At 58.1% G+C, this 57671-nt stretch carries 47 protein-coding genes, 1 tRNA gene and 1 other RNA gene (1 of these 49 running past the window's edge); 22 read left to right on the forward strand and 27 right to left on the reverse strand.

Annotated features, from left to right (window positions below; all coding sequences use genetic code 11):
- Positions 1 to 50: 50 nt before the first annotated feature.
- An RNA gene (ffs, locus tag BFV97_RS13455) (signal recognition particle sRNA small type) lies at positions 51 to 149 on the reverse strand.
- Positions 150 to 248: 99 nt separating this feature from the next.
- On the opposite strand from ffs, the gene nudC reads away from it, so the two are divergent.
- Positions 249 to 1211 carry an NAD(+) diphosphatase gene (gene nudC / locus BFV97_RS13460; RefSeq protein ID WP_069301046.1) on the forward strand — a complete coding sequence of 321 codons (963 nt, stop codon included), beginning with the start codon at positions 249 to 251 and terminating at the stop codon, positions 1209 to 1211.
- A 49-nt stretch (positions 1212 to 1260) separates the two neighbouring features.
- Entirely contained in the window at positions 1261 to 1731 is a 471-nt protein-coding gene (locus tag BFV97_RS13465) for an SRPBCC family protein (protein WP_069300915.1), read from the forward strand.
- 6 nt (positions 1732 to 1737) lie between these two features.
- Here the strand turns inward: BFV97_RS13465 and BFV97_RS13470 are convergent, their stop codons facing one another.
- Positions 1738 to 2592, reverse strand: coding sequence for a prephenate dehydratase (locus BFV97_RS13470; RefSeq protein WP_069300916.1), 855 nt, complete (start codon positions 2590 to 2592; stop codon positions 1738 to 1740).
- A 153-nt stretch (positions 2593 to 2745) separates the two neighbouring features.
- Between BFV97_RS13470 and BFV97_RS13475 the strand changes: the two genes are divergently transcribed.
- The 7 genes from BFV97_RS13475 (at position 2746) to BFV97_RS13505 (ending at position 10213) form a co-directional block, all read left to right on the forward strand.
- A complete protein-coding gene (locus tag BFV97_RS13475; RefSeq protein WP_069300917.1) occupies positions 2746 to 3264 on the forward strand; it encodes a c-type cytochrome in 519 nt (172 codons plus the stop codon).
- 195 nt (positions 3265 to 3459) lie between these two features.
- Positions 3460 to 5391, forward strand: coding sequence for an extracellular solute-binding protein (locus BFV97_RS13480; RefSeq protein WP_069301047.1), 1932 nt, complete (start codon positions 3460 to 3462; stop codon positions 5389 to 5391).
- The gene (locus BFV97_RS13485; protein ID WP_069300918.1) at positions 5392 to 6471 is read left to right on the forward strand and encodes a microcin C ABC transporter permease YejB; all 1080 of its coding nucleotides are present in this window, start codon (positions 5392 to 5394) and stop codon (positions 6469 to 6471) included.
- The gene (locus BFV97_RS13490) at positions 6471 to 7577 is read left to right on the forward strand and encodes an ABC transporter permease (protein WP_069301048.1); all 1107 of its coding nucleotides are present in this window, start codon (positions 6471 to 6473) and stop codon (positions 7575 to 7577) included. The genes BFV97_RS13485 and BFV97_RS13490 overlap by 1 nt, the downstream gene beginning before the upstream one ends.
- Entirely contained in the window at positions 7574 to 9175 is a 1602-nt protein-coding gene (locus tag BFV97_RS13495; protein ID WP_069300919.1) for an ABC transporter ATP-binding protein, read from the forward strand. Before BFV97_RS13490 ends, BFV97_RS13495 begins: the two co-directional genes overlap by 4 nt.
- Before the next feature lie 100 nt (positions 9176 to 9275).
- Positions 9276 to 9352 (forward strand) — tRNA-Arg (locus BFV97_RS13500).
- A 147-nt stretch (positions 9353 to 9499) separates the two neighbouring features.
- Complete coding sequence (locus BFV97_RS13505; RefSeq protein ID WP_069300920.1) at positions 9500 to 10213, forward strand: hypothetical protein; 714 nt, start codon at positions 9500 to 9502, stop codon at positions 10211 to 10213.
- Positions 10214 to 10421: 208 nt separating this feature from the next.
- Here BFV97_RS13505 and BFV97_RS13510 read toward each other — a convergent pair whose 3' ends face one another.
- From BFV97_RS13510 to BFV97_RS13535, 6 genes are all read right to left on the reverse strand, one after another.
- Positions 10422 to 15872: a DUF11 domain-containing protein gene (locus BFV97_RS13510; RefSeq protein ID WP_069300921.1), complete on the reverse strand. Its 5451-nt coding sequence runs from the start codon at positions 15870 to 15872 to the stop codon at positions 10422 to 10424.
- Between the two features lie 421 nt (positions 15873 to 16293).
- Positions 16294 to 17598, reverse strand: a complete 1305-nt coding sequence (locus tag BFV97_RS13515) for a TRAP transporter large permease (RefSeq protein ID WP_069300922.1) — start codon at positions 17596 to 17598, stop codon at positions 16294 to 16296.
- Entirely contained in the window at positions 17598 to 18143 is a 546-nt protein-coding gene (locus tag BFV97_RS13520; RefSeq protein WP_069300923.1) for a TRAP transporter small permease, read from the reverse strand. Before BFV97_RS13520 ends, BFV97_RS13515 begins: the two co-directional genes overlap by 1 nt.
- A 64-nt stretch (positions 18144 to 18207) precedes the next feature.
- The gene (locus BFV97_RS13525) at positions 18208 to 19320 is read right to left on the reverse strand and encodes a C4-dicarboxylate TRAP transporter substrate-binding protein (RefSeq protein ID WP_069300924.1); all 1113 of its coding nucleotides are present in this window, start codon (positions 19318 to 19320) and stop codon (positions 18208 to 18210) included.
- Between the two features lie 96 nt (positions 19321 to 19416).
- Positions 19417 to 21126 (reverse strand): AMP-binding protein, encoded by a 1710-nt coding sequence (locus BFV97_RS13530; RefSeq protein ID WP_069300925.1) that lies wholly within the window; start codon positions 21124 to 21126, stop codon positions 19417 to 19419.
- Positions 21127 to 21162: 36 nt separating this feature from the next.
- Positions 21163 to 24390, reverse strand: coding sequence for a carboxyl transferase domain-containing protein (locus BFV97_RS13535; protein ID WP_069300926.1), 3228 nt, complete (start codon positions 24388 to 24390; stop codon positions 21163 to 21165).
- A gap of 159 nt (positions 24391 to 24549) precedes the next feature.
- On the opposite strand from BFV97_RS13535, the gene BFV97_RS13540 reads away from it, so the two are divergent.
- Positions 24550 to 25155, forward strand: coding sequence for a TetR/AcrR family transcriptional regulator (locus BFV97_RS13540; RefSeq protein WP_069300927.1), 606 nt, complete (start codon positions 24550 to 24552; stop codon positions 25153 to 25155).
- A 16-nt stretch (positions 25156 to 25171) separates the two neighbouring features.
- On the opposite strand, the gene BFV97_RS13545 is transcribed toward BFV97_RS13540, so the two are convergent.
- Together BFV97_RS13545 and BFV97_RS13550 are read right to left on the reverse strand one after the other, a co-directional pair.
- Positions 25172 to 25687 (reverse strand): isoprenylcysteine carboxyl methyltransferase family protein, encoded by a 516-nt coding sequence (locus tag BFV97_RS13545; protein WP_069300928.1) that lies wholly within the window; start codon positions 25685 to 25687, stop codon positions 25172 to 25174.
- On the reverse strand, positions 25684 to 26751 hold the full coding sequence (locus tag BFV97_RS13550) for a type III polyketide synthase (protein ID WP_069300929.1): 1068 nt from the start codon (positions 26749 to 26751) through the stop codon (positions 25684 to 25686). The genes BFV97_RS13545 and BFV97_RS13550 overlap by 4 nt, the downstream gene beginning before the upstream one ends.
- 302 nt (positions 26752 to 27053) lie before the next feature.
- Here BFV97_RS13550 and BFV97_RS13555 point away from each other — a divergent pair, with 302 nt between their 5' ends.
- Both BFV97_RS13555 and ggt read left to right on the forward strand, forming a co-directional pair.
- On the forward strand, positions 27054 to 28790 hold the full coding sequence (locus tag BFV97_RS13555) for a BCCT family transporter (protein ID WP_069300930.1): 1737 nt from the start codon (positions 27054 to 27056) through the stop codon (positions 28788 to 28790).
- Positions 28791 to 28907: 117 nt separating this feature from the next.
- Positions 28908 to 30644, forward strand: coding sequence for a gamma-glutamyltransferase (ggt, locus tag BFV97_RS13560; protein WP_069300931.1), 1737 nt, complete (start codon positions 28908 to 28910; stop codon positions 30642 to 30644).
- Between the two features lie 6 nt (positions 30645 to 30650).
- Here ggt and argE read toward each other — a convergent pair whose 3' ends face one another.
- A complete protein-coding gene (gene argE / locus BFV97_RS13565; RefSeq protein WP_069300932.1) occupies positions 30651 to 31805 on the reverse strand; it encodes an acetylornithine deacetylase in 1155 nt (384 codons plus the stop codon).
- Positions 31806 to 32027: 222 nt separating this feature from the next.
- Between argE and BFV97_RS13570 the strand changes: the two genes are divergently transcribed.
- Positions 32028 to 32324 carry a GIY-YIG nuclease family protein gene (locus tag BFV97_RS13570; protein WP_069300933.1) on the forward strand — a complete coding sequence of 99 codons (297 nt, stop codon included), beginning with the start codon at positions 32028 to 32030 and terminating at the stop codon, positions 32322 to 32324.
- Positions 32325 to 32410: 86 nt separating this feature from the next.
- Here BFV97_RS13570 and BFV97_RS13575 read toward each other — a convergent pair whose 3' ends face one another.
- The 9 genes from BFV97_RS13575 to BFV97_RS13615 all read right to left on the reverse strand — a co-directional run bounded on the left by BFV97_RS13575 (position 32411) and on the right by BFV97_RS13615 (position 41523).
- A complete protein-coding gene (locus BFV97_RS13575) occupies positions 32411 to 32827 on the reverse strand; it encodes a type II toxin-antitoxin system death-on-curing family toxin (protein WP_069300934.1) in 417 nt (138 codons plus the stop codon).
- Positions 32828 to 33163, reverse strand: a complete 336-nt coding sequence (locus tag BFV97_RS13580) for a hypothetical protein (protein WP_157888326.1) — start codon at positions 33161 to 33163, stop codon at positions 32828 to 32830.
- A gap of 130 nt (positions 33164 to 33293) precedes the next feature.
- Complete coding sequence (locus BFV97_RS13585) at positions 33294 to 33578, reverse strand: hypothetical protein (protein ID WP_069300936.1); 285 nt, start codon at positions 33576 to 33578, stop codon at positions 33294 to 33296.
- 113 nt (positions 33579 to 33691) lie between these two features.
- On the reverse strand, positions 33692 to 34234 hold the full coding sequence (locus tag BFV97_RS13590; RefSeq protein WP_069300937.1) for a VOC family protein: 543 nt from the start codon (positions 34232 to 34234) through the stop codon (positions 33692 to 33694).
- Positions 34235 to 34314: 80 nt separating this feature from the next.
- Positions 34315 to 35574 (reverse strand): aminotransferase class V-fold PLP-dependent enzyme, encoded by a 1260-nt coding sequence (locus tag BFV97_RS13595; RefSeq protein ID WP_069300938.1) that lies wholly within the window; start codon positions 35572 to 35574, stop codon positions 34315 to 34317.
- 81 nt (positions 35575 to 35655) lie between these two features.
- Entirely contained in the window at positions 35656 to 37911 is a 2256-nt protein-coding gene (locus BFV97_RS13600) for a TRAP transporter large permease subunit (protein ID WP_069300939.1), read from the reverse strand.
- A gap of 96 nt (positions 37912 to 38007) precedes the next feature.
- Positions 38008 to 39114 (reverse strand): TRAP transporter substrate-binding protein, encoded by a 1107-nt coding sequence (locus BFV97_RS13605; protein WP_069300940.1) that lies wholly within the window; start codon positions 39112 to 39114, stop codon positions 38008 to 38010.
- Between the two features lie 127 nt (positions 39115 to 39241).
- The gene (locus tag BFV97_RS13610; RefSeq protein WP_069300941.1) at positions 39242 to 39910 is read right to left on the reverse strand and encodes a TerC family protein; all 669 of its coding nucleotides are present in this window, start codon (positions 39908 to 39910) and stop codon (positions 39242 to 39244) included.
- On the reverse strand, positions 39907 to 41523 hold the full coding sequence (locus BFV97_RS13615; RefSeq protein ID WP_425412277.1) for a GMC family oxidoreductase: 1617 nt from the start codon (positions 41521 to 41523) through the stop codon (positions 39907 to 39909). The genes BFV97_RS13610 and BFV97_RS13615 overlap by 4 nt, the downstream gene beginning before the upstream one ends.
- Positions 41524 to 41602: 79 nt before the next feature.
- On the opposite strand from BFV97_RS13615, the gene BFV97_RS13620 reads away from it, so the two are divergent.
- The gene (locus BFV97_RS13620) at positions 41603 to 42364 is read left to right on the forward strand and encodes an IclR family transcriptional regulator (RefSeq protein WP_069300942.1); all 762 of its coding nucleotides are present in this window, start codon (positions 41603 to 41605) and stop codon (positions 42362 to 42364) included.
- A gap of 10 nt (positions 42365 to 42374) precedes the next feature.
- On the opposite strand, the gene BFV97_RS13625 is transcribed toward BFV97_RS13620, so the two are convergent.
- From BFV97_RS13625 to hisD, 3 genes are all read right to left on the reverse strand, one after another.
- On the reverse strand, positions 42375 to 42608 hold the full coding sequence (locus BFV97_RS13625; protein WP_069300943.1) for a hypothetical protein: 234 nt from the start codon (positions 42606 to 42608) through the stop codon (positions 42375 to 42377).
- A 77-nt stretch (positions 42609 to 42685) separates the two neighbouring features.
- On the reverse strand, positions 42686 to 43672 hold the full coding sequence (locus BFV97_RS13630) for a zinc-dependent alcohol dehydrogenase (RefSeq protein ID WP_069300944.1): 987 nt from the start codon (positions 43670 to 43672) through the stop codon (positions 42686 to 42688).
- Positions 43673 to 43674: 2 nt separating this feature from the next.
- Positions 43675 to 44982 carry a histidinol dehydrogenase gene (gene hisD / locus BFV97_RS13635; protein WP_069300945.1) on the reverse strand — a complete coding sequence of 436 codons (1308 nt, stop codon included), beginning with the start codon at positions 44980 to 44982 and terminating at the stop codon, positions 43675 to 43677.
- Positions 44983 to 45321: 339 nt separating this feature from the next.
- Between hisD and rsgA the strand changes: the two genes are divergently transcribed.
- A complete protein-coding gene (gene rsgA, locus BFV97_RS13640) occupies positions 45322 to 46374 on the forward strand; it encodes a ribosome small subunit-dependent GTPase A (RefSeq protein WP_069300946.1) in 1053 nt (350 codons plus the stop codon).
- Positions 46375 to 46389: 15 nt separating this feature from the next.
- Here rsgA and dacB read toward each other — a convergent pair whose 3' ends face one another.
- From dacB to BFV97_RS13655, 3 genes are all read right to left on the reverse strand, one after another.
- A complete protein-coding gene (gene dacB, locus BFV97_RS13645; protein ID WP_069300947.1) occupies positions 46390 to 47889 on the reverse strand; it encodes a D-alanyl-D-alanine carboxypeptidase/D-alanyl-D-alanine endopeptidase in 1500 nt (499 codons plus the stop codon).
- Between the two features lie 75 nt (positions 47890 to 47964).
- Complete coding sequence (locus tag BFV97_RS13650; protein WP_069300948.1) at positions 47965 to 48618, reverse strand: nicotinate-nucleotide adenylyltransferase; 654 nt, start codon at positions 48616 to 48618, stop codon at positions 47965 to 47967.
- Positions 48615 to 49037 carry a hypothetical protein gene (locus BFV97_RS13655; protein ID WP_069300949.1) on the reverse strand — a complete coding sequence of 141 codons (423 nt, stop codon included), beginning with the start codon at positions 49035 to 49037 and terminating at the stop codon, positions 48615 to 48617. Before BFV97_RS13655 ends, BFV97_RS13650 begins: the two co-directional genes overlap by 4 nt.
- Before the next feature lie 165 nt (positions 49038 to 49202).
- Between BFV97_RS13655 and ettA the strand changes: the two genes are divergently transcribed.
- A complete protein-coding gene (gene ettA / locus BFV97_RS13660; protein ID WP_069300950.1) occupies positions 49203 to 50858 on the forward strand; it encodes an energy-dependent translational throttle protein EttA in 1656 nt (551 codons plus the stop codon).
- 204 nt (positions 50859 to 51062) lie between these two features.
- Here the strand turns inward: ettA and BFV97_RS13665 are convergent, their stop codons facing one another.
- Positions 51063 to 51707: a putative phage abortive infection protein gene (locus tag BFV97_RS13665; RefSeq protein WP_069300951.1), complete on the reverse strand. Its 645-nt coding sequence runs from the start codon at positions 51705 to 51707 to the stop codon at positions 51063 to 51065.
- Positions 51708 to 52007: 300 nt separating this feature from the next.
- Between BFV97_RS13665 and BFV97_RS13670 the strand changes: the two genes are divergently transcribed.
- The 6 genes in view from BFV97_RS13670 to BFV97_RS13695 are tightly spaced (at most 14 nt apart) and all read left to right on the forward strand, a layout consistent with a single transcriptional unit that may run on beyond the window.
- A complete protein-coding gene (locus BFV97_RS13670; protein ID WP_069300952.1) occupies positions 52008 to 54302 on the forward strand; it encodes a bifunctional salicylyl-CoA 5-hydroxylase/oxidoreductase in 2295 nt (764 codons plus the stop codon).
- On the forward strand, positions 54299 to 55036 hold the full coding sequence (locus BFV97_RS13675) for an SDR family NAD(P)-dependent oxidoreductase (protein ID WP_069300953.1): 738 nt from the start codon (positions 54299 to 54301) through the stop codon (positions 55034 to 55036). Before BFV97_RS13670 ends, BFV97_RS13675 begins: the two co-directional genes overlap by 4 nt.
- Positions 55033 to 55509 (forward strand): MarR family winged helix-turn-helix transcriptional regulator, encoded by a 477-nt coding sequence (locus BFV97_RS13680; RefSeq protein WP_069300954.1) that lies wholly within the window; start codon positions 55033 to 55035, stop codon positions 55507 to 55509. Before BFV97_RS13675 ends, BFV97_RS13680 begins: the two co-directional genes overlap by 4 nt.
- A 2-nt stretch (positions 55510 to 55511) precedes the next feature.
- Positions 55512 to 56312 (forward strand): enoyl-CoA hydratase family protein, encoded by an 801-nt coding sequence (locus BFV97_RS13685; RefSeq protein WP_069300955.1) that lies wholly within the window; start codon positions 55512 to 55514, stop codon positions 56310 to 56312.
- Entirely contained in the window at positions 56312 to 57463 is a 1152-nt protein-coding gene (locus BFV97_RS13690; RefSeq protein ID WP_069300956.1) for an acyl-CoA dehydrogenase family protein, read from the forward strand. Before BFV97_RS13685 ends, BFV97_RS13690 begins: the two co-directional genes overlap by 1 nt.
- 14 nt (positions 57464 to 57477) lie before the next feature.
- Positions 57478 to 57671, forward strand: the beginning of a protein-coding gene (locus BFV97_RS13695; protein WP_069300957.1) for an AMP-binding protein. The gene runs 1429 nt beyond the window's last position; the window shows 194 of its 1623 coding nt (coding positions 1–194); its start codon is at positions 57478 to 57480; its stop codon lies off the right edge, out of view.

The following is a 57671-nucleotide window of genomic DNA, read 5'->3' on the forward strand; positions in this document are numbered from 1 at the left end:
CTGTGACGAATGTGATTCCGCGACGCATATTTGGTGGGGGGGGGGGGGGAAAGTGAGAGACTGGACAGCGACCCAAACGGGACTCGTTACGGTTGCTTCCTTCCGGACCTGGCCGAGTTAGCAAGGCGCTTGCCCGCGCCAGCCTCTCAATCGGGTATATAGGGGCTTCTGTCCGATTTGCCAAGGTCACGATTGCAACCCTTTGTCTGGCATGCCACAAAACGGCCAAACAAGGAATTGACGACAGTATGTTGAATGCGGAACAGGTGACTTTCGGCGGCTCGGGTCTGGACCGTGCTGCACAATATCGCAACGATGCGGAAAAGCTCGAAGAATTGCGCAAGGCGGGGCATGCCATCGCGCTCTGGCGCGGGAAGCCGCTTTTTGACTATGAAACCAAGGCGTTGATGCGGCTCTCCCCCGATCATCCGGTTCTATCCGAAGCCACAGACCCCGCGATTTATCTGGGCATCGAAGAAGACGGCAAGGCCATCTTCGCCCATGACATTTCCCCTTGGGAAGATCCTGCACTGGATGCAGCGGCCCTGTCGAATTTCTTTGATCCCTCGCAAAATCTCTACCCCGGTTTCGAGAAAACGCAGGTCTTTACCGAGTTGCGGGGAATCATGGCGAAAATGACGCCACGGGACGCTGAACTGGCAGCCACGGCGCGGGGCATGTTTGAATGGCACCGGCATCACGGCCATTGCGCCAAATGCGGCACAAAATCCGAACTGGCACAGGCCGGATGGCAGCGGGACTGCCCCGCGTGCCGGGCCAGCCATTTCCCGCGCACCGATCCTGTGGTGATCGTGCTGGCCACCAAAGGCAATTCGGTTCTGATGGGGCGCTCTCATGGCTGGCCCGAAGGCATGTATTCCCTGCTCGCCGGATTTATGGAGCCGGGCGAAACGATGGAGGCCGCGGCACGGCGCGAAGTTTTTGAAGAAAGTGGCATCCGGCTGAAACAGGTGCGCTACCTGTCGTCACAGCCCTGGCCCTTTCCGTCAAGCCTGATGATCGGCTGCGCAGGCGAAGCCGAAAACAGTGAAATCGTGATTGATCCCAAAGAGATAGAAGACGCCCGCTGGTTCACCCGCGAAGAGGTCTTTGCGGCAACACATTCGGATAATCCGCAGTTGCGACCGGCGCGCAAAGGCTCTATCGCCCATTTTTTAATTCACAACTGGTTGTCCGACACATTAGATTGACGCGGATTGATTCCCTTAACCGGCAAGACCAAATAACAGGCAGAACCCCATGCAGTTTTCCAGTGTCCAAGACGTTAACGCACCGCTCGACTTTGTGTTTGCGCAGCTTTCCGACTTTGAGAGCTATGAATCCTACGCGATGCGGGTGGGCGCCGAAGTTCAACGCACGGATAAACTGGCGCAAAAAGGCGTTGGCATGTGCTGGAATATTCAGGGCGATTTCCGCGGCAAGCATCGCAACTTTGAAATCGAACTGACCGAGTACCGCCCCGACAACCTGCTGAAATTCATGGTGGCAGCCTCGGGGATCGAAGCCGATGTCACGATGGAGGCTATGGCCCTGACCCGCAAGCAATCGCGGATCAAGGCGACAACGGTTCTCAAGCCCAAAAGCATCTCGGCACGGCTGATCCTGCAATCGGCAAAGCTGGCCAAAAACAGCATGAACCGGAAGTTCAACCACCGGTTCTGGACCTACGCCAATTACATCGAAAACAACTATAACGCTGCGAAACGCTAAGGCGTTTTAGGTGACGGGCACCTGACGGGAACGGTCTGCTTCATACACGCCGAGAATTTCGAGGTGTGTGGTGAAATAGCCCAGCTCGTCCAAAGCACGGCGCACAGGGGCATCATCGGGATGCCCGACAATATCCGCATAAAACTGCGTCGCAGTGAAAGACCCGCCGATCATATAGCTTTCGAGCTTCACCATGTTTACGCCATTGGTCGCGAACCCGCCCATAGCCTTATAAAGCGCGGCTGGAATGTTGCGGACCCGGAAAACAAAAGTGGTGATCAGTTCCTTGTCGGATTGGGGCGTGTTCACCGGTTCGGGTGACATCACCAGAAACCGCGTGGTGTTGTTCTGGTTGTCTTCAATGTGATGGGCCAGAACCTCCAGCCCGTAAATCTCGCCCGCCAGATCCCCGGCTAGTGCTGCCTGTGTCGCATCACCCTTGGCCGCGACCTCTTTGGCGGAACCCGCAGTATCCGCCCCTGTTACCGGCAGCAGATTATGCTGCTTAAGAAACTTGCGGCACTGGCCCAGCAGAACTGTGTGGCTCTTGGCGGATGTTACATCTTCCAGTTTCGCACCGGGCACACCCATCAGGTTGATATGCACCCTCTCGAAATGTTCCCTGATAATATGCAGACCACTTTCAGGCAGAAGATAGTGAATATCCGCCACCCGACCGTAGGTGGAATTTTCCACCGGCAGCATGGCAACATCCGCTTCGCCCCGTTTGACCGTCGCAATCGCGCTTTCAAAGGTTTTACACGCAATCACTTCTGCATCCGGATAGACCGCATGACAGGCCTGATGGGAGTAAGCCCCGAGTTCTCCTTGAAAGGCAATTTTGCCCGCTTTTCGTATCATTTTGCATTTGCTCCCTAAAAAGCGTAACTTTTCCGGCCAAAGGGCGTTTCGTCGCGGCTTGTACACCTTGCAACTGGTAAGGGGAAGGCGCTAGAACGAGCGCGGAAAAGAATGTGCGGGATTCCCGTCCCGCTCCTCAAGGTAGGTAGAACCATGGACACAATGGAAACAACCAAGATTGTGGGCGGCGCATGTGGTGCTTTGCTCGTCTTTCTTCTTTTAGGCTGGGCAGGCGAGACCCTTTATCACGTGGGCGCAACCGGCCACGGCGACGAAGAGCACACATCGGGGTACCCGATCGAAGTTGCCGAAGCCTCTGATTCGGGCAGCGACGAACCTGAAGTCTCTATGGAAGAACTGATGGCGGCTGCAGACGCAGGCAAAGGCGAAAAGGTTTTTTCCAAGTGTAAAGCCTGTCACAAGGTCGAACCCGGCGCGAACGGCACCGGCCCGACCCTGCACGCAGTTGTCGGTCGTCCGATTGGCGGCGTGGACGGCTTCCAATATTCTGACGCAATGGCCTCTTTCGGCGGCGACTGGACTGTTGAACATCTTGACGGTTTCCTGACCAAACCGTCCGGTTACATGAGCGGCACAAAGATGAGCTTTGCCGGCCTGAAGAAACCGAAAGACCGCGCAAACCTGATCGCCTATCTCCAGACGCTTCAGTAAAATTTGCGATTTTCGGATCAAGAGGCCGCCCTTCGGGGTGGCCTTTTTTCGTTCGGGCGGCGTCTTTGGACGGTTTGCAGGCGGGTTTCGTAACAATTTCACACAGTATCGCGTGTAGCTGTTTACCTCGCATCGTTTATACCTATTTACTGTGGTAAAGCACGTTCACAAGTGCCCTACAGCGAGGTTGAAAAGATGGAAAATTCGCGGGTGACGGCTCGGGCCGTAGCGCAATCACACCAGATCACGGCGGTACGACGCTTTGTGCTGGCCAGTCTCGGATTTCTTGCATTGGTGCTTTGGGCCAGTTTGTCCCTTGCACAGGACGACACGCAGGGTGACACCGGCGAGAAGGTGATTAAATCGCACGGGATTTCCACATTTGGTGAACTGAAATATCCCGCCGATTTTCAACATTGGGATTACGTGAACCCCGATGCGCCACAGGGCGGCACGATTTCCCTGCTTGGCACGGGGGCTTCCGGCACCTTTGACAGCCTTAACCCGTTTATTCTCAAAGGCGAACCGGCACAGGGGCTTGGCCTGATGTATGACAGCCTGCTTGTCGGGTCGAGCGATGAACCCGACAGCGCCTATGGCTACGTGGCAGAGACCCTTGAATACCCGGAAGACCGCAGTTGGGTGATTTTCAACATGCGCCCGGAGGCCCGTTTCTCTGACGGGGAACCGATCACCGCAGAGGATGTGGTGTTCTCCTTCAATATCCTGATGGAAAAAGGTCATCCGGTTTACAAGATTATCTACAAGGACATCGAAACCGTAGAGGTCCTGTCCCCCCACCGCGTCAAATTTACCTTTCGCGCCGACACCAACACCCGCGATCTGCCGAGCGTGGCGGGCGGCATGACCATTCTGGCCAAACACTATTACGCGGATCGGGATTTTGCCCAAAGCACGATCGAGGTTCCCGTCACCTCTGGCGGCTACACCGCCAAAGACATCAAACCGGGCAAATCCATCAGCTATTGCAAGAACCCCGACTATTGGGCCAAAGACCTGCCCCACAACCGCGGCACCGGCAATTTCGACTGCTACCGTTACGAATATTTCTCTGACCGCACCGTGGCGTTTGAGGCGTTCAAAGCAGGGGCTTTCCTGTTCCACGAAGAGTTTTTCTCAAAAATCTGGGCCACCGGATATGATTTCCCCGCACTCGACAAGGGCTGGGTGATCCGTGAAAGCATCCCCGACAACCGCCCGAACGGAACGCAAGGATTGTGGATCAACATGCGCAAGGAGAAATTCTCTGATCCGCGCGTGCGTCAGGCCATTGGCATGGTGTTCAACTTTGAATGGTCCAACAAAACCCTGTTTTACGGCCTGTATGAACGCACCGATTCCTTCTGGGAAAACTCCACCATGCAGGCCGAAGGCCCGCTGGAAGGTGCGGAGTTGGCCCTGCTGGAACCCTATCGCGACCAGCTTCCCGAAAGTATCTTTACAGAGCCCCCCTTCACCCCTGCAATTTCGCGCATTGATCAGGCCGACCGCAAGGCCCTGCGGGCTGCGGGCAAACTGCTGGATGATGCGGGCTGGAAAGTGGTTAACGGCAAGCGCACCAATGACAAGGGTCAGGTCCTGTCACTGGAAATCCTCGACGACAGCCCCTCGTTTGAGCGGATCATCAACCCTTATGTGGAAAACCTGAAACGGCTGGGCATTGATGCGCGATATTCCATGATTGATCAGGCGCAATACCAGCAGCGGCAGGAAGATTTCGACTATGACATTATACCGGGCCGTCTGGTGATGTCGCTGTCCCCCGGTGAGGAACTGGCAACGACCTTTGGCACCGCTGGCGCAGAGTCGCTGGGTAGTTCCAATTTTTCCGGCCTGTCCCACCCTGTTGTGGATGCGCTGATCGTAAAGGTTGCCCAGGCCGAAAGCCGCGAGGATATGGAGACCGCGGTTCGCGCGCTCGACCGTGTGCTGCGCAGCTTGCATATCTGGGTGCCCAACTGGTTCAAACCCGCCCATAACATCGCCTATTGGGACGTTTTCGGCCGCCCCGAAACAAAGCCCTTTTATGCCCGCGGTGTGATGGATACATGGTGGATGGACCAGCAAAAGCTGGAGAACCTCAAGGCACAGGGCGCATTACGTTAAATGGGCGCGTATATCCTCAGACGACTCTTGTTGATGATCCCGACCTTGCTCGGGATCATGCTTATTAACTTCACGCTGATACAGTTCGTGCCGGGTGGTCCGGTGGAACAGATCCTTGCGCAACTGTCCGAAGAAGGCTCTGCCACGGACCGGATTACCGGCGCAGGCGCGGAAGTCGCCACAGGCAGCGGCAATGAGACCTATCAGGGCGCCCGTGGTCTGCCCGAGGATTTCATCAAGGAACTGGAAGCGCAGTTCGGTTTTGACAAACCGCCGCTGGAACGGTTCCTGCTGATGATCGGCAACTACGCCCGTTTCGATTTCGGAGAGAGTTACTTTCGCTCTATCGCTGTGATCGACCTGATCCTTGAAAAAATGCCGGTGTCGATCACGCTTGGCCTGTGGTCCACCCTGCTGGCCTATCTGATTTCCATCCCCCTTGGCATCCGCAAGGCGGTGCGGGACGGTTCGCGGTTTGATACATGGTCGTCCGGCATCATCATCGCCGCCTATGCCATCCCGAGCTTTCTTTTCGCCATCCTGCTGCTGGTGCTGTTTGCCGGCGGGTCTTACGTCCAGTGGTTCCCGCTGCGCGGTCTGACCTCGGACAATTTCGACCAGTTGAACTGGTACGCCAAGATCATAGATTACCTCTGGCATATCGTGCTGCCCGTCACCGCCTCGACCATCGGGGCCTTTGCAACACTGACCCTGCTGACCAAGAACTCTTTTCTGGACGAGATCAACAAGCAATACGTCATGACCGCACGGGCCAAAGGACTGACCGAGCAAAAAGTCTTTTACGGCCATGTTTTCCGCAACGCCATGTTGATCATCATCGCTGGATTTCCGGGCGCGTTTATCGGCGTGTTCTTCGGATCTTCCCTGATAATCGAGATCGTTTTCTCGCTGGACGGTCTGGGGCGGCTCGGGTTTGAGGCCGCATTGAACCGCGATTATCCGGTGTTCTTTGGCACGCTTTATATCTTTGGCCTGATGGGGCTGATCGTCGGGCTGGTGTCCGACCTGATGTATGTGGTCGTGGACCCGCGCATTGATTTCGAGAGCCGCAATACATGATGTTCAAGTCCTCTATCGCCCAGCGCCGTATCGCCAATTTCCGCGCCAACCGCCGCGCTGTCTGGTCTGCGTGGATTTTTGGCGTGGTGTTTTTCATCTGCCTTTTTGCCGAGCTGGTCGCCAACGACAAACCGTTGCTGGTGTCCTACCACGGCGAATTGTATTCGCCCGCCTTCCAGTTTTATCCCGAAACCACATTTGGCGGCGATTACGAAACCGAAGCGGATTATCTTGACCCCGTCGTTCCCTGCCTGATCCGCAGCGGCGGCTTGGAAGCGTGTTTTGACGCGCCGGAAGACATCTACACAGACGCCGCAGACGGTATGATAGACGGCGAGCAGATCGACAAAGGCTGGCTGATCTGGGCACCGATCCGCTACAGCTTTAACACGATCAACTATGATGTGGACACCGCCCCTTCTGCGCCGGATGCCCGCCACTGGCTGGGCACTGATGACCAGACCCGCGATGTGCTGGCACGGGTGATCTACGGCTTCCGCATCTCTACCGTGTTTGCGCTGATCGTGGTGGTGGTTTCATCCGCCATCGGCATCGCGGCTGGCGCTGTTATGGGGTATTTTGGCGGCTGGGTCGATCTGGTCTTCCAGCGCATTCTGGAAATCTGGTCCTCGACCCCGATGCTCTATGTCATCATCATCCTGTCGGCCATGTTCACGATGAACTTCGTGATCCTGACCGGATTGATCATCCTGTTTTCGTGGATGGGGCTGGTGGGACTGGTGCGCGCGGAATTCCTGCGGGCGCGGAACTTTGAATATGTCCGCGCTGCCCGTGCGCTTGGGGTGACGGACTGGAAAATCATGTTCCGCCACCTGCTGCCGAACGCGATGGTGGCCACGCTGACATTCCTGCCGTTTCAGGTGACAGGGGCCATCGGCGCACTGACCGGGCTCGATTTCCTCGGCTTTGGCCTGCCGCCCACCTATCCTTCGCTCGGGGAACTGGCGCTGCAAGCCAAGAACAACCTGCAAGCGCCGTGGCTGGCCTTCTCTGCCTTTGCCAGCATCTCTATCATGCTGTCCCTTCTGGTGTTCATCTTTGAAGGTGTGCGCGACGCATTTGATCCACGAAAGACGTTTAAATGAAAGAAGTCCTGAACGTCCAAAACCTGTCCATCGCCTTTGGCTCCAACGCCCCTGCCGTGCAAGATGTCAGCTTTACCGTCCACGCGGGAGAAACTGTCGCGCTCGTCGGGGAAAGCGGCTCTGGCAAATCCGTCACCGCATTGTCGAGCGTCAAACTCCTCCCCGCCAGCGCAAAAGTCACAGGTTCTGTGAAATACCGCGGTACAGAGATGATCGACGCGGATCAGGCAACCCTGCGCCGTGTGCGGGGCAATGACATCAGCTTTATCTTCCAAGAGCCGATGACATCCCTGAACCCGCTGCATACCATCGAAAAACAGCTTTCCGAAAGCCTTGCACTGCATCAGGGGCTGACGGGCAAAGCTGCGCAGGCGCGGATACTCGACCTGCTGAACAAAGTTGGCATCCGCAATCCCGAGAGCCGACTGAACGACTATCCCCACACCCTGTCGGGCGGTCAGCGCCAGCGGGTGATGATCGCAATGGCGCTGGCCAACGGGCCGGACCTTTTGATCGCGGACGAACCGACAACCGCGCTGGATGTGACCATTCAGGCGCAGATCCTGACCCTGCTGGCGGATGTGCAAAAGGCCGAAGGCATGGGGATGCTGTTCATCACCCACGACCTAACCATCGTGCGCAAGATTGCGGATAAGGTTTGTGTGATGCAGCACGGCAAAATCGTCGAAAGCGGCCCGACCGCCGAAATCTTCGACAATCCGCAGCATGAATACACCAGAACCCTGCTGGCCGCCGAACCCACCGGCACCCCTGATCCGGTGCCCGCAGATGCGCCCGAAATCCTGTCCACTGAACATTTCCGCGTCTGGTTTCCCGTCAAACGGGGGCTGATGCGCCGCGTAGTGGATCATGTGAAGGCCGTGAATGACGCCAGCCTGTCGATTCGCGCTGGCGAAACCCTTGGCGTGGTCGGGGAAAGCGGTTCGGGCAAGACCACCCTTGCGCTTGGCCTGATGCGGCTGATTTCGTCCGAAGGTCCGGTGATCTTTCTGGGCAAAGACATACAAGGCCTGAAGAACAAGGCCCTGCAACCGATCCGCCGCGACATGCAGATGGTGTTTCAGGATCCCTACGGCTCGCTCTCGCCCCGTATGACTGTGGAACAGATCGTGGCCGAAGGGCTGGGCGTGCACGGCTCGACCCGCGGGATGGATACGCGGCAGATGGTAAAGGACATCATGGTGGAGGTCGGACTCGACCCTGCCACCATTGACCGCTACCCGCACGAGTTTTCCGGCGGCCAGCGCCAGCGCATCGCCATTGCCCGCGCCATGATCCTCAAGCCCCGTCTGGTGGTGCTGGACGAACCGACCTCCGCGCTTGATATGACGGTGCAGGTGCAGATCGTGAACCTGCTGCGGGACTTGCAACAGAAATACCAACTGGCCTTCCTGTTCATCAGCCACGACCTGAAGGTCGTTCGCGCGCTCAGCCACAAAGTTCTGGTCATGCGGCAGGGCGACATCGTGGAATCGGGCACCGGAGAGCAAATTTTCGACGCGCCGAAAACCGATTACGCCAAAGCCCTGATCGCTGCCGCCTTCAACGTCGAGACTGTAAACCTGCCCGTTGAATAGGACGCAGAAACAATCCATCGAAAGAAAAATAAAATAACCCGACAAACCCTGCAAATTGTCCCTTGCATTCCCCCTCCCCCACCGCTAAACCGCCCCTCACGGACCGATAGCTCAGCTGGATAGAGTACCTGACTACGAATCAGGGGGTCGGGGGTTCGAATCCTCCTCGGTCCGCCACTTCCCCCCTCGTATCATTGATTTCATTAGCCTTTACGGCACCGTGTCGAACCTGTAGCTCAGAGTTCGCCAGTCTTTGAACTTTTTTCTTCCTTGAATAATCAACCACTCCCTGTTTTTCTTTCGGAAAAATTTGAGGAAAATTTCTTGGTCGAAACCCTTAGAAATGGACGGGCACCCGGCTCTTACTTTCGCACGGCAATCACCCTCCTTCTTATCACTGTAATGATTTCTATCGGGGGTGTAAGGCTGGCAGCGGCCCGGGGTGAGTCTCTTTTGGTGAAAAACGACAGAGACATTTTTAAAAACATTGAAGCATGTGAAGGCTATAAGCTGTTTTTGGAATTAAAGCCTGTATGGCGGTTGAACATCACTGAATGTCACCCGGTAGCTCAATTGATAATTAAAAACGGTAACAAGCCGAATCTTGTTTTTGTCGATGCTATGATCGAAAAAACACCTCCATCTTCACCAATGGGGGTATCCGTATCAACGCTTGATGCCGTCAGGCACGGTGACGTCATTTCTACTTTTCTGCATTCTGAAGCAGCCGGTAGAATAATGGCAATTAGGATGGGCCAATCAAGTGATATTGAGCGTGCCACGATGTATTCCCATCTGCTATACGGCATCCAGTTGTTAGCGGTACAGGCTGTCTGTGGGGAACGGTTTAATTGTGGAGAATTGCAGAACTTTGCTCGGATCACAGAGATGTTCGGCAGTGAATTTGGATTTCTCGATCCCATAGCCCCCCAATTTGCACTTTTATGTTTATTAAAAACGGATGGTCATGCAATTCCGGTGCGGACGGTATTGGCCAGCCCCAGATTCCGAGAATGCATTTCCGAGAGGGATCACTAAATAAGATTTTCTGGAATAACCTTCAAATAGATGAACTTGAAAACGATTGCAGAAAGCATTCCCACCATCAGCATTTACTTATGTTCGCATTATCCTAACAGCGTGCGACAGAGCAGAGCTGACGGGCCAGTGTCCAACGTCCCATCCGTGATCAACCGGACCCGTCAATTGATCAGTTCCTGATTTAATCGGTTCCCATCCCCCACCCTCAGGGATCAATCTGGACCTTGAAAGCAACGAAACCGGCCGCACTCGGGGGGTAACTTCCGGCGCAATCCCAGCGCAGCGGGCCGGCATATCCGATGACATTTGCGGCGGGCACTGTCAGTGTGCAGCTAATGCTCGACCCGAGCGCGACCGGCGTTGAGACCGGTTCCGCGAGTGATGTATAGGCGGGAGTCCGATCAAAGATAATTACATTCGTTGCCGCGGACTGGCTGACGTTTTCCACATAAATCCGGTAGGCCAGATTTGTAACCTGACCGGCCGCGATATTGCTTGTCTGATCCTCTGTCAGACGCGGTGCTTCGACCACGCCGAAATCCAGCCCTGCATAATCCGTGTCCGCCGCCGGTGTGAACGTATACGTCCCGTCATGCACGCTGGAGTCGACCAGGGTGGGCAGGCCGGATTTGTTTTCAGAAAGGGTGATCCAGCCGGTTTCGGGCGTGACGGTCAGGGTCAGCGGGCCGCCATAAGACCCGTCCAGCGCATAGGACCACGTCCCATCCGCCGCAATTTTGGGCTGGGCAATTGTATCGCCGCTGTCGTTCAAAATACGCAGAACCGAAGCCGGAGCGCCCGCTTCTGCGCCGTTGAACACGCCGTCATGGGCTGTGCCGCTGCCGCGACCGTTATCATTGAACACACGCCCCGAGAGAGTCGGACCGCCGGATTTCAGCGTGATTTCGTAACGGTCTTCATCATCATCCGCGATACCATCGGACAGGTCATCGGTTCTGGCCCCGACCTCTACATCGCTGTCACTGTCAGGCAGGGAAGAGCGGATGATCTCAACCTCGTTGATATGAGTGCCGGTCTCCAGCATCCGCACCTGAATGGTCAGGGTTTCCACCGCCCCGGCGAGGATTTCGTCAACGAACCACACACCGGTGGACGGGTCGAAATAATCCCCCGTGGCCGGAGCGTCATCGCTAAGGTATTCAAACCCGTCAGGCAGTTTTTCGATGACAGTCACGTTAGAGGGAGAGCCCGGACCGGAGTTGTTCACCGAAATCACCCAGTCGATCAAATCCCCGGGCGTCGCTTGGGTGATGACCTCATTCGTGTTCGCTTTATAGGCCACTTTGGTGATGGAAAGGTCGCTTTCGCCCGGATCAAACCCGAAGTTCTGGTCCTGTGTCGTTGCATTCGGCAGCACCGCCACTGCGACCAGCGGATTTGACGTGCCAATGGTAGAACCCGCCGGAAGGTCGGTATCGGACTCGTCCACCTCTATCCGGTAGGTGGAACCGCCGGACAGATTACCGATGGAATAGGTGCCATCGGCCAGCGTCTCAACCGTGCGGATAAAATTGTCGTCTGTCAGATCATTGGGTGTTCCGCGATCATCATAGATCGACACAGACACACCGCCACCGAGGTTGATTTCGGCCCCGTCTTTCACGTCCGACCCGTCCTGATCCACATAGATATTGCCGGTAACACTGCCAAAAGGAATGACAGAGGGACCACGGCAGGAGGCACCGTCGTTTCTGCCGCCTTCGTCATCCGAACTGGTGGCGATGAACTGGGCGATGCCCGTAGTCGTATCGACCAGATAGATTGCATTGGTGTCATCGTCGTAGACGTAGAACAGTCCGTTTTCATCGAACCAGGCAGCGCCGTAGGTTCCGGTATAGGTGTTCGGGCCAAAAAATGTGACCTGCTCGGTTCCGACGCTGGCTGCACCGCCATTGGCCGAAAACTTGAAGACCTGTCCGGTGTTCTCATCTATTCCGTAAAAGAAACCGTCCTGATCATTATAGGCGAAATCTTCGGTCCGGATTTCGTCGCTGGTCAGCAGCTCCCCCCCGTTCACAGCGGCTGTGGGCGTTGTGATGTCCAAAAGCTGGAACACATCCTTATCGCTTTGATAAACCATGATGCCGTTGGGCAAAACATCGCCGCCGGTATTGCCTTTTTCAATACCACCCGAGGGGTCGGGCATCCGCGTAAACGCCCCCGCACCATCCACGCGCCACAGGCGGCGGCTGCCATCGGGCACACCGTAGATGTACCCGTCAAGTTCGTTATACCCCCAGCTGCCCTCGAGATTTTCGCCCGCCGCACCAATATCCTGCAGGTTCAGTGCATAGCCCGTTGGCGTGGCCGAAAAGTTCAACCGCTTCAGCGTCGAATTCCCCGATGCGATCTGGTAGAGCCCTGCATCACAGACGATTGGCGGGCTGTCTCCGGACAGGGTCAGGGCATAATCTTCAACCTCTCCGTCCAGCGCAAGCTGCACCACCCCGGCTGTGGTGGACCAACGGAACCGCGCAAAGGTCGGCAGTTGGGTCGCCGTGGCCGGTACGTTCACGTCAAAGACGATCACACCGTTAACCAACCCGTCCTTATCGCCCGCAGAACCATCCTGCAGGTTTGACGCGATCATGTCTATTTCATCAAAGCTGCCGTCTGAGTCAAAATCGAGCCACGCCTGAAGATAGGCGATCGGGCCAAGCCCTGCGGTCACTTCATTCACAGTGACCGAAATCTCTCCGGTGGCGCCCACATAGAGTTGCGGCAGCACGACGCCGTCTTCATCATCGTTGCCGTCGAGATCATCGCCGGTGGCGTCGGGGCTGGCTTGTGACACGGCCTCCGGATCGGGGGCAATCGCGCCGAGGTAGGTGCCCGCGACACCTGTGTCCGCAATAATATGCTGCGGATCGCCATAAGACGCCGGCGCGTCGCCGCGATCCACCAGCGGGGCGGCCGCGATGGTGACGGCATAATCCTCAATCTCTCCGTCCGGTGCAAATCCTGATGCAGACAGCGCCTGCGCAGAGGACCAGCGGAAACGCGCGAAGGTCTGGTCCAGCACCGCATCACCGGGCACGACGATTTCGATGTCAATCTGCCCGTCATTGGCAAACTGGTCATTGCCGGTGCCATCGTCCTGCAGGTCCAGCACGATCTGTTCGGCTGTTCCGCTTTCGAACACACCGTTGCCGTTGTAATCGATCCAGCCTTGCAGATACCCGCTGGTGCCGGAAACGGTTGCCGTCAGCGTAGAGGTCAGACCCTGTGTCAGCGGCGGGATGGACATGCCATCGTCATCATCACTATCCGCATTCACCGCATTGCCCGGACCTGCATCTCCGGTATTCGCGCCGCCCAGCAGCATTCCGTCGCTGTCCCGCAGGTTGTGAAGTGCATCCCCCAATGTGGACGGAGCATCCGAATAATCCAGACAGGTCAGAATGTCAGAGACTTCCATGCTGCCCGGCGGGGACAGTCCTGCCGCGCTGAACTGTAGGGGTTTGTGTTCGATAACCAACGTATCAATCGGCTGGCTGAAGCCGACAGTGACCGCGCGGGAGGCACCCGAGCCCAGCGCATTTTGCCGCTCGCCCGTGACAGAGCCGTCGTTGTTGGCAATCCGTGTCATGGCAAGTGATCCGGTGCCATCCGCCATCGACGGAGACACACGCGCCCCCCCGAGCAGGCCGTACACGGTTGCGGATTCATCCTGATTGAGATCAGCGATATAAACATAAATGCCGTTTAGCGGCGTTGCGAATGTGGTCCGCAGTTCTACATATTGCGCGGTGAGCATCGGATTGCCGCCAACGCCCGGGTAAAGCGTGCTGATTGTGCCTATCGTCGCTGTAGTAGACAGCGAGGAAATATCAGTTGTGGTAACAGTGCCGCTGATGCCGTGATTGGTAAAGGCTGTGGTCGCACCAACGGCCAGCGGTGCGTCATTGGCCCAGTCCACGATCGGGGTTCGTATGCCGGAACAGCCGGGCATGTGTTCGGTCGGGGCCGGAGAGACCGCGACAGAGACATTGCCAGTGGCGGGGCCGCCCTGATCGCTCGTCAAGGTGGTATCGGCAGTCACGGTTTCCCCGCCCGCAGCCGAGAGTTTGGCATCAAATTCGATTACACCGGAGCCAAGTCCCTCAAGGCTGGCCATCGTATTGAAGGAAAATGTCCCCCCCGAAGGGTTGCTGACCAGTCGGATATCCTCACCGCGGATCACCTCAAAATTGGCGGTTCCGGTGGTTTGGGAAGGTAAAGTTACAGACAGCACCGCATTTGTCATCGCGGACAGGGAAGTATTGGCATAGCCGACGCGGTAGCGCACGGTAGCCGCCGGAGGGATGTCGCCGCCGGTATAAGGGGTGCCGTTCACCTCGGCAATACTGATCCCGACCGCCAGATCATCACCCGATGGAATGGCATAAACCGACGAGCCTGCAACCCAGTAACGCCAGGGATTATCATTGCCCGCGGCACCGCCCTCGGCGCTGTCGCCGCCGTGACCTTCTGCGTTGATGGGGGACAGGGCATCCGCGTCAGTTATACGCAATCGCAGCGAGGCATAAAACACCTCTCCCTGCGCGATACCGCCAAAGGCAAAGCGCACGGCATTCGTAGCGGCGGGAAGCTGGGTCGCATCGGACCCGTTCAAGCTGAACCCCGTGGCAGAGGCATCTGTGCAAACGAACTCGGAGTTTACATCGGCGTTGTTGGTTTCAGGATAGACCGAGCCCGCGCTGACCGCTGGACCTTCCTGTCCGGCGATAAGGGGATCATCCGCCTTGCAACTGCCCGGATACTGGATGCGCTGCCACGGTCCTGTGGTGCCATAGCGGTCCCAATCCGATCCGGAGTCCGGACCGGCAACAGGGCTGCCTGCGCGGAACGGCGTCGCGCCGCGCCCGCCGGTGATTGAAGTCTCTTCTGACGCGCTGAATCCGTTGGAGTCAATGGTACCACCGGAGCCGAAGGCATTGATCTGCACTGCATCCCATTTGTTGTGAACCCGCGCCGTACCCGAACCGCCAACCGAAGACCAAGGGGTGCCGTTGGTGGGATTGACCAGATACCCGTTGGTCAGATCCGCAACCAGTGACCCGTTTGCAAAAAGTTGCGTGTCCGAACGGGTCGAATAAAAAATGCCGGTGTCACCGTAGATATAGGCAAGCCCGGCATTGCAATCCTCTGTGGTGGTGCTGAAACCGGCGACAAGACAGGCTGTGTTGCTTTCAGGGTTCCAGCCGTTTGCCGAAACATCGAAAGCCTGCTGTCCCTTCGGCCCCCAACCTTTGGAAACGCCGCTGCCCGTGGTCGCTTGGGCCGGCCGCGCCGGAAGTTCGTTGCCACCGGAATCCGTGATATACGCGCCTACGACCTCTGTTCCTTGGGGGACATACATTGTGGCATAGCCCCCCGGTCCGTCCAGCGTACCGGCCACGATGGTCGGAAAACTGGAAAAGACCTGAATGATGTCACCATTCTGGACCGCCGGATCACCGGCAAGCACCCGCGCCTTGATCTCTGCCCGCGTTGCCGGTGTCAGGTCGATCACCCCCGTCCCAAGCCAGGCACCATGGGCCAGCGCAAGGACCGTCAGACAAACCCACGCAAAGACTGCGGCGATCAGACGGTGGGTGGTGACGTGTTTGGTGAACCCTAGGAGACTTGGCATGGTGTACGCCACTCCGGCTTTTGGCGACGCAGCAGCACTATCGTTGAGGAACCGGATTCACCAATATCGGGAGGCGTATCTGACCTGATCTGATCCTGCCCCGTTGCGGGGCACATGCCTTTCCCGTGGACCTTCATCTTGGGTTCTCCGATAGCTGTTCAGTTTAGACAAATTTCGACACACACCTCCGGTCCGGCAGAATTGCAGCCCTGCGATTCCTTTTCGGTATGGTGAATTTGTACCCGAACTTTCGCTTTCTTATATTTTGCGGAAGTATAGAAAACGCTCTCTTTAGGATAGAAAACCCCTGAAAGACGCCCATAAACAGGGTTAACACGGCTTGGCAAGACCATTGCTCCGGCCTCTGGGGTGAAAGGCCGGAGCAAAAGAACGGGTAGGTTTTCGGCGGGGCGGGTCGCCCCTACCCCTGCCTCGGCAGCCAGAGTACCGTCTGGGGAAAGGCGATCATAATCCCGACAACCACCGCATCTGCGACAAGGAACCAGATCACGCCCTTGAAGATCGTCCCGAGAGAAATCGTCCGGTCCACCACACCTTTGATCACGAATACGTTCAGCCCCACAGGGGGGGTGATCATGCCGATTTCCAGAAACTTCGCCACAAATACGCCAAACCAGATCAGGGAAATGCCGGCCTCATCCACCACAGGCAGCAGCACCGGCAGGGTCAGCAGCATTGCGCCAATCGGGTCTAGGAACATCCCGAGGATGATATACACCAGCGCGATCCCCATAATCAGCGCCAGCTCGGACGCGCCGAACGCCAGAATTGTCTGGGTGATCAACTCTCCCGAACCGGACAAAGCCAGAAACCGTGTCAGCAGGTTTGCACCGATAGCAATCAGGAACAGGGCGGCCGTGGTCACGATGGTTTCATTGACCGACTGGCGCAGCGTGGCAAGGGTCAACCCGCCGTTCAGCCATGCGATGACACAAGAGGCCAGCGCCCCGACTGCACCCGCTTCGGTGGCGGTGAACAGTCCGGCGAACATACCTCCGATGACCACCACGAACAGGGTAATCACCGGCCAGATACCCCGCAGATGGGTAAACCGCTCCCCCCAGCCCACAGGCTCTTCCCGTGTGGGGGCAAGGGCGGGATTGATCTTGACGCGAATGTAAATCATTAGCGCATAGGTGATCGCGGTCAGCACCCCTGCCCCGACACCCGCAAGGAACAGCTGGCCAATAGGGACTTGGGCAAAAATTCCAAAAAGGATCAGCAGGATCGAAGGCGGGATCAATGCGCCCAGCGTCCCTGCCGCTGCGATGGAGCCTGTGGCCAGTCCCGGATCATATCCCGCGCGGGTCATCTCGGGCACTGCAATCCGGCCCATTGCAGCGGAACAGGCAACAGACGACCCAGTGACCGCGGCAAAACCACCCGCCCCGAACACAGAGGCAATCGCCAGCCCGCCCGGAAGCGCACCCAGCCAGGACCGCGCTGCCGCGAACAGGGATTTTGTCATGCCGCCGTGGTAACAGACGTAGCCCATCAAAAGGAACATCGGCACTGAAGACAGCGTCCATTTCGCGGCAAACTGATAGGGTACGCTGGTCAGGATACCCCAGGCCGGACGCGCGCCGAGCAGGATGTAGATTCCGCTAAAACTGACAAGGATCAGCGACAGGCCCACAGGCATGCGCATCAGCAACAAGAAGGCTAGAACGGCCAGTCCGACCAGCCCGATGATTTCAGGTGTCATCAATTCGTCTCCGAGGGAAGGTCCTGGGCATCCGCAATCAGCGGCTTGCGGGCTTCATCTGCCCCGGCAAGGCCAAGAATGATGCGCAGAACATAGGTGAGTGCCAACATCGCAAATCCGGCGGGCAGCAGGAAATACCCCTGCCAGATCGCCATAGACACACCGTCCTCAACCGCGACAGAGCCGCTGTTGAACCGGCGCACGGCCTCGTCCCACATGGTCCAGCACAACCCCGCAGAAGTCAGCGCCGCCAGTGCATGGACCACAAGGGTCACGAGCCGCTGTGCCCCTGCCCGCAACTGGCCATAGACCAGATCGACCGAAATATGACGGTCCTGCGCTTCGGCCAGTGCCAGCGGAAGGAAGGAAATCGCCACCATAAAGTAATTCGCGACAATCACGGAGACAAAGGGAATACGGGTGCTGAACACCTGTCGCGCCACCGCGTCAGACGCCACAAGCAGCATCATGGCAATCACCGCCACAGCCGCGAAAAATGCCATAAAGCGGGTCAGTATCACATCCAGTTGGATCAGTTTTTTCATGGGCACCTCCCCCGTTTCGCGTGAAAACAGGCCCGTCCCCTGTCAGGGGCGGGCCGGATGATGATCAGCCCAGAGAGGCCGGATCAACCTTGGAGAAGACTTCTTGGAGGTAAAGTTCGCTCACAGCGTCCACGTCGGTCGTGTCGATGCCCTGCACCAGTGCTTCCCATTTCTCGACCAGCTTCAAAAACGCGGCGACTTGCTCGGGCGCATCCGAAATCTTGTAGGTGTCGCGGTTCAATGTCGCGACGGCCTCCATGTCGGATTTTCGGAAGGCTTCGGACTTTTCCTTCACGTCGGCTTCGGGTTCCAGCAGTTCCACCCCATGGGCCTGCGGATCGGCTAGAATGGATTTCGCCTGCTGCACACTGTCGATGGTGGCAATGGCATGGCCCCGTGCAGCGCCGTCAATCATGGCGCGTTTGGTTTTATCGTCCAGACCGCCCCATGTAATACCGCTGACGTTGAACATGGTATTGCCGATAAACACCGCGATGGGCTGGTTCAGCGCATAATTCGCCACTTCGCCGGTGGACAGGGTATCAAGCGTTTCCAGCGTGTGGATATTGCCGTCGATGTGACCCTGACTCATGCTTTCATAGATGTCAGTGGCGCCCATGCTGATGGCGGACCCGCCCATCGCATCCAACCAGCGTGCAAAGGGACCAAAGCCGCGGATTTTCTTACCCTGAAAATCCTCCAGCGCCTTCACCGGCTTCTGGTTGTACATGTAATAGGGGCCGGTCACTGTATTGCCGAGAAAGATTTGCCCCGCATCGTTGAACTCTGCCAGACAGGGTTTGCAGTTGAACATGAAATCGTTCGCAGCACCGGCCATAGCAACCGGATCAACACCCGCTGTACCCATGTCGGACAAAAGGTTGGCATAGGGCAGTTCGGCGCGGTGATAGGCCGACACCACAAAACCGCTGTCCGCAATACCGTCGCGCAGGCCGGTGAAGGTTTCGGCAAAGTTCAGCAGGGAACCGGCGTATATCTTGATCTCAGTTTCGCCACCTGTCTGTTCTTTGATGTAGTCGGCCCAAGCCTGCGTGCCATCGGTCAAACCGCTCAGCGCGGCCGCCCCGATCACGTGGCGCAGCGTATCTGCCTGTGCCGCCGGTGCTACGGCGAGACCCAGCGAAGTTGCCAGTGCTGCCAGATTGAAATGTTTCATGTAATCCTCCCGATTTACTAGAATAGATGGGGCAAACACCCCGTTTTGCGGACAGGTGCAGCCCCTCGCGGCCTGCACACTCCGCGTTGATCACCCCTAAAGCAGGGCTGCCAATTCCTCTTTTTTAACCTTGCCTGTTGCGGTCATGGGCAGGCTGTCCACCAGCCGGATTTCCGGCACTTTGAAGGTTGCCATCTGATCGCGGCACCAGTCCCGCAGGCTGTCCGCGTCAAGATCATGCGCTTGGGTCGGGTCAAGATGGATAAACGCCACCGGAACCTCACCTTTTTTGTCGTCCTTGCGCCCGATCACACCGGAGCCGAGCACCGCCGGATGCCGTCCCAACAGCATCTCCAGTTCCGCTGGGAACACAGGCATGCCGCTGACTTTCAGCATCTCTTTGCGCCGCCCGAGATAGTGGACAAACCCCTTCTCGTTCAGCATCCCGATGTCACCCGTATGCAACCAGCCGTCGCGGATCGCATGGGCGGTTTCTTCGGGCTTGTTCCAGTAGGATTTTAACACCGAAGGAGAGCGCACACAGATTTCGCCGGTTTCTCCCAATGGCTTTAATGCGCCGGTTTCAAAATCGCGGATGATGATGTCGGTTTCCGCCACCGGAAGCCCGACAAACACCGGCTGTTGTGACAGGTCGTAGTCCCCATCCTGAAAGCCCACTGTGAACGTGTCACAGGTGTTGGTTTCGGTCATACCATAGGCCGCTTCCACCATCGTGCTGCCCGTCAGCGCCCGCCATTCGTCGCGAAAGGCTGGGTTCAGTTTCTTTACGAAAGAACAGACCGACGTGATCCCGAGCGAGCCGAGATCGTAGGTCTTTGCCTCCTTGTGGCGCATCACCTCAACCGCGTTGTCCACCAGCAGCGTCACGATGGAAGCGCGGTAATGAGATACCGCTGCCATCCAGCCGACCGCATCCCAACGGTGCAGGATACACACCGCCGCGCCGGTATAGACCGGGGCCAGTACGCCCAGATCCTCACCGGCGATCCAGAACATGGGGAAGAAATTCACCACCACGTCACTGGCCCCTGCATCCGGCATGGCCGGTCCGCAATAAGAGGCAACAGTAAACAGCATATCCCCGTGGGTGTGCACGCAGCCCTTGGGCATCCCCGTGGTACCGCCGGTGTAGTTCAGCGCCGCAACCGCGTCGAGATCGGTGCAATCCGGACCGCTGAAGTCCGTGGCCTGCGCCAGCGCATCCAGCAACCGTTCCACCCCTTTTGCGGCGGGCGCAGCGCCCATGCCTTCGGGACGGGGAACGGGGCTGGTCGCCCCTGCCATTTCCCCTGCCCCTGTCGCAAACAGGGTTTTCACCGGTGTCTCATCCTGCACCTGCGCCACCAGTGGCGCCAGATCGTCCTGAAACACCAGCGTTTCCGCGCCGCTGTCATTCAACTGGTAGGACAGTTCTACCGCCTTGAACATCGGGTTCACCGGCACCAGCACCGCGCCAAGCTTCATGATCCCCCAGAAGCAGATCACAAACTGCGGACAGTTCCCCATCATCAGTGCAACGCGGTCCCCAGCGCCAACGCCCCGCGCCTGCAACAGACCTGCAAACTGATCCGACAGACGGTCCACTTCGCCCCAGCTTAGCGTGCGGCCATAAAAATGCACCATCGCATCGTGAGGGCGGGCGCTGGCCTCGTCGCGGACATATTGGCTAAGGGGCTTTTTCCCCAAACGGTAGGTAATCTCGCGCGGGATGCCAGCGGGCCAGTTTTGCGCCTGCAACGCCCGTATTTCCCCAACCTGTTGTTCAATCGCTTTCGTATCTGTCATCATCCTGTCCTTCCCTGAAATATCGTGCCGTTCGGCCTAGAGGCTCTCGGCCATGCGCAAGCCTTTGGCGATCCAGCCTCGGGTCTCCGCCGGGTCAATCACCGCGTCGATTTCATGGGTCGAGGCCACATTGATCGCCCCGCCCCGCACGTACAATTCGTCCACCAGTCGGGTGTACAAAGCTTCACGCGCGGCAGGGTCGGTCTCGGCTTCCAACTCTTTGCGATAGCCAAGCTGGATTGCGCCCTCCAAGCCCATCGGCCCGAATTCCCCCGTGGGCCATGAGATCGAAAACGCCGGTTCCCCGAGGCTCCCCGCCGCCATCGCCTGCGCCCCGATGCCATAGGCTTTGCGCAGGCAAACAAAGAACATCGGCGCGTTTAGGTTGGCTCCCGCCGTGATCAGTTCACAGGCCGCCGCAACCGCACCTTCCTCTTCGCTGTCCGGTCCAACCATGAAACCGGGCGTGTCACAAAGCGACAGAACCGGCAGGTTGAATCTTGCGCAAAGGTTCAGGAACCGCGCCCCTTTGGCTGAAGCCGCCGCATCCAGTGCACCACCCAGATGCTGTGGATTGTTGGCAATCAACCCCATCGGGCGCCCTTCAATCCGCACGAACCCTGTCACCATGCCGGCCGCATGTTGTGCGCCCAGTTCAAGGAAACTGCCCCTGTCCACCAGCCCTTCGATCAAGGGGCGGATCAGATAGGATTTCTTGCGGTTTTCGGGGATTGCGTGGCGCAGCATCCGCTGGTCCGCAGCCTCCCATTCCTCCAGATCCCCTTGGAAATACGACAGAACCTGACGGGTCGCGGCAATCGCGGCATCATCGTCTTCCACCAGAATATCCAGCAGTCCGTTTTGTGCGTGCATGGGCGCGGGGCCGATTTCCTTGGGATGGAAACTGCCGATCCCACCCGCTTCGATCATGGCAGGACCGGCCAGACCGATCCAGCTGTTGCGGGTGGCAATCCGGATGTCCCCCGCCCCGAAAATCGCCGCATTACCGGCAAAACAGAACCCCGAGTTGACCGTAATCCGCGGCCCCCAGCCCTTAAGCCGTGCAAATTCCGCAAAGGTCGTGACTTTCAGGCCGGACTGGATGGTTTGGGCAAAATCATCATCATTGGGCCGACCGCCGCCCCCTTCGGTGAAAAAGACCGACGCAAGCCCCTGTTTATGGGCGACTTCGATCATCCGGTCGGTTTTCAGGTGGCCGAAATAGCCCTGTGTCCCCGCCATCACGGTAGAGTCATAGGCAAGCAAGGCCACCTGCGACCGCCCGCTTGTGAAACGATCCGCATTCATCGCCCCCACGCCCGTGACAATCCCGTCCGCCGGAGACACGTCGATCAGCGCCTCCAGCCCCAGCTTGCGGCGTTGGCCCGCCAGAACGAGCTGCCCGTATTCATGAAAATCCCCGCCCGCGCACAGGCCGTCGATGATCTCGCGCGTGGTGCGCTGGCCACGATCCCGCCGCCGCGCAACCGCACGGGGGCGGTTTTCATCCAACGTCCGCGCAAGGCGGCCTTGCAGTGCGGCAAGATCGTCGCGGATATGGTCCGGATCAGGGGCGCTGTCCTGTGCGCTGATTTCCTCTAACGTGTCATCGCGAGTAAAGGCCAGAACCGGCGTACCGGCGGTCACGGTCTGCCCTTCGGAGGCGAAAACCTCGGCCACGACTCCGCCAGCTTCGGCTACTACGACATGCTGCATCTTCATCGCCTCGATCACGGCGACTTCTTGTCCTTTGGCGATCTGGTCGCCTGCCGTCACAAGCACGTGCTGGATCATCGCCTGCATTGGCGCGCGGAGCGCCTCGGTCCCTTGGGGAAGTTTCACCTCATCTTCTGTGTTGTCGGCTTGGGCTTCAAAGAACCGGTCCGCCCCGCCGCTATCCGCCACCAGCGCGGGCATCTGCGCGTCCAGCGTGCGTACATCAACAGCCCAGTCCGCCATCACAGGCAGACGCAACAGGGACCGCAGGAAGGCGATGTTTGTGTCGATCCCGCCGATCTGGAATTCTGACAGGGCCCGTTCTGCCTTGGCAAACAAGCGTGCCAGATCGCCCGATCTTTCGTGCACCACCAGCTTTGCAAGCAGGGAGTCAAAATTCGGATTGGTGCTGTATCCCGCATAGGCGTAACCGTCGATCCGCACCCCCGGACCGCTGGGCGGGGTATAGGCGTCCAAACGCCCGCCAGTCGGTGTGAACACCCCGTTCTGATCCAGTGTTTCCGTATTGATACGGGTCTGCACACTGTATCCCACAGGCGCGGCGGGGGGCTGATCCAGCCCTATTTCCGCAAGCGTTGCCCCCGAAGCCAGCGCAAGCTGGATTTCCACCAGATCCTGTCCGGTGATCTCTTCGGTGATGGTGTGTTCCACCTGAATACGCGGATTGGTTTCAATGAAGTAAAATGCGCCGCTGTCCTCCACCAGAAACTCTACCGTGCCCAAGCCGCGATAATCGCAGGCCCGCCCGATCGCCACGGCCGCGTCCAAAAGTGCGCTGCGGGTGTCCTCTGTCAGGTTCGGCGCGGGGGCAAGTTCGATGATCTTCTGATGCCGTCGCTGCACCGAACAGTCCCGTTCCCACAGGTGGGTCACATTGCGGCCATCGCCGATGATTTGCACCTCGATGTGGCGCACCGAAGGTAAAAAGCGCTCCGCATATAGCGTGCTATCGCCAAAGGCGGCTGCGGCTTCGGTGCTGGCCTGATTGAAGGCGGTCTCGATTTCGTCTGCGGATTGCACGATCCGCATACCGCGCCCGCCGCCACCGTTCACGGCTTTGATCATCAGCGGCGCAGCGCCCTGAGACTCATAAAAGGCTTTCACCGCGTCGACACTGTCCAGCGGGCCGGACCCGCGCAGCACCGGCACCCCGGCGTCTTCGGCCAGTGCACGCGCCGATACCTTATCTCCCTGACGGCGCAGCGTTTTTGCATCCGGCCCCACAAAGACGATCCCCGCCTCTGCGCAGGCATCTGCGAAATCGGCCCGCTCGCTAAGCAGGCCATAGCCCGGATGCACCCCGTCACAGCCGGTTTCCTTTGCGATTTCGATCAGTGCCGCGATGTCGAGATACCCCGCCACGCCCGCCTTTGGCAGCACGCGAACCGCGTCCATATGCTTGGTGTGTAGAGACGTAGCGTCATCGACTGTGTGAACCGCCACAGTTTCCAGTCCTGCGGCGGCGGCGGTGCGTGCAAGGCGGATGGCAATCTCCCCGCGATTCGCAATCAGCAGCTTTCTGATCATGTAAAAATCCCCTTATTAACCAAACTGCACTGACTTCCTGGCATTTTGCTAACCGAGGGTCACTGAACTTTCCAAAGTTTAGGTATCAGCCCTTCGGGAAGTCAACCAAATACAATTCACTCTATTGACCCGCAATCGCGCGTTGACGATACTCTGGCAATGACAGAACTCTCCGGTTTCCCGACCCGCAAACAGCTCCGCGATCTCAAGCGCCGCGAAATCGTGCGGTGCGCCACCGTCAAATTCGGCACGGAAGGCTATGAGAACGTCACTCTCGAGGCCATCGCGGCTGAACTTGGTGTGACCAAGGCAGCGCTTTACAATTATTGCAGCAGTAAGAACGACCTCTTGATGCAGTGCTACGAGTTGGGAATGGACCGGCTGGTAGAAGCTGTGGAAACCGCGCTGGCTGGCAATGGCAGCGCAGCGGTGCGGCTGGATGCCGGACTGCGGGCCTATACCGTCACTATGCTGCGCGCTGACATGCAATACCTGTGGAGTTATACCCGTCCGATGGTCACATCCGGCGACAAACGCAGTGTTCAGACCAGCCGCGACAAACTGGACATGATGTTTCGCGACATGCTGGATGCAGGGATCAAGGACGGTTCCCTGCGCGCGGATCTGGACCCGAAACTGGCCAGCCTGATTATTCTGGGCGCAGTGAACTGGGTGGGCATTTGGTTTCGCGAAGGCGGCGGGCGATCCCCGGCGCAAATCGCCGCAGAAGTCACCCGCGAAGCCATGCGCGGCTATCTTGCCTGACGTCAGAGCCTGTCACCTAACGTCCGGCGGCGGGCGGCCCCTGGCGCAATCCTGACAGCGCCGCATTTTCAACGCCGATCCGCACCCATAGCATCGCGGCATTTAACAGGGTAAACAGGACCGCCACCCAGACCAGCCCCAAGACCATCGGCGCGACGATAATCTCGGCCACCACCAGCGTATAATTGGGATGTGAGAGATAGCGGAACGGCCCGCGCACGACCAAAGGCTCCTCCAGCACAATCACCCGCGTGGTCCAGCGTGGCCCGAGCGTGGCAAGTATCCAGACCCGCAAGATTTGCAGCAGCGCAAAGAGAAACAGCCAGAAAAGAGAGACCGCTTCATCGTATCCGCCAAACACCAGACAGGCGATCCACGCGCTGTGCATGGCAACCATCACCGGATAATGCGCCGCACCGACCTCATAGGCGCCCCGCGCCAGCAGACGGGCGGTGTTGCGTTTGGCGATGACCAGTTCGCTTAACCTTTGGAGGATGATAAACCCTAGAAACAGCACCGCGCCAAGCGTCATGCCCCCGCCCCCGCTGCCACATGAACCGGCAGGTAGGATGCTGTGAACCCCGGACCAAGTGCGCAGGTCATGAATTGCCCCGCACGCCCTGACTGCAGCACAGCCTTCAGCACGAACAGCACCGTAGGCGCCGACATATTGCCAGCGTCCCGCAGAACATCCCGTTCCTTGTCCAGACTGTCTGCCTCCAGCTTCAGGGCCGTTTCAATGGCGGCGACAACCTTGGCGCCGCCGGGATGGCATATGTAGCGGTCAATCTGACTGTGCTTCAATCCGGTCGCGGTCAGTGCAGCACTGGTGGCTTGCGCGAACTCGGCACTGACAAAATCAGGGATGGAGCGGTCGAAGACCACACCAAAACCGGTTTTATCAATATCCCACCCCATGATTTGCAACGTATCGGGCCAGAGCTTCTGATACCCCTGCCCAAGCCGCACCTTTCGACCCGTTTCCGGTGCCTGATCGCACAGGCAGGCCGCAGCCGCCCCATCCCCGAACAGGACAGCGGCGATAATGTCGGCCTTTTGCAGACGATCCGCGCGAAACGACAAAGAGCATGTCTCCACCACCACCAGCAAGACCCGAAAGCCCGCACGCCCCGCTGCAATTGACTGTGCAAGGGACAATCCACTGACCCCGCCAGCACAGCCAAGACCAAAAACCGGCACCCGCATGATGTCATCGCGAAAGCCCATCTTTTTGTGGGCCTGCGCCTCGAGTGACGGGGTGGCGATGCCGGTGGAGCACACAGTCACCACACAATCCACGCTTTGCGCACTCCAGCCCGAAGCATTCAACGCAGCACGTGCCGCATCGCAAAACAACGCGGTTGCCCCGGTCATAAAGGCGGCGTTCCGTTCGGCCCAACCGTGGTTTTCGGAAAACCAGTCAAGCGGCACGACACTATGGCGGGTGTTAATCCCTGCACTGCGGAAACTGCGCGAGAGACGGTGAAACTGTGGGTACTTGCCGCCAAAGATCAGCCCCGCCCGTTGCTCTACCTCTGTTTGGTCCAGACAATATTCCGGCAAAGCGGTGGATAATCCGTGGAGATAGACGCTCATTCTGTGCCTTTGTAACTGCGATCCGGCCAAGGCGGCGAAGACCCACGCCAGAACATAGCTTTACCACGCCGCTGTACAAGTCCGCATATGCAGGCTATCCCGAATGCAATAGTACAAATCGGCCACAGTGCGCGATACTGCCCAAAGGGGCATTCCGGACCAGCGGTTGTGCCTCTTGTGCCACTTTGATAGTCACTAGTGGCTCATGTTTAGTCGTATTCCAGCGTTTTCCGTGCGGTTCCCTGTCAGAACCCCGGCGGATTTTCGCTTTTGATACGATAGTATTTACCAAGGAGACTCCGATGACGGACGTAAATAATGATCAGGGGATACCGGAACCGGACGGGTACCACCTCCCCATAGATACCGACCATGAAATTGGTGAAAACAACGTAGACGGCAGCATCGGACGGATCGGCTTTGACATCCATAACCCGGTCTTTGCCATCTCCGGCCTCACTGTGATTGCCTTTGTCATCTTCACACTGGCCCTGCCCGAACAGGCCGGAGTCATGTTCAAGACCTTGTTTAACGTTGTGACCAAGAACTTTGACTGGTTCTTTCTCTCAGCGGGGAACATCTTTGTCCTGTTCTGTCTGGCCCTGATTGTGCTGCCCGTCGGTTCGGTCCGGCTGGGCGGGGCGGATGCGACACCGGATTACGGCTACCTTGGCTGGTTTGCCATGCTCTTTGCCGCCGGTATGGGCATCGGCCTGATGTTTTACGGGGTGTCCGAACCGATGAGCCATTTTTCCACCTCCTTTGGCGGAACTTCGGTAGAAAACGGGCTTCGCACCGACTGGGCACCGCTGAACGGCGCTGAAGGCGATCAGGCCGAGTCCATCCGTCTTGGCATGGCGGCCACGATTTATCACTGGGGTCTGCACCCTTGGGCCATGTATGCGGTGGTTGCACTGGCGCTGGCGCTGTTTTCCTACAACAAGGGCCTGCCCCTTTCGATCCGCTCTGCGTTTTATCCGATCTTCGGGGAACGGGTATGGGGCTGGACCGGCCATGTTATCGACATCCTTGCGGTGTTTGCCACATTGTTCGGTCTTGCAACTTCGCTGGGGCTTGGCGCGACACAGGCTGCAAACGGTCTGACCCTGCTGTTTGGCAGCGGCGTTGCAGAAGAAGGCACACGCAGCCTGCTGGGTATGCCTTTTGGCAACACAGATGACAGCGGCGTGGAGAACTCCGGCGGTTTGCTGATCCTGTTGATCGTTGCGATTACGGCGGTGGCGCTTGTGTCGGTGATCCGCGGGCTGAACGGCGGCGTTAAAGTCCTGTCCGAGATCAACATGGTGCTGGCGGTTCTGCTGGTTCTCTTCGTGCTGGTCTTTGGCCCGACACTGGACATCCTCAAAGGATTCTTCAGCGCCCTTGGTGCCTATTTCGAGTATCTGCCAAGACTGGCAATGCCGTTTGGCCGCGAAGACACCAACTTTGTACAGGGCTGGACCGCCTTTTACTGGGCTTGGTGGATCAGCTGGTCGCCTTTCGTTGGCATGTTTATCGCCCGCGTTTCCCGTGGCCGCACCGTGCGTGAGTTCATGATCTGCGTGCTGCTGATCCCGTCACTGGTCTGCGTCCTCTGGATGAGCGTCTTTGGCGGCACAGCGATCCAGCAATACGTTCAGGACGGCTATGAGGCCGTAGTGAATGCGCCGCTGGAACTGAAGCTGTTCGGCATGCTGGACGCATTGCCACTGGCGTCAATCACGTCCTTTGTGGGCATCTTGCTGGTTATCGTCTTCTTTGTCACCTCCTCTGACTCCGGCTCGCTTGTGATCGACACGATCACGGCTGGCGGCAAAGTGGACGCGCCAATGCCACAGCGTGTGTTCTGGTGTATCTTTGAAGGCGCGGTTGCCATCGTCTTGTTGCTCTCGGTGGGCGGTCTGTCCTCCTTGCAGTCCATGGTGATCTCCACCGGCCTGCCCTTTGCAGCCGTGCTATTGTTGCTGTGTGTCTGTATCTTCATGGGCCTGCGCTCAGAGCGTAAGGCGATCAAGCTGCGGATCAATCCGGCGGAATAGCACCTTCACGCACGTCGAAATCAACAGGCAGCGCCGGACCCTCCGGCGCTGCTTTTTTATGGGGGTTGCGTGGATGCGGGGGCTTTGTATCGTAGAAGAGACAGACGGAGCCTTGCCATGACCCTATTCCCCAGACTGACCGCCGCTTTCCTGCTCTGCGCTGCTCCGTTGCTGGCGCAGGACTGGTCCGACACTGCCCAAAACGCGCTGGACCAGCGCAACGCGGGGCAAGCGGTTTCGGCAGAAAACTGGATGATCAGCGCGGCCAATCCCCATGCCGCCGAAGCCGGCGCCGCCGTGCTGCGGGCAGGCGGCACAGCGGCCGATGCGATGGTGACGGTTCAGGCGGTGCTGGGACTGGTGGAACCGCAATCTTCGGGACTGGGGGGCGGTGCCTTTCTGGTCTGGTATGACGCGGCCAGCGGCAAAGTCACCACGCTCGACGGGCGCGAGGCCGCGCCCCTTGCCGCCACCCCGACCCTGTTTCAGGACGATAGCGGCGCACCGCTAAAGTTCTTTGATGCGGTGGTTGGCGGACGTTCTGTCGGGGTTCCTGCCACCCCTGCCCTGATGGAAGCCGCCCACAAGCGCTGGGGCAACCGCCCGTGGGCCGAACTGCTGGCCCCTGCGCGCGATCTTGCCAGAGAGGGGTTCACGGTCTCTCCCCGATTGGCAGATTCTGTCGCGGCCGATCCCGAACGTCTGGGCAGGTGGCAGACAACCCGCGACTATTTCCTGCCGAATGGCACGCCGCTGCGCAGCGGCGACAGGCTGAAAAACCCCGCCTATGCCGCCACGCTAGAGGCCATGGCCGACCGCGGGGCGGATGTGTTTTACACAGGTCCGCTGGCACAGGAAATCGTCGCGACAGTGCAAGGGGCAACAGGCAATCCGGGCGTGCTGTCTCTGGTGGATCTGGCGATCTACCGCGTAAAGGAACGCGCCCCCGTCTGCGCCGCTTACCGCGCGTATGAAGTCTGCGGCATGGGTCCGCCCTCCTCCGGCGGCCTGACGGTCGGGCAAATCCTGCAACTGCTGGAACCCTACGACCTGCCCGCACTTGGCCCGCAATCACCGGAAAGCTGGCGGCTGATCGGGGATGCCTCCCGTCTCGCCTTTGCGGACCGTGATCGATACATGGCCGACAGCGATTTTGTGCCGGTTCCGGTCAAGGGCCTGCTTGATCCCGCTTACACCCGCGCCCGCGCACAACTGCTGGACCGCGACACCGCGCTCGATGACGTTACAGCAGGCACACCTGCGTTTGATCACGGTTGGAACCGCGCAGCGGACCAGTCTATCGAACTGCCCTCCACCAGCCATTTTTCCATCGTTGACAGCTATGGCAACGCGCTGTCGATGACGACGACCGTTGAAAACCGCTTTGGATCGCGGTTGATGGCAGGCGGTTTTATCCTCAACAACGAGTTGACGGATTTTTCTTTCGCCAGTCACAGGGACGGCATCCCGATTGCAAACCGTGTGGCACCGGGCAAACGTCCACGGTCTTCCATGTCGCCCACCATCGTTCTGAAAGACGGCGCACCCGTGCTGGTCATCGGCTCCCCCGGAGGCAGCCGGATCATCGGCTTCACCGCGCAAACCATTATAGCGGTGCTGGACTGGGGCATGGACATTCAAAGCGCGATTTCCATGCCGCGCCTTGTAAACCGTTTCGGCACCTATGAAATTGAGGACCGACCCGAAACCGAGGCGCTAAGCGGACCGCTGCAAGACATGGGGTTTGAGGTGAAGCGCGGCGCGATCAGCTCCGGCCTGCACGGGATTAGCATTGCAGACACGCTGACAGGCGGGGCCGACCCCCGCCGCGAAGGTATCGTGATCGGGGAATAGCCGTCCCTAACGCAGCTGCCCTGCAACCCGCCCCAGCATCTCCAGACAGGCGGCAAGCTGGTCGCGGCTGACGTATTCATCCGGTTTATGGGCCTGTTCGATCGACCCCGGTCCGCAGATCACGGCACTGACGCCGCCCTGCTGGAACAAACCAGCCTCGGTGCCGAATGACACGACCTCGGTTTCGTTCCCCCCTGTAAGCGCACGCACGATGGCCACCGCCTCGCTGTCGGGGTCCGGTTCCAGTCCTGCGACCTCGCTCGCGAAGATTTCTTCGATGTTGGCCACAGGGTTTTTCGCTTTCATTTCGGGCAGCAGCACATCGCGGGTGTACTGCTCAATCCGCTCGCGCACAAAATCGCGGTCGCTTTGCTGGACGGGGCGCATTTCCCAGCCCACCGCAGCTTTGTTCGGGATCACGTTGTGGGCCACGCCGGAATGCAGCTCGCAAATCTGCAGGGTGGTATGGGGCGGATCAAAGCGGGAGCCTTCGGGCGCGCGCGAGGGCAATTCCTGCCGGATTTCCATCAGCTTCGTGACAAAACGCGTGGCATATTCCAGCGCGTTCACCCCCAGATCAGGCAGGCTTGAATGGCCCTCAACGCCGGTAAATTCGGTGGTGTATTCGCAACAGCCCTTATGCCCTTCGATGATCCGCATCGACGTCGGCTCTCCGATGATTGCAGCCGAAGGTTTCAGCCCCGCCTTCACCATTTCATCCACCAGAACCCGCGCGCCGAGACAGCCGATTTCCTCGTCATAGGTAAAGGCATAATGCACCGGCCGTGCCAGATCGGCGGCGGCAAATTCCGGCGCCAGCGCCAGAGCTGCCGCAATAAATCCCTTCATGTCACAGGTGCCCCGCCCGTAAAGCAACCCGTCCTGTTCGCGCAAGGTAAACGGGTCCGCAGTCCAGTCCTGCCCTTCCACCGGAACCACATCCGTATGCCCCGACAGGATCAACCCGCCATCCACATCCGGCCCGATAGTCGCAAAAAGATTCGCCTTGCCGTCCGTGTCTGAAGTGATCTGGCAACGGGCACCGAATGGTTCGAGATAGGCGGCAATCCAGTCAATCAGATCACGGTTGCTTTCGCTTGAAATACTCGGAAAAGCAATCAGCCGCTCCAAAATGTCCAATGTTCTTTCCATGCGTTCCATCAAAGGCTCCTTTCGAACGGGACGCTACGCGGAAAGGTGCGGAATGAAAAGCGGGGGAATGGGGGGGAGAAATTGCCCAACATCGGTGAAACCAGAAAACGTTTATTCACTTCACGCCCATTGGGCGATGATTTATATTATCGTTTAGCAGCTTTTCTTGTTTCTCTCTAATTTCAAACTCGGACTTATTCTCAGATGACTAAGAAAACAGGGCTTTAATGAATGAAAAAATTTAAGTTTGTTGTTTATAAGATCACCTTTCCAAACGGGAAGATCTACATAGGCAAAGATGTTGGCTACGATGGCCATACAATTCGCTATTTCGGAAGTTGGAACCATTTGGCAGTTGAAGCTGATTTCACTAAAGATGAACTGATGGACTTCACTATTCGCAGAGAAATCCTGTTCGAGAGCGATGATAAGGTGGAGGTTGGTCAACGCGAGATGGAACTGATTGTTAAACAGCAGGCGAACCATCCCGATAGAGGTTACAACAAAGTACCAAAGTTTCGAGATTAGTTTGGCGCGACCCGCAGGTGCCCGCGCTGGATAAAATAACGGCTCGCGTCATGCTCTAGGCAGAAGGTAATATATTTATCAATTAGTTAAAGCCACATTGCGTGGCGGCGGAGCGTATTTTCCAAAATTTCTACAGAAACGGTGTTTTCAATAAACAGGCGTTCGATCCAAGGACCGAGCTCCTTATCCGGCACTTCAAATTGAACTCCATTCATCAGCAAAAAGTTGACTGCGCTAACGAACGCAGTTCTCTTATTTCCTTGGCGATAGCCATGCGATGTGGAAATGCCGTGCCAGTAATAAGCAGCCACCCTCACGAGATCTGTTCCATCTTCATAACAGGCGTTGGTTTTGGGCCGGCCAACAGCGCCAAGGAGGTCGTCCAGTCGATTATAGCCATCCGGCTCGCCAGCTTCTAATATCACGGAATGGAAAAAGTCCACGTCTTCCAACTCAAGGAAGACTATAGACTTAAAATCGTGTTGAAACTTGAATCCTGGCATTTAAGCCAGATATTCAAGTGTTTCCTTGTAACGTTTCTTGGTCAGAGCCATTGCTTCCTGTGCGGTAAGGCGCTTGCGGAACTTGGATTCTTTCTGCACCTGAACATTGTCGTTAGCAGCATTCAGCGATGAGTAGGATTCACGCGGCCCCGACACATGGTCGTCCGAGCCGTGAAACTGCCCGCAGACTTGGCACAGAATTTCAGGGTTACGGATGGTCACTTCATCACTCCAATCACAATTTTGCACCATCTCGGCGCGTCCATTTACATAGCCATTCACTGGTTGTGTGACAAGTCTTATCACACCATAGCGTAAACTCTCTGCACTCTCCATTCGTGCGTGTTCCAAGACTTATAAGTTCAAAATGTTAACAAACTGTATATAAAATCTTTCCGGAGCCACCGTCAAACTGACGCGCCTCACTCGGCCACCCCGCAGTCACCCACGGGGCGGCACTCCCTCCTCAATCCTCCCGATCTTTATCAGACCTGATGCCGCTGAGTGCGCCGGAGGTTTCCTGCGCGTCATCGCCGTCGTGACGGCCTGCGTCGCCGTCCCATGTGCCTTCGCTGCGCACGGCCTCTTTCATTTCGGGGGGCAGTTCGCGGGCGAGGTCTGCGACTGGCGTGTCGTCACGGTCTACGGCTTCCTTGCGGATGTTGCGCTCTTCGCCGGGGGTCACAACTGTCAGACCTTCGGTTTCGGCTTCGGACTCGGGTTGTGTGCTGTCGGTGGTTTTGTCGGCCATGGTAGTTCTCCTTTGCAGGCCCAACGCTTGCAAAGGAGAATGGTTCATTCTTACGGGAGAATTAGAGGGTTATCCTCGCCAAAACCGGCCGGGAAACGCCCATACCGCCCCTGTTACCGCTCTGACAACCGCGCCAGTGCGTCTGCGACATCGGCGGTTTCAATCGCCAGACCGTCCCGCTCCAGCCGGATTTTATGGGCGAGATTCAGCACATCCCCGTGTGTTTTGCCTTGGGGCGGATCGAACTTGTAGCTGGCCAGTTCCACCAGCAGGCCCATCGGATCGCGAAAATAAAGACTGTCCATAAAGCCGCGATCCTTCACGCCGCTGGAACCATAGCCGCGCGCTTTGAGACGTTCATCCGCCAGCCGTATTGTGGCTTGGGCGACCCAGAACGCGATGTGATGCACTGAGCCGGGCTGCTGTGCAAGCGGCTGGCTCGGCGGTTGGCGGCCCTCTTCGGTAAAGACGGTCAGGGTGCGCCCGTCGCCGGTGTCAAAATACAGATGGTTGATTTCAGGCGCATCCAGATTGGGTTGCTCGAAAATCAGCGGCATGCCCAGCACGCCTTCCCAGAAATCGACCGAGGTCTGGCGGTCTGTTCCGTTCAGGGTGATGTGGTGAATGCCTTGGACTTGGACTGATACATGGGTCATGGGGTGCCTCCGTTCTATGGGCTTTATGTAGAACGGGGCAGCCCCTGTGTCACCTTCGCGTAGCGAATTTCACTGTTCGTCTAGGTGGAACGGTTCTCTACCACGGTTTGCAGTGCTGCCAGAAACTGCGAGACTTCCTGTTCGGTGTTATAGTGGCACATGGAGACCCGCACACAACTGTCCAGACCAAGCGGCTCCAGCACATTGCCCGAATAATGATCCGCCTTGCGCAGATGGGTGCGGATGTTCTGGGCGTTCAGCGCTGTCACCACATCGGCCCCTGTCATGCCTTCAACGGTCAGGGACACCAGACCTTCGCGCAGGGGATTATCCACGCCGCCGATCACTGACACACCGTTCAGTTCCGCCACGCCCTTCAGGTTGCCAATTCCGTGTAGCATGGCATCGGTAAGGTCTTTTTCATGGGCATGGATCGCAGCGCCTGCTGCCTCGATCCGTTCGCGCCTGTCGGTGCTGTCGCTGATCTGTCCGCCAAGCCAGTCGAAATAATCCACCACATCGGAAAACGTCGCATAGGCGCCCGTGTCCCGCGTGCCAAATTCCCAGTTGTCCGCCGGACCGTTGATCAGCATATCGTGGTTCATCGACCCCAGACGATCCGACACCCAGGCCACGCCATAGCCGTGACGGGAGAACACCTTGTAGGGGGACACCGCATAGCCGTCCACGTCATAAGCCGCAATATCAAGCCGCCCGTGGGCCGCGTGCTGGATGCCGTCCACAATGATCAGACAATCGGGTGCCGTCGCGCGGATCGCTTTGACGATGCCCTCAACATCCACGGCCATCCCCGTCACCGGAGAGGTGTGCAGGATGGTGGCCACAACCGTATCAGACGTCACATGAGGGGCGTAATCCTCTGCACTGACAGAACCGGTTTCATTGTTATGGGGCACAGAAATGTAATCCTTGCCCGCAATCCCCGCCCAGCGCAGCGCGGCAGAGCGGCTGGCGGGATGTTCAAGCGTGCTGCCCAGAACCTTGCCCGCGCCGCTTTCGATCACGGCCGTGCGGATCATGCGGAACAGCAGTTCGGTGCCGCTTTCGCCCACAAAGAACTGACCGCTTGGTGCGGCAAAGAACACGCGCATGTCGTCTTTCGCCTTGGCGATGACGCGCATCAATTCGGCGCTGGCCACGTTATCGCGTCCCTGATTGTCAGGGATAGAAGCATAGAACGTGCTGGTCTCTACAGCCGATTTCAGCGTCAGCGCCCCGCCCGCGTTTTCAAAAAACACCCGTGGCCCCTGAAACGGGCAACGGTCCACATGGGCAAACCGCCCGCGGATTTCCTCGATCAAACCTTCTTTGGCAAACATTGCGCGGCTCCTTATTATGGTCGGCCATTTCAAACCGGATCGGCCGACCATGTGCAAGCGGATTCGCCTGTGCCGCGGCCTCTACTGTCCGGCGAAATAAGCCGGCAGCCAGAGCGCGATTTGCGGGAAGGAGAAGATCAGCACCAGCCCCAAAAGCTGGATCAGCATGAACTGCATCATCCCGAGGTAAATGTCCTTCAAATCCCACTCCGGCACTACGCCTTTGAGAAAATAGGCCGACAGCGCCACCGGCGGTGACAGCCACGCGGTTTGCAGGTTCACCGCAACCAGAATGGCAAACCATGTCAGATTGATTTCCAGCGCCTCCAGTGTCGGAACAAGGATTGGCACGATGATCAGGACGATCGGCACCCACTCCAGCGGCCAGCCCAGAAGGAAGATCAGCGCCATGATGATAATCAGGATCATTGTCGGCGCCAGTTCCCAAGCCAGCAGCAGTTCGGTCAGCATGGTCGGCGTTCCAAGCCGGCTGAACACGGCGCCAAAAAAGTTGGAGGCCGCCACAAGGAACATAATCAGCACGGTGATTTCCAGCGTCTTGATCATCGCATCGTAAAAGCTCGCCCAGGTCAGTTTGTTATAGGCCAGTGACAGCAGCAGCGCACCAAAGGCGCCACAGGCCGCAGCCTCGGCCGGTGTGGCCCAGCCCGCAAGGATAGAGCCAAGCGCAAAGGCAATCAGCGTGGTGGGCGGCACCAGCCCCATAAAGAATTCGTACCAGAGATCAGAATAATAGAACCCGCCGGGCCGGACCTTGCGGGCCCAGGTGTAAACCGCCCACATCAGCGCAACCCACGCCAGAGGAACAACCAGACCGGCAAAGGGGAACAGCCCCGCGAAACTGCCTTGAATACCCAGCGTGATCAGCCAGATCATCACCACCAGAGAGGCAAAGACCGACGTAAACTCTAGCGCGTAATAGGGTGAGGTTTCGGGCTGGTCCTCTACCGGCAGGATCGGGCCAAGGTCGGGATTGATCCAGCAGCGCACCAGCGCATAAAGCATGTAAAGCACCGCCAGCATGATCCCCGGAATGATCGCCGCCTGAAACAGTTCAGTCACCGGAACCTCCAGCACTGGCCCCATCACCACCAGCATGATCGAAGGCGGGATCAGGATACCCAGCGTTCCGCCTGCCGTGATCGTCCCTGCTGCAAGGCGCACGTCATAGCCCGATTTATTCATCGTGCGCGCCGCCATGATGCCAAGGATCGTCACCGATGCACCCACGATGCCAGTCGCGGCAGCAAAGATCATTGACACGAACAGAACCGCCACAAACAAGGCCCCCCGCGTGCGCGAGAACATCAACTGGATCGCCGTGAACAGTCGCTCCATCAGGCCAGCCTTTTCCATCAAAATGCCCATGAACACGAACAGTGGCACCGCTACCAGTTGCTCGTCCAGCATGGTGGAATTGAACTGGAAGGTTTGCAGATAGAACGCCATCTTCGCCTTGAACCCCCAAGCCCCGAACACAAAAGCAAGGAAGATCAGGGTGAAGGAAATCGGAAAACCGATAAAAATCGAGAACAGCATCACGGCAATCATCACCAGACCAATGCCTTCCTGCGACAGCCCGCCAACACCCAAGCCCCCCGCAATGCCGCGCAACCAGTCCCCCAAGGGGATCATGTCCGGATAGACCGTCGCAAGGAAGACAATTGCCAGCCCGAACATGTAGAAGGGCAGCGCAATCAGGAACAGGCGGCGGCGCTCTGCGCTCATCTCGTAAAGGGTTTTCAGCAGCTCGGAAATGCCCTGCAACAGCAACAAAAAGGCGCAAAGCGGCATGGCGGTGCGCGCCGGCGCAAGGGGCGCCATCATCGCGGTATCCATGCTGCGTTCCCACGTCACCCATGCCTTTGAGGTGTATTCAAAAGACACCCACAGGAAAAACACCATCGCCGGAAAATAGAAGGCCAGATACAACAGCCCGTCCACCGTCATCTGGGTTTCCTTGCTCCAGTTGCGGTAGATGAAATCGGCGCGGATGTGCACGCCGCGCATCAGGGCGTAACCGGCGCCGAGCATGAACATGGCCCCCGCCAGCATCCGGCTGTATTCAAAAGAATAATCGGTCGGAGCAAGAAACAGCTTGCGGCTGACAACTTCGATCACCATCACCGCGATAATCGGCAGCACCAGCAGACAGGCCAGCCGCCCCACCCAAAGGTTCAGCACGTCGATGCCGGCCACAACCGGACGCATCCAGGGGGTCATATCCTCTGGCGTTTGCCCCGGAATAAAGTCATTCCGCTCGGCAATCAGCTCGTCCGTGATCTCCAGCTTGCCTGGTTCCACTTCTTCGGCCATGCAAAAATCTCCCCGTGTTTATGTGGAAACACCCTTCCGAAGAGGTGCTTGCAAATATACGGAAAGGGGCGCGACACAGGCCGCGCCCCGAGTGGTTTACTTCACAGTGTCAGCAAACGCCTTGCCGAGCGCCGCGTTAGAGGCTTGCGATCCGGCCCAATAGGGCACGGCCACTGCGGCGAAATCCTTCTGGGACTGCCAGACCTTGGCGAAGAACTCGTTCTCTGCCGCGTTCTTTTCAAGCGAGGCTTTGGCCGCGTTCATATAGGCCGGAAAGTAATCTGCCGGGGTGTCATGCAGGATCACGCCGTGGTTTTCCGTCAGATCCTTCAGCGCCTTGCCGTTTTCGTAAATCCGGTAGGACATGGATTTGGACAGGGACGCGTTTGCGGCCACTTCGATGGCTTTTTGTTGCAGCGGTGTCAGGCTGTCGTACACATCCTTGTTGAGATACAAATCCGCATTCACAACGACCTGATGCAACCCTTGCAGGTAGTAGTGCTTCAGGACTTTCTGAAAGCCAAACACCGAGTCAGGCTTGGGGCAGCACCATTCGGCGGCATCAATCGTGCCTTTTTCCAGTGCGGGCAGAATATCCCCGCCCCCCATCGCAACAGAGGCAACGCCGATGTCCTTGTAGGTCTGGCCCGGAATACCCGGAGGCGTGCGGAAACGGTATTTGCGGAAATCATCCATAGATGTGATCGGCTCTTTGAACCAGCCGAGCGCCTCGGGGCCGACAGGTTGCAGCATAAAGCCTTTCACGTTCATGCCCATCTCGTCCCAGAGCTGGTCATAAAGTTCCTTGCCGCCGCCGTATTGGAACCAAGACACAAAGGCGATGTTGTCGATGCCAACACCTGCGCCTGCCACCGGAGAGCCGAACAGCATGGCTGCGGGATGTTTGCCGGACCAGTAATGGGTCCATGCAAACCCGCCGTCGATCAGTCCTGCGTCCACCGCATCCAGCGTTTCGGCAACGCCGACAACGGAACCGGCGGGCAGGATTTCAAAACGCACCTCGCCGTTGGTCAGTGCGCTGACATCATCCCCGAAGTCCTTGAGCATGACAACTTCGTCCGCCTTGGCCGAGATCACAGTCTGCACCCGGATCACCGTTTCCGCAAAAGCGCTAGATACAAACAAGGACGCGCCGACAACGGATGCTGCGGCCCCCTTGGTAATCGTTTTGATATTGAACATTACGTCCTCCCAAAATGTAGCCTTCTTAGAATATTGCCAAACCACGAAGGCATTTGGTCCGGCTTATTCAAACGGATATGATCGCTCGATCCTCCCCAATCCGCTGAATTATCTGTGGCAGAGGGGGCTAATGCCCCTTGCTTAAATTATACCCTTCAATCAGTCCGAGCATCGGCCCCACGCCGCTGCTGGCATCAAAAAAACCGCGATACATCATTTCGGCGGCCACATAGACCAGCACGATCAGACCCAGCCATGAAATCCACGGATAGGCTGTCAGCAGGTGCATGATCATGGTTGCGGCAAAGGCCATCAGAACAATCGCCAGCGCCAGACCGAAGATCAGCATATTGGTGTCGCCGTCCGCAATCGCTGCCACCGCCAGAACATTGTCGAGCGACATAGACACATCGGCAATGGTGATCGACACCAGCGCGGAAAACAACGTGCGGGTGGGGGCGCCGGTGTAGCCCTTGGTCGGGTCCTCGGCATCCATAAGGGCATGTTCTGCCTGCTCGTCCACATTCTCGCGGATTTCCTGATAAAGCCGCCAACACACCCAGACCAGCAGCAGCGAGCCGACAAACAAAATCCCCGGAATGCCCAGAAGCTTGGTCGCCACCACCGCAAAAACAATCCGCAGCACCGCCGCGATGACCATTCCGTACAGAATTGCCTTCTTGCGCAATTCCGGCGCCAGTCCCGCCGCCGCCATACCGATAATCAGCGCGTTATCACCGGACAGGATCAGATCCGCGATGATAATCTTGCCAAAATCGAGAACCATATCCATCATGTGCCTGCATCCTTCAGAACCATTGCGGCCAGTTTCTCTCCGATCATGATGCAGGGCGCATTTGTATTACCGCTGGTGATAATCGGCATGATCGACGCATCGGCCACCCGCAATCCGTCCACCCCGTGCACCCGCAGTTGCGGATCGACCACCGCCTGACTGTCACGGCCCATTTTGCAGGTGCCGGTCGGGTGATAGATCGTCACCGAGGTGTTCCGCGCCCAATCGAGCGTCGCCGCGTAATCGCCCAAGGCGACCCCCGCCCCCGGCGCGTGTTCCTCTGAAATATAATCCGCCAGCGGACGGGTCCGCGCGATTTTGCGGGCAATCTCGATCCCCGCGACCAGAGTGCGCTGGTCCGTCTCTGTCGCCAGATAGTTCGGATGGATTTCAGGATGGTCGCGGAAATCCTTGCTGGCCAGTTTCAGATGCCCCGCGCTTTCGGGGCGCATCTGTAGGACCGAGGCCGTGAAGCCGGAAAATTTATGGGGTCCGTCCGCCGGTTTATCCGCGCTCCACGGCTGGATGTGGAACTGGATGTCCGGTGTTGCCATACGGGGATCGGTTTTTAGAAACCCTGTCCCCAAGCTGGCCGCCATAGTCATCGGGCCGGATTGCGTCAGCAGATACTGCAACCCGATAAGTCCCTGTTTGAACAGGTTGTTAATCTCTGTGTTGATGGTCCCGAGCGAGGTTTTGAACACAGGTCGCGCCTGCAAGTGGTCTTGCAGATTCTGCCCCACACCGGGCAGATGGCAAAGGGTTTCAATTCCCTGTTCCGCCAGATCCGCGCCGTTGCCGACCCCTGACAGCATCAGTATCTGCGGCGAGCCGATGGCTCCTGCGCAAAGGATCACCTCGCGCCGCGCTGTCAGGGTTTCGCTCTGGCCGTTGCGGTTGATGACCACCCCCGTGGCCCGTCCCTGCTCTATGACCACCCGCTCGGTCTGGGCGTGGGTCAGGATATGCAGGTTCTTGCGCCCTTTTGCCGACTTTAAATAGGCTCGCGCCGATGAACAACGCCGCCCGCCGTCCAGCGTTAACTGGAAATAGCCGACACCTTCCTGATCGCCGCTGTTGTAATCGGGATTGCGCTTGTAGCCCGCAGCCTCTGCCGCATCCATCCAGTAGTCCACCACATCCCGCGTCAGACGTGTAGGCGAAACGGACAGGGGACCGTCGGTTCCGCGATCTGGCGACTTCGGCTCTCCCTTCCAGCTTTCGGCTTTTTTGAAATAGGGCAACACATCGTCCCAGCCCCAGCCCTCATTCCCAAGCTGACGCCAGCCGTCAAAATCCTCGGCCTGACCCCGCACATAAAGCAACCCGTTGATCGAAGACGACCCGCCAAGCACCCTGCCCCGCGGCCAAGGGATGTCCCGCCCGTTCAACCCCGGATCAGGGGCGGTTTGGTACATCCAGTCTGTCTCGGGATTGCCCATGGTTTTGAAATACCCCACCGGAACGTGGATCCACGGATTGCTGTCCCTGCCACCGGCCTCGATCAAACCGACCGAAAACCGCCCGTCCTCTGACAGACGTGCTGCAACGGCGCATCCTGCGGAACCGGCCCCGATGACAAGATAGTCGTAGTTCAAAACTGCTCCGTTCATCAAAAAATGAGACTAATAGTCTTGTTAAAAGTCAAAAAAGAGCTAAACAGAGTTAAGAGATCATTGCAAAGGAAAAAGAATGGCTGCCGAGCACCGCATACCGACCAATCTGCGCACCCTGATGATCCTTGAAATACTTGGGCGTGCGGATGAACCGCTGACCCCGACCCAAATCAACGACCGGCTGGGCCTGCCCAAACAGACGGTGCATCGGCTGTGTACCACCTTGGAGCAGGAAGGATTCCTGACCCGCTGCACCGATGGCAAACGGATGAAACCGGCGCGGCGGCTGTTGGTCCTCGGGGCCGGGTTGATGCAGTCAGGGCGGGACTTTCACAGTCGCCACCAGATTCTCGAACAGATTGCTTATCGCGTGAACGAGGCCGTGAATTATGTGGTGCCACAGGAAAGCGGCATGCATTATCTGGACCGCGTGGACACCGACTGGCCCCTGCGCATCCAGCTTCCGGTCGGATCCCACGTGCCGTTCCACTGCACCGCCAGCGGCAAGGTCTATATGGCCTCGATGCCACCGGCCCCGCGGCGTGCCTTTGTCGCCGCGCTAGACCTGAAACCCCTGACGGATGCCACGCTGACGACCCCTGCGGCGCTGCTCGAAGAACTGGCACAGATCCGCAAACAGGGCTTTGCTATCGACAACGGCGAATTTATGGAGGGGATGGTCGCGCTGGCCGTGCCGGTTACAGACCCGGCCGGGCGCTATATCGCCTCACTTGCATTTCACGGTCCGTCCCAGCGACTGACCGTGGCGCAGGCAATTGATCAGAAGTCGATTATTCAGGACGGGGCGGATAAACTGCGAGACAGTCTCTTTGAATGAAGCGGCCAGCTCAGGCCCAGCGGATCAACCCGATAATGGCAGAGGCCGCATAAAAGAACTGCAAGGCAAAGAACGCCCAGCGCCGGTCGATAAAACCCCAAGCCGCAAACAACAGCGCCGAGACCAGCAACAGCGAAAAGCCCAGAACCTCGTTTCCGGTGTTGGAGGCGATCAACAGCGCGTAAACCATCGCCAGAACCGATCCGCCGACTTCAAAAAATGTGATCCAGTTTTGCTTGCTCATAAAGGGAGTCCTGTATTCGCTGTGACAGGCCGGAATGAGTAACGGGCCAGCGCCCCCAGCGCAATGATAATACCCGTCTACTGCGGGTGGAGGATGATTTTCGGCGCCGCCACATCGCCGGTCCTGATCTGCGCAAAAGCGGCGGCACCTTCGTCCAGCGGTCGGTGTTCGACCCAGTCGAGCGCTCCGAAAAGACCGTCAAAAATGCCCTGCGCCGTGTCGCGGAAATCCTGTGCTGTGTAGGTATAGGTGCCAATGAAGGTGATTTCCTGCAAGGTCATACGGCGGGTATCCAGCCCTTCTTTAGCATCGCCCAGCCCGATGTGCACAATCACCCCGCCCGCTTTTGCCAGTGTGCTTGCGGCGCGGCGGGTGTGGCTGATCCCGACGCAATCCACAATCAGATCGAACGCGCCAGAGACATCAGCCGGATCAAGAACGGTAAAATTCCCCGCCTGCGCCAGCACCCCCTGACGACAGGTGTTCGGCTCTGCGATGGTGATGTCTTGCGCCCCCATCGCCTGTAATGCCAAGGCACTGCCAAGCCCGATTGCACCGCCACCCTGTATCAGACAGCAGGCTTGTTCCAGCGGGCCGAACAGGGCCTCGCGCCCCAAACGCACCCCGTGCCAGCACACCGCCAGCGGTTCTGCCAGCGCGGCCTTGTCCAGTGAGGTACCTTCTGGAACGGGCACAAGGTTGCGATCCGGCATCACCAGTTGCTGCGCAAAAGCGCCCTGTCGCGGTTCCATCGAAATGATCTGACGCTTCGGGCAGAGGTTCTCCCGTCCCTCTTGGCAGAACCCGCATGTCCCGCATGTGACCAGCGGATTGACCGTCACACGCTGCCCCTTCATTGCCCCAGCGACCACCAGACCCGCCGCCTCATGCCCAAGGATCAGGGGCGCAGGTCGGCGGTCGTCATGGCCCAGATACGCATGCATGTCCGAACCGCAAATGCCGACTGCTTCAACGCGGATCAGGGCCTCGCCCACGCCGGCCTTCAGATCCGCCCTGTCCTGCATCTCCAGCGTTTCAGGGCCGGTATAGACAAGGGCGCGCAATGTCAGGCGGTTCCGGTCAGATCGAAGGTCTCTTCGGGATAGTATTTGTGCAGCCGTACATCCGCTGCGCGGGCATGGCCCTCCATGCCTTCCAGTCGCGAAATCCGTGCTGTTGCTTCGGCCACAGGCTTGGCGCCGTCCCGCGTGGCCCGTTGCCAGGTGACGACCTTCATGTATTTGTGAACGCTCAGCCCGCCAGTATACCGTGCCGATCCCGAAGTGGGTAGCACATGGTTCGTGCCAGATGCCTTATCCCCGTAGGACACGGTGGTTTCCTCCCCCAGAAACAACGACCCGTAACATTGCAGCCGCTCCAGCCACCAGTCAAGATCAGCCGCCTGCACGGTCAGATGCTCGGGCGCGTAATCATCAGAGGTCGCCGCCATTTCCTCGCGGTCGGCGCAAACGATCACTTCGGCATAATCCCGCCACGCGGCGGTGGCATTCTCGCGGTTGAGTTCGGGCAGGTCCGCAATCAGTTCCGGCACACGGGCCATCACAGTCTGCGCCAGAGTGTTATCGTCAGTGACAAGCCAGACCGGAGAATTATACCCGTGTTCGGCCTGACTGACCAAATCCACCGCCACAATTTCTGCATCTGCTGTGCCGTCTGCAAGGATCAGGCTGTCGGTCGGACCGGCAATCATGTCGATGCCCACACGCCCGAACAGGATGCGCTTGGCCTCGGCAACAAACTGGTTGCCCGGACCCACGATAATATCCGCCTTGGGCAGACCGAACAGACCGAAGGTCATCGCAGCCACGCCCTGCACGCCGCCCATAGACAGGATTTGATCCGCTCCGCACAGATGCGCGGCATAAATGATTGCCGGAGCGATACCGCCATCCCCCTGCGGCGGCGAACAGGCGGTGATTGTCTGTACCCCTGCAACTTTGGCAGTGGTGACGGTCATCATCGCGCTGGCAATATGGGAATAGCGCCCCCCCGGCACATAACACCCCGCCGCGCGGACCGGAATCGTCTTTTGACCTTCAAACAACCCCGGACGCACCTCCAGTTCAAAATCGCTCATGGAGCCCTTTTGCGCCTCGGCAAACTTGCGGATGTTCTCATGGGCAAAGGCGATGTCGTCCTTCAGCTTTTGCGGCACCTTGGCAGCCGCTTGCGCAATCGCATCCGCGTCCAGCAACAACGGGCCGGTGTATTTGTCAAACTTCTCGGCATAGGACCGCGCCGCCGCTTCACCGCCCTGTTCGATGTCGTCCAGAATCTTCTGCACTGTATCCTGCACAGAGGCGCTGCCCGTTTTGGCAGTTTTCCCGGCTTTTTTCAGATAGACACGCGCCATGCTCCGGCTCCCTTCAAGTTCCCTTGTGCAAGCTCTGCCCAGATTGCCGGTTCCGTTCAAGAAACTTGCGCCAGTTTGGGAAAATCCGAAACTGGCTTTCCTCCCAGACAGGCTTCGCTTTGCCACCGCCTGCGCAACAGGCTTGCCATAGACGCTGCGGCCTTCTAAAATCTGCGGACCAAACAACGGAGTTTTCATGTCCTGCTAAGGTGGGGAGCCAGCGGCCGCTCCCGCTCAATGACCGAAACGCGCGGGGCGCGGCCTGATACGGTCTGATCCATCTTATTCTGTTCCCCTGCACCGCACTCCTGAACAGGTGCAGACCATGAAAGACATCCAATGACACGGGACCCTTCCCAAGACACACAATCCGAAATGACACTGGCACAGCTTGGCTGGCAGAACTTCTTTGCCCAGCAAACCGATGTGGATGAAATGGAGCGGACACCGCCCGTGCGGGTAACAGAGGTTCACCGCAACGGGCTGCGGGTGCGCGGCGAAACCGTTGATGTGCTGATCCCCCCCGGCCCAGAGGCCACGGTGGGCGACTGGTTGCTCTATGACAGCGAACTGCCCAGCGCCAGTACGGTGCTGGACCGCAAAAGCCTCGTGAAACGGCGGGCGGCAGGCCATGACCGCTCGGCCCAGTTGATTGCGGCAAATCTGGACACGGCCTTCATCGTCACCTCCTGCAATCAGGATTTCAACGTGGCGCGGCTGGAACGCTACATCGCCCTGACGCTCGAAGCAGGGGTGACGCCGGTTATCGTGCTGACCAAAGCCGATCTCTGCGAGGATCCGGCATCCTTTGTAAAAACCGCCAGCGCCATTTCGGAACTGGTGGCCGTGGTGACACTGGATGCCCGAGGCGGGGAACCGATGGAGAAACTTGCACCGTGGTGCAAGGCCGGACAGACGGTTGCCTTTCTTGGGTCTTCGGGTGTGGGGAAATCTACCCTGACCAACGCCTTGTCGAGCACGCTGAAGATTGAAACCCAAGCGATCCGCGAAGATGACGCCAAGGGGCGGCACACCACCACCAGACGCCAGTTGCATTTTGTGCCCAACGGCTGCGCCGTGCTAGACACGCCCGGCATGCGCGAGCTGCAACTGACAGAGGCAGCATCAGGGGTGGCGGATCTGTTTTCGGACATTCACGCGTTGACCCAGCAGTGCAAGTTCCGCGATTGCGCCCATGAAACCGAACCGGGCTGTGCGGTGCGTGGTGCCCTTGAAAACGGCGAGATAGAAGCGCCCCGTCTGGAACGCTGGCGCAAACTGTTTGATGAAGACCAACTCAACACCGCTGCTCTGGAACAGCGCAGGGCGTCTGACAAGGCGCTGGCCAAGGTGATCCGTCAGGCGAAAAAGCAGAAGAACCAGCGCAAATAGCCAAACCGTTGGCGATCAGGAGCCAACGCCAAATTCCAGCGCCCAGTGCCGCAGCAGTTTTTGCTGCATGATCTGGGAGCGTCTGCGCCACGCCCGCCCGCCTTCGGGTCGTTCGCGGTTGGCGCGGCTGATCTGGGACCGCCGCTTCATATCCGCCGTAAAGATGGCAAAGGTCAGTTTCTGCCCGTTCGGGGTGTCGATGTAGCCTGCCAGCGCACTGGCAAAGTTCAGCGTTCCGGTTTTCGCCAGCACTTTCACCCCTTCAATCGGGGCGGCACGGCCTTTGGAGTTCACCAGTTTGATTTCCTTAAGCAACGGACGCAGTGGCCCGTTCCAGCCCGACCGCGCAAGGATCTGAACCATCTGCTGCGCGTTCACCCGTGAATCATCCCCAAGGCCCGAATGATCCACGAATTTCACCCCCTGCACGCCATAAGCCCTCTCGACCCAATTGGTCATCTCCCGCGCAGAACCGGCCAGATCACGTACCGCAGCACCCCGCTTGCGCGTAGTGGCAAGCCCCGTGACCTCGGCCGTCAAATTGGTGGAATACTTCAACATGCCTTTCATCTGGTCATGCAGATTGGCGCTAACCTCTTGTGCCACAAGCGTGCCGTTTTGCAGCCGGTTGGTTGCGGTGGCGTCAGGCAGGCGCACGCCTTTTTGCGCCGCCAGACCCCGAAAGACTTCGCCCACATAGGCGTCGATCTCACGCACGGGCAACCAGCGCCCGCCGCTCTTGCCAAGCGCGCCGCGCATGACGGTCCATTCCTCGTTTTTGGTGGATTTCTTATATGTGAACAGCGGCCCCTGCCGGTTCACGATCCCCATGCGAATACCCCGCACCGCAGGCCGGAATCTGTTGGTACGCGCGTCCATCGAGGTGGCATAGCCGTTCGCAGTTTGCTTCCATTCGAAATAGACGCGATTGAAATTCAGGTTCAATCCGGACACAGCGGGGTTGTAGCCCACGTGATCGGGCTGCTGCGGGTCGATGCTGTGCTGATAGGGCAAGGCACCGCTGTAGACATGAAACCGCCCCGAAACCCCCGTGATCCCCGCCTTGCGCAGCTTGTCCGCAAGACTGGCCAGCCCGTCCGTATCCAGATGGGGATCGCCGCCCCCTGCAAGGATAAGATCCCCTTGCACAATGCCCCCCGAAACCGGACCCGTGGCAATCAGGCTGGTGGCAAAGCGGTGGTTCGCCCCCAGATGCTGCAAGGCATAAAGTGCTGTGACCGATTTTGTTACACTTGCGGGGGGCAATTCCTTGTCGGATGTGTAGGATTCCAGAATCCGTCCCTGACTGTCCGCCACAAGGATGCTGACCTCACCGGACAGGCCGGCACCCTGTACAATATCGGCAATGGAAACCTGCGGGCTGGCGGCTTTGACCTTTTGCGCACCGCGCAACGGGCGGTGGTGCGGGCGCGGTGATGTCAGCGGGGCCGATGCCAGTGCCGGCACCGCAACAGAGGCCAGCATGGCAGAAAGAAAGAAACGACGGGTCAACATATTCGCGGTCACATTACTCTGGGATTGTTCACACCAGAGCTTAGGGCGTCCGGCCCGCCCCGACAAGGTGGCGGCTTAGGTTTCAGGCAGTGTTTTGCCAGCGTCTGGCACCGGTGCACCGGGTGTCGGCCAGTCGCCACGGGCCCGAATCTGCGTGCTCGACTGGCGCACCATCGGGCCGGTCAGCAAAGACCAGCAGGGCGCCTCGCGGAACGGCAGCGCTTCGGCGCGGCGGGCCGGCAGGCGATAGTTGCGATAGCGTCGCGCCGCCAAAGAACAGCCAGCGGCCAGTTGCTCCCCCGGACGTCCCAGAACGCCGATGGGCAGGGTCTCCATGATCCAGTCCCAATCTTTCCAGCGGTGGAATTCCGCCAGATTATCCGCCCCCATCAGCCAGACAAACCGCACCCCGCGATAGCGGGGCAGCAGCGCCTGCAAGGTGGCTGCGGTATAGCGCGTGCCCAGATGCGCCTCTATGTCTGTGACGATCATGCGCGGATCATCCGCCAGCGCCCGACAAGCCGCCAGACGCCGCTCCATTGATGCGGGTCCACGGGCCTTTAGCGGGTTGCCCGGACTGACCATCCACCAGACCCGATCCAGCCCGAATGATTTCAGCGCCCAACGCGAGATATGCAAATGGCCCTGATGGGGCGGATCAAACGACCCCCCGAGCAGCCCGATACGCTGGCCTTGTGTGGCCAGCGGGAAATGCGCCTGTTTCGTCACGCCTTATGGCCCTTTGTGCGGTCCCCTGCGTGGCACAATCCGCTTAGCACCATGCCGGTGGACAGGTTCTTTCCTTTCAGCCCGCGCCGCTCTGCCACGGTGCAACTGCCCCGCAAACGGTTATCGGGCAGTTCTACCACGTCGCATTCAAAATATCCGGCACGGCGCAGGAAAGTGTTCATCAGCGCCTTGGCATCGCGCCCTTTGCTTTCGCCTATCTGCGGACAAGTCAGGTTTTCCAGCAGCAGTTCGCGCCCTTTGAACAAAATCCTGTCCCCCGAAATCGCCTTGGTGTGGACCCTGTCCCAAATCGCTGTTTCCACGCGGCGCGGCTGCTCTGCCTGCGCCGCGACGGACAGCAGGCAGATCCCTGTCAGAACCGCCACAAAGCGCGGGATATGATAGCATGATACATTCATTGCCCGTCTGGTTACGGGATAAAGCGGCGCTATTCCAGCGAAACAGCACGCCACCTGCACAAAGCCGCCATCCTGCTACAGAATGCCCGCCCCCGCCCATTGCTCCTTTAGTCCCGCTTCGGTAAGAACACCCAAACGTCAGATACCAGAAATAAGGGCAACCAGATGGCTTCCTACCAATATGTTTACCACATGGACGGTGTGTCCAAGACCTATCCGGGCGGCAAGAAGTGCTTTGAGAACATCCGCCTGTCCTTCCTCCCCGGCGTCAAAATCGGCGTCGTCGGCGTCAACGGCGCGGGTAAATCCACGCTGATGAAAATCATGGCCGGTCTGGACAAGGATTTCACCGGCGAGGCATGGTCCGCCGAAGGTGCCAAAGTCGGCTATCTGCCACAGGAACCTAAGCTGGACGAGAGCCTGAACGTGCGCGAAAACGTCATGCTGGCGGTGGCCGAGAAGAAGGCGATCCTGGACGAATACAACGAACTGGCGATGAACTATTCCGACGAAACCGCCGAGCGTATGGGCGAGTTGCAGGACATCATCGACGCACAGGACCTATGGAATCTCGACGCCAGCATCGACATCGCGATGGAAGCCCTGCGCTGTCCGCCGGATGACGCGGATGTTGCGAATCTTTCGGGCGGTGAAAAGCGCCGTGTTGCGCTGTGTAAGCTGCTCATCGAAGCGCCTGACATGCTGCTGCTCGACGAGCCGACCAACCACCTTGATGCGGAAACCATCGCCTGGCTGCAAAAGCACCTGATCGACTATAAAGGCACCATTCTGATCGTGACCCACGACCGGTATTTCCTTGATGATATCACAGGCTGGATTCTGGAACTCGACCGTGGCCGTGGCATCCCCTATGAGGGCAATTATTCCAGCTGGCTGGAACAAAAAGCCAAGCGGCTTGCCCATGAGGCCAAAGAGGATAAAACCCGCCAGAAAACGCTGGAGCGGGAACTGGAATGGATCCGTCAGGGGGCCAAGGCCCGTCAGGCGAAACAAAAGGCGCGGATCAACGCCTATAACGATCTGGCAAACCAGTCAGAGCGCGAGAAAATCACCCGCGCCCAAATCGTTATCCCGAACGGCCCCCGTCTCGGCGGCAAGGTGATCGAGGTTGAAAACCTCTCCAAAGCTTACGGCGACAAGCTGCTGGTGGAAGACCTGTCCTTCTCTCTGCCACCGGGCGGGATTGTCGGTGTGATTGGCCCGAACGGTGCGGGTAAATCCACCCTGTTCAAGATGCTGACAGGTCAGGAACAGCCCGACAGCGGCACTGTTACCTATGGTGACACGGTGAAACTGTCCTATGTGGACCAGTCCCGCGACAACCTTGATGACAAGAAAACCGTCTGGGAGGAAATCTCCGACTCTCAGGACATTATCAAACTGGGCGATGCGGAAATGAACGCGCGGGCCTATTGCTCGGCCTTCAACTTCAAGGGTGGCGACCAACAAAAGACGATGAACCTGCTGTCGGGCGGTGAACGCAACCGTGTGCATCTGGCCAAACTGCTGCGCGAAGGCGGCAACGTGCTGCTGCTTGACGAACCGACCAACGATCTGGACGTGGAAACCCTGCGCGCCCTTGAAGACGCGCTGGTAGACTTCGCAGGCTGCGCGGTGGTGATTTCCCACGACCGTTTCTTCCTTGACCGGATCTGTACGCATATTCTGGCGTTTGAGGGCGAAGCCCATGTGGAATGGTTTGAAGGCAACTTTGCGGATTACGAAGAAGACAAAATCCGCCGTCTTGGGCCAAATGCGCTGGAACCGACACGGGTGAAATACAAGAAATTCACACGGTAACAAAACGAAAATGGGTCGGGCTGAAGCCCGACCTACGCATTATCGCGGTGGTATGACGAATAGGGCCAGTCCTTCGGGTGAGCGACAAATCCGTGCTTTACCGGATTGTTCCAACAATACCGCAAGTGGTTGTTATAATCCCGCTCGTCGCGGATGTGATGTTCCCAAAACCGCCGCTGCCAGATACCTGCCTCGCGTTTGAAGCTATTCGAACGCGGATGGGGCGTAAGTATTTTCCGAAGATGAATAAAGAAGGTGGGTCTTATCTATGTTCTTGAGTAGCGCATATTCTTCCATCAATGGCTTAAAATTTTCATGCCCCCGAACCGAAAGACCGTTGAGAAAGAGAATTAACACTTCGTCATCCGAGAGATTGGCACGGATTAAATTAGTATAAAATCGTTTTTCTTCAATTTCACTGCGATGAACCAATTTAACCAAGTTGTACAACACACGAAAATAATGCCCCAGTTCGTGCGCACGACTTTCGTAAAACCTCTCGTACCGGGCGATCGTACTTTCGTCCGGTCTATTGTCGCTAATAATTTCTTGAAGGTAACGCTTAAAGACTCCTTTCCCAAGTCTATCGTTGGCTGGCTCATCGCTTAACGCCATTTCGGAAGTTAATCGCACGAACAGTTGGAGTGTTTGGAAAAATGTATTTTCGAAGATCTGTTTCGTCTGACAAACTTGTTGTGATTTCGTGAGATCATTCTGCGCTTCTAAGATCTTCCTTGTTTCGTCGATCTCTTGCTTTGCCATTGCGACCTCTTCGCGTTGCAACACAATGGCGTAGACCACTCCTGCGAAAGCCAGTCCTGAAAACACAGAATTCACTGCCCCGAACATGTCGCCGAATGTTCCTCTTTGATCGTCCTCAAACAACAAATAAAAATTTAGACACCAGGATGCAGCTACGAAAACTATTGCGACAATCGGAATCCAGACTGTTCTACTTTTTATCCACAAAGTATCACCTATCTCAATTTTAACCCACGCTATACACTTATGTATCGTGCGCAAGCGATATCCGACCTCCCCTCACCCATTTACTTCAAACTTAAAATATTTTTACTTGAACGAAATCGCGACTCACCCTAGCCTTTCTTTATTCAGCCCCTTGGTGCTGGCCCTCAGAGAGGATGATTGATGCGTATAGCTGTTTTGGGTGGCGGACCGGCCGGTCTCTATTTTGCGATCTCCATGAAACTGCGCCAGCCGGACGCAGAGGTGGTTCTACTGGAGCGCAACAAGCCGGACGACACCTTTGGCTGGGGGGTGGTTCTGTCGGATGAAACGCTCGACAATCTGCATCGCAACGATCCTCAATCCGCCGCTGAAATCCGCAAGCATTTTGCCTATTGGGACGATATTGCCGTCCACCATCAGGGGCAGAAGATGCTGTCCACAGGTCACGGGTTTTGCGGCATCGGACGGCAGCGGCTGTTGTTGATCCTACAGGAACGGGCCCGCGCGCTTGGCGTTGACCTGCGATTTGAAACCGAGGTGAAATCCGCCGCCGCCTACCAGTCCGAATATGATGTGGTGGTGGCTGCTGACGGGCTGAATTCCAAGACACGCATGGAATTTGCCGACACATTCCAGCCTGATATAGACCTGCGCAGCTGCCAGTTTGTCTGGCTTGGCACCCATCAGAAATTCGACGACGCTTTTACCTTTATTTTTGAGAACACCGATAAGGGCTGGATCTGGGCCCATGCCTATCAGTTCAACGATGACACCGCGACTTTTATCGTTGAATGTTCCCAAGACACGTTTGACGCCTATGGGTTTGCCGATCTGAGCCAAGCCGAAAGCATCAAAATCTGTGAGGATATATTTAAGGACCATCTGGGGGGTCACGCCCTGATGACCAACGCCAATCACATTCGCGGGTCCGCGTGGATACGCTTCCCCCGCGTGCTTTGCGAAAACTGGAGCCATGAGAATGTCGTGCTGCTGGGCGATGCCTCGGCCACGGCGCATTTTTCCATCGGGTCCGGCACCAAACTGGCACTGGAAAGCGCGATAGAACTGGCGGAATACATCACCGGAGAGGCTGATCTTAACGCGGCATTTGCCAAATATCAGGACCAGCGCCGTCTGGAAGTGCTGCGCCTGCAATCCGCCGCCCGAAACTCGGTCGAGTGGTTTGAAGATGTGGAACGCTACCTGCATCTCGACCCTGTGCAGTTGAACTATTCCCTGCTGACCCGTTCCCAGCGGATCAGCCATGAAAACCTGCGGGAACGGGATGCTGCGTGGCTGGCCTCTGCCGAGGCGTGGTTTCAGAAACAGGCCGGAGGTGCAGAAACCAACCCACCCCGCGCACCGATGTTTGCGCCCTTCCAACTGCGCGATATGCAGTTGAAAAACCGCATCGTTGTCTCCCCGATGGCGCAGTATAAGGCCGTGGACGGCTGCCCGACCGACTGGCACCTGATCCATTACGGGGAACGGGCCAAGGGCGGTGCCGGACTGGTCTATACCGAAATGACCTGCGTGTCGGCTGAGGGTCGGATTACGCCGGGCTGTCCGGGGCTTTACGCACCCGAACATCAGGCCGCTTGGCAGCGGTTGAATGACTTCATCCACGGCGAAACCGATGCAAAAACCTGCTGCCAGATCGGCCATTCGGGGCGCAAGGGATCAACTCGTGTGGGCTGGGAAGGTATGGATCAACCGCTTGAAGCCGACAACTGGCCGATCCTGTCCGCTTCGGCAATTCCGTGGTCAGACAGGAATGCGACGCCGCAGGCCATGACCCGTGCGGATATGGATATGGTGCGGGACCAGTTTGTTGCAGCGGCGGAAATGGCACAGGCTGCAGGGTTTGACATGATCGAACTTCACGCCGCCCACGGGTATCTGATCTCTTCCTTTATCTCGCCCCTGTCCAACACCCGCACAGATGAATATGGCGGTTCGCTGGAAAACCGGATGCGCTACCCGCTGGAGGTTTTCACCGCGATGCGGGCGGTCTGGCCGGCGCAAAAGCCCATGTCGGTGCGGATTTCGGCAAATGACTGGGCCGGCGATGATGGCGTTACCCCCGATGAAGCGGTCGAGATCGCCCGGATGTTCGAAAGCGCGGGTGCCGATATTATCGACGTCTCTGCGGGGCAAACCTCGACAGAGGCACAGCCCGTCTACGGCCGTATGTTCCAAACCCCGTTTTCCGATCGCATCCGCAATGAAGCGGGCATCAAAACGATGGCTGTCGGCAATATTTACGAGCCGGATCACGTCAATTCCATCCTGATGGCGGGTCGGGCCGATCTGGTGTGTCTGGCGCGGCCCCATCTGGCCGATCCCTACTGGACGCTTCATGCCGCAACAGAGATTGGCGACCGGCAGGAAAACTGGCCCCAGCCCTATGACGCGGGGCGGGACCAGCACTGGCGTCTGGCGGACCGGCAGGCGGAAATGGTGGGCAAAGTATGACGCCGCACCATGTGGTCATATCCGGCGGAGGCACGGGGGTTGGCGCAGAAATCGCCCAGACCTTTGCCCGCGACGGCGCAAAAGTCACCATCCTCGGGCGCAGCGAAGCCCCGTTGCAGGCACAAGGCCTGCCCTATCAGATTTGCGATGTGACAGACCCTGCTTCGGTGGCACAGGCCATTGACGCTGCCCGCGCGCAACACGGGCCTGTCACTGTTGCCATTGCCAATGCGGGGGCCGCCCTTAGCAAGCCTTTCGCAAAAATGACCGGCGCCGATTTGCACGCGATGACAGATGTTAATCTGGCTGGCGTGTTCCATCTGTGGCAGGCGGTTCTGACCGATATGAAAGCCGCAGGCGAAGGGCGGATGATCGCCATTGCCTCCACTGCGGGGCTGAAGGGCTATCCCTATGTGGCAGGCTATTGCGCGGCAAAACACGCCGTGGTCGGGCTGACCCGTGCCCTTTCGCTGGAGCTTGCGGATACGGGGATCACCGTCAATGCAATCTGCCCCGGTTTCGTGGAAACGCCGCTTCTGGAGCGTTCCATTGACAACATCATGGAAAAAACCGGAATGCCCCGCGAACAGGCGGTAAAGTCCTTGCAGAAAAGCAATCCGCAGCGCCGCTTTATCCAGACGGATGAGGTGGCGAGCACGGCGCTCTGGCTGTGTTCAAAGGGGGCGCGTTCGGTAAACGGCCATGCGCTCAGCCTGTCAGGGGGCGAGATATGAGCGAGCACGCTGCTATTCTGCCGGAAGATTCCGCCTCCAAAGCGCGGCTGCGCCTGTGGCTGCGGTTTCTGAAAGCCAGCCGCGCGATTGAGACCCAGATCAGGGAGAACCTGCGGCGGGAGTTCGCCTCTACCCTGCCCCGCTTTGATGTGATGGCCGCCCTGTCACGCTATTCCGACGGGCTGAAGATGAGCCAGCTTTCCGAGGTGTTGCGCGTCTCAAACGGCAATGTCACCGGCATTGTTGACCGGCTGGTCGAGGACGGATTTCTGGTGCGGGTTGCCGTACCAAACGACCGCCGTGCGTGGCGGGTCCGCCTGACGGAACTGGGCGAAAAGGAATTTGCAGCACAAGCCGCCGCACATGAAAGCTGGATAAACGAGATGCTAGGCGAATTTGGCGAAAAAGACGCCGCCAATATCGCGGTCCGGCTGGAACAACTTGAAACAAGCCTTCGGGAGAAGAAACAATGACCATGCGCACCGACGTGAAACATTTTCTGTGCAAGATCGAGGACGGCATCGCCACAATCGCGCTGGACCGGCCCGAACGCAAAAACCCGCTGACCTTTGACAGCTATGCCGAACTGCGGGACTGGTTCCGTGATCTGGTCTATGCGGATGACGTGAACGCGGTTGTTTTTGCCTCCAACGGCGGGAATTTTTCTTCGGGTGGCGATGTGCATGACATCATCGGCCCGCTGACAAAGATGAGCATGAAAGAACTGCTGGCCTTTACCCGCATGACCGGCGATCTGGTCAAGGCGATTGTGAACTGCGGCAAGCCGGTGATTGCGGCAATTGACGGGGTGTGTGTCGGGGCCGGTGCGATCATTGCCATGGCTTCTGATCTGCGGATCGCCACACCGGAGGCGAAATGCGCCTTTCTGTTCACCCGTGTCGGGCTGGCGGGCTGCGATATGGGCGCCTGCGCGATCCTGCCCCGCATCATCGGTCAAGGCCGCGCTGCAGAATTGCTTTACACGGGACGTTCGATGAATGCGGAAGAAGGCGCGAACTGGGGGTTTTACAATTCCGTCGTGGCTGCGGACGAGCTGGATACAGCCGCGCAGAACATGGCGGCCCGCATCGCGGCGGGGCCGAATTTCGGGAATATGATGACCAAAACCATGCTGGCGCAGGAATGGTCCATGTCCATCGAACAAGCGATCGAGGCCGAAGCACAGGCACAAGCCATTTGCATGCAGACGGCCGATTTTGAACGCGCCTTCAACGCCTTTGTCGCCAAGGAAAAACCCGTGTTTGAGGGCAACTGATGTCAGACAGAACCTTCCTGAACTGGCCGTTCTTTGAGGACCGCCACTGCAAGTTGGCAGAGAATCTGGACGCTTGGGCGACAGAGCATCTGGCCGCGATCGACCATTCGGACACCGACAACGCCTGTCGGTCCATTGTGGCGGCTTTGGGCAAAGGCGGCTGGCTCACCCATTCGGCTGTGGACCCGCAGGGGGATGCGCCACTGGATGTGCGCACGCTCTGCCTGATCCGCGAGACGCTTGCACGCCATGACGGGCTAGCGGATTTTGCCTTTGCAATGCAGGGTCTCGGCACTGGGGCGATTTCCCTGTTTGGATCAGACGCGCAGAAATCCCAATGGCTGACCAAAACCCGCAAGGGCGAAGCCATCTCGGCCTTTGCTTTGACCGAACCGCAATCCGGTTCCGATGTGGCCAGTTCCAGCATGACAGCAACGCCGGACGGCGACGATTATATCCTCAATGGCGAAAAGACGTGGATTTCTAACGGCGGGATTGCCGATGTTTACACCGTCTTTGCCCGCACTGGCGATGCACCGGGCGCAAAAGGTCTGTCGGCCTTTATCGTCCCCGCCGATACCCCCGGTTTTGAGGTGGCAGAGCGGCTGGAAACCATCGCGCCTCATCCACTGGCCACACTGCGGTTTACCGATTGCCGGATTCCCAAATCAGCGATGGTCGGCAACAGCGGCGAAGGCTTCAAGATTGCCATGTCGGTGCTGGATGTGTTCCGCTCCACCGTGGCGGCGGCAGCGCTCGGCTTTGCCCGCCGTGCGTTGGATGAATCCCTTGCCCGCGTCACCAGCCGACACGTTCAGGGCGCGCCCCTGTTCGATCTGCAACTGGTGCAGGGGCATATTTCGGATATGGCTGTTAACGTGGATGCCAGCGCCCTGCTGATCTACCGCGCCGCATGGACCAAGGACAGCGGCGCCCCGCGTATCACCCGCGAGGCGGCGATGGCCAAGCTGTTCTCCACCGATCAGGCGCAAAAAGTCATCGACGCCGCGGTGCAATTGCACGGGGGGGACGGGGTGCGCTCCGGTGAAACGGTCGAAAAACTCTATCGCGAAATACGGGCGCTGCGAATCTACGAGGGCGCCTCTGATGTTCAAAAAGTCATCATCGCCCGCCAGACTCTGGGCGCATAGGAGAGACAGGAAACATGCTAGGGCCAAGCGCACATACCGACAGTTTCACACGGGATAATCTGCCCCCGAAGAACACTTGGCCCGACTTCCTGCTGGATGGGTTTGATTATCCCGAGTATCTGAATGCCGCCGTAGAGTTGACCGATGCGATGGTGGCCAAAGGCTTTGGCGACCACACCGCGCTGATTGGAAACGGGCGGCGGCGCAC

This window comes from Neptunicoccus sediminis (genome assembly GCF_001719615.1).
Classification (GTDB): Bacteria; Pseudomonadota; Alphaproteobacteria; order Rhodobacterales; family Rhodobacteraceae; genus Amylibacter; species Amylibacter sediminis.

What these genes read in the sequence shown, in the direction of transcription:
- BFV97_RS13520 (WP_069300923.1), bottom strand. Translation starts at nt 18,143, where the DNA reads ATGAAAAAACTGATCCAACTGGATGTGATACTGACCCGCTTTATGGCA.
- BFV97_RS13480 (WP_069301047.1), top strand. Translation starts at nt 3,460, where the DNA reads ATGGAAAATTCGCGGGTGACGGCTCGGGCCGTAGCGCAATCACACCAG.
- BFV97_RS13515 (WP_069300922.1), bottom strand. Translation starts at nt 17,598, where the DNA reads ATGACACCTGAAATCATCGGGCTGGTCGGACTGGCCGTTCTAGCCTTC.
- ggt (WP_069300931.1), top strand. Translation starts at nt 28,908, where the DNA reads ATGACCCTATTCCCCAGACTGACCGCCGCTTTCCTGCTCTGCGCTGCT.
- BFV97_RS13690 (WP_069300956.1), top strand. Translation starts at nt 56,312, where the DNA reads ATGTCAGACAGAACCTTCCTGAACTGGCCGTTCTTTGAGGACCGCCAC.
- rsgA (WP_069300946.1), top strand. Translation starts at nt 45,322, where the DNA reads ATGACACGGGACCCTTCCCAAGACACACAATCCGAAATGACACTGGCA.
- ettA (WP_069300950.1), top strand. Translation starts at nt 49,203, where the DNA reads ATGGCTTCCTACCAATATGTTTACCACATGGACGGTGTGTCCAAGACC.
- BFV97_RS13595 (WP_069300938.1), bottom strand. Translation starts at nt 35,574, where the DNA reads ATGTTTGCCAAAGAAGGTTTGATCGAGGAAATCCGCGGGCGGTTTGCC.
- BFV97_RS13575 (WP_069300934.1), bottom strand. Translation starts at nt 32,827, where the DNA reads ATGCCAGGATTCAAGTTTCAACACGATTTTAAGTCTATAGTCTTCCTT.
- BFV97_RS13620 (WP_069300942.1), top strand. Translation starts at nt 41,603, where the DNA reads ATGGCTGCCGAGCACCGCATACCGACCAATCTGCGCACCCTGATGATC.
- dacB (WP_069300947.1), bottom strand. Translation starts at nt 47,889, where the DNA reads ATGTTGACCCGTCGTTTCTTTCTTTCTGCCATGCTGGCCTCTGTTGCG.
- BFV97_RS13535 (WP_069300926.1), bottom strand. Translation starts at nt 24,390, where the DNA reads ATGATCAGAAAGCTGCTGATTGCGAATCGCGGGGAGATTGCCATCCGC.
- BFV97_RS13625 (WP_069300943.1), bottom strand. Translation starts at nt 42,608, where the DNA reads ATGAGCAAGCAAAACTGGATCACATTTTTTGAAGTCGGCGGATCGGTT.
- BFV97_RS13475 (WP_069300917.1), top strand. Translation starts at nt 2,746, where the DNA reads ATGGACACAATGGAAACAACCAAGATTGTGGGCGGCGCATGTGGTGCT.
- BFV97_RS13540 (WP_069300927.1), top strand. Translation starts at nt 24,550, where the DNA reads ATGACAGAACTCTCCGGTTTCCCGACCCGCAAACAGCTCCGCGATCTC.
- BFV97_RS13615 (WP_425412277.1), bottom strand. Translation starts at nt 41,523, where the DNA reads ATGAACGGAGCAGTTTTGAACTACGACTATCTTGTCATCGGGGCCGGT.
- BFV97_RS13510 (WP_069300921.1), bottom strand. Translation starts at nt 15,872, where the DNA reads ATGCCAAGTCTCCTAGGGTTCACCAAACACGTCACCACCCACCGTCTG.
- BFV97_RS13600 (WP_069300939.1), bottom strand. Translation starts at nt 37,911, where the DNA reads ATGGCCGAAGAAGTGGAACCAGGCAAGCTGGAGATCACGGACGAGCTG.
- BFV97_RS13530 (WP_069300925.1), bottom strand. Translation starts at nt 21,126, where the DNA reads ATGACAGATACGAAAGCGATTGAACAACAGGTTGGGGAAATACGGGCG.
- BFV97_RS13665 (WP_069300951.1), bottom strand. Translation starts at nt 51,707, where the DNA reads ATGTTCGGGGCAGTGAATTCTGTGTTTTCAGGACTGGCTTTCGCAGGA.
- BFV97_RS13465 (WP_069300915.1), top strand. Translation starts at nt 1,261, where the DNA reads ATGCAGTTTTCCAGTGTCCAAGACGTTAACGCACCGCTCGACTTTGTG.
- BFV97_RS13605 (WP_069300940.1), bottom strand. Translation starts at nt 39,114, where the DNA reads ATGTTCAATATCAAAACGATTACCAAGGGGGCCGCAGCATCCGTTGTC.
- BFV97_RS13580 (WP_157888326.1), bottom strand. Translation starts at nt 33,163, where the DNA reads ATGGAGAGTGCAGAGAGTTTACGCTATGGTGTGATAAGACTTGTCACA.
- BFV97_RS13545 (WP_069300928.1), bottom strand. Translation starts at nt 25,687, where the DNA reads ATGACGCTTGGCGCGGTGCTGTTTCTAGGGTTTATCATCCTCCAAAGG.
- BFV97_RS13485 (WP_069300918.1), top strand. Translation starts at nt 5,392, where the DNA reads ATGGGCGCGTATATCCTCAGACGACTCTTGTTGATGATCCCGACCTTG.
- argE (WP_069300932.1), bottom strand. Translation starts at nt 31,805, where the DNA reads ATGGAACGCATGGAAAGAACATTGGACATTTTGGAGCGGCTGATTGCT.
- BFV97_RS13685 (WP_069300955.1), top strand. Translation starts at nt 55,512, where the DNA reads ATGCGCACCGACGTGAAACATTTTCTGTGCAAGATCGAGGACGGCATC.
- BFV97_RS13670 (WP_069300952.1), top strand. Translation starts at nt 52,008, where the DNA reads ATGCGTATAGCTGTTTTGGGTGGCGGACCGGCCGGTCTCTATTTTGCG.
- BFV97_RS13555 (WP_069300930.1), top strand. Translation starts at nt 27,054, where the DNA reads ATGACGGACGTAAATAATGATCAGGGGATACCGGAACCGGACGGGTAC.
- BFV97_RS13470 (WP_069300916.1), bottom strand. Translation starts at nt 2,592, where the DNA reads ATGATACGAAAAGCGGGCAAAATTGCCTTTCAAGGAGAACTCGGGGCT.
- BFV97_RS13680 (WP_069300954.1), top strand. Translation starts at nt 55,033, where the DNA reads ATGAGCGAGCACGCTGCTATTCTGCCGGAAGATTCCGCCTCCAAAGCG.
- BFV97_RS13550 (WP_069300929.1), bottom strand. Translation starts at nt 26,751, where the DNA reads ATGAGCGTCTATCTCCACGGATTATCCACCGCTTTGCCGGAATATTGT.
- BFV97_RS13490 (WP_069301048.1), top strand. Translation starts at nt 6,471, where the DNA reads ATGTTCAAGTCCTCTATCGCCCAGCGCCGTATCGCCAATTTCCGCGCC.
- BFV97_RS13585 (WP_069300936.1), bottom strand. Translation starts at nt 33,578, where the DNA reads ATGGCCGACAAAACCACCGACAGCACACAACCCGAGTCCGAAGCCGAA.
- nudC (WP_069301046.1), top strand. Translation starts at nt 249, where the DNA reads ATGTTGAATGCGGAACAGGTGACTTTCGGCGGCTCGGGTCTGGACCGT.
- BFV97_RS13495 (WP_069300919.1), top strand. Translation starts at nt 7,574, where the DNA reads ATGAAAGAAGTCCTGAACGTCCAAAACCTGTCCATCGCCTTTGGCTCC.
- hisD (WP_069300945.1), bottom strand. Translation starts at nt 44,982, where the DNA reads ATGGCGCGTGTCTATCTGAAAAAAGCCGGGAAAACTGCCAAAACGGGC.
- BFV97_RS13675 (WP_069300953.1), top strand. Translation starts at nt 54,299, where the DNA reads ATGACGCCGCACCATGTGGTCATATCCGGCGGAGGCACGGGGGTTGGC.
- BFV97_RS13525 (WP_069300924.1), bottom strand. Translation starts at nt 19,320, where the DNA reads ATGAAACATTTCAATCTGGCAGCACTGGCAACTTCGCTGGGTCTCGCC.
- BFV97_RS13590 (WP_069300937.1), bottom strand. Translation starts at nt 34,234, where the DNA reads ATGACCCATGTATCAGTCCAAGTCCAAGGCATTCACCACATCACCCTG.
- BFV97_RS13655 (WP_069300949.1), bottom strand. Translation starts at nt 49,037, where the DNA reads ATGAATGTATCATGCTATCATATCCCGCGCTTTGTGGCGGTTCTGACA.
- BFV97_RS13610 (WP_069300941.1), bottom strand. Translation starts at nt 39,910, where the DNA reads ATGATGGATATGGTTCTCGATTTTGGCAAGATTATCATCGCGGATCTG.
- BFV97_RS13570 (WP_069300933.1), top strand. Translation starts at nt 32,028, where the DNA reads ATGAAAAAATTTAAGTTTGTTGTTTATAAGATCACCTTTCCAAACGGG.